Below are 56343 nucleotides of genomic sequence, written 5' to 3' on the forward strand. Positions count from 1 at the left end.
TTGGAACACCGTCGGGTCCAGGTGCCCGCCGTAGGGGGTGACGGCGTGACCGGCGGGATAGATGCGGGGGCCGACGTGCCAGCCCTGGTCGATGGCGCGCTGCAGCGCAACGTCGAGCAGGTAGCCACCGGTCTTGACCATCAGGCCCAGGTTCCGCACGGTGGTGAAGCCCGCCTCCAGCGTGGTGCGGGCATTGACCGCACCACGCAGGGTGCGATAGGCCGGGTCGTCTTGGACGCCGTGCATCGGTGATGGCAAACCTTCGGGTCCGCCGGGCCCGCCGATCAGCAGGTTGAGTTCCATGTCCATCAGGCCCGGCAGCAGCGTGACGTCGCCCAGGTCGATGACGGTGGCCGAATCCGGCACGCCGCCTTCGGGATTGACGGCGACGATGCGCTCACCCTCGACCACCACGAGCGCCGGCGAACGAACCTGGCCGTCGACGACGTCGGCCCACCGCGCCGCCCGCAGGACCGTGGTCATGGAACGGGCTCGGACACGCAGTCCAAAGTGGACGCGCCGGAGTCGGGCACCCGTGGTTGCTTCCAACACTCGACCGGAAACGACACCATGATCATCGAATACAGCAGGTGCATGAGGTTCAGCACGTCGTCGGGCAGGTCGTCGAGGGAGAACTTGTCGCAGTAGGTGAGGGCCTCTTCCGCCCGTGGCGTGATCGCGTCGTAGAAGGCCTTCATCTCCGTCATGGTGCTCGCCAGCCTCTTGGCGTAACGTTCGGGTTCGGAAGGCAGGCACCAGTCCGAGAATTGCTCCAGGTCGGCGAAATCGCTTGGCAGCATGGGAGACATCGCGGTCACACCCCCGCCGTAGCCTCGCGGCGATACCGATCGATCCACGCGGCCGTCTCTTTGTGCAGATGCCGGATCAGGATTTCCTGGTCGCAGAGCAGGAAACGGTCGAGGACCTGGGACTCGATCATGCTCTGCGTCGCCTCCAGCGTGTTGGCGTCCTGCAGACCGTATTCCTTGAAGGAGACGGCCGCGAGTTCCTGGGCGACGCGCTCACGCGGGGTGCGCGGCTGCGGAAAGTACAGCGTGCCCTCGAAGATGTGGGAGTTATACGAGGTCGGCCAGTAATGGTAGGTCAGATACCAGCCCTGGCCCCAGAACAGGATCACGAAGTTGGGGAAAAGCTGGAAGGAGTCCAGCCCCCACGGATCGCACTTCGCCGGGTTGAGCCCGGCGGGCATGTCGCCGAGATCCGGCTTGTCCCAGGGCCCGAACAGTCCACTCTGGCAGATGTCCTCGATCGGCTTGCGCATCTCCGCCGACATCTCCCACGCCCGCACACCCGACGTGCTGACCAACCGGTGCGGGCCTTCCAATCGATAGTGCGGGGCCTCAAACCCGGCCTCGGCGGCCGCTTTTGAGTACGCGGTGGGTGACTGGTTCGCGTGCAGCACCGGCGCGTGATAGAACTCCTGGAACGCGTCCATGTAGAGCTTCCAGTTCGCCTTCACCTCTGAGCGGTAGTGCCAGCGCGAGGTCATCTTGTCGAACGGATAGCCCTCGAGTGCGGTGATCATCGGACCGAGGAATTCGCGTAACGACTGTTCGGGCTCCTTGGCGAAGTTGACGAAGACGAAACCTTCCCACACCTCGCAGTGGACCGGAACCAGCCCATAGCGACTCTTGTCGAGATCGAAGAATTCATCCTCCTGCTGCACGAAGGTCAGGTTGCCGTCCAGGTCGTACCGCCAGGCGTGGTATTTGCAGGTGAACTGGCGGCACACCCCGCTGGTCTCTTCGAGCGGCATGTCGTTCCACACCAGCTTGTTTCCGCGGTGACGACATACGTTGTGAAAGGCCTTGACCTCCCCCGATTTCGTGCGCACCACAATGATCGAGGTGTTGACGGCTTTCAGCTCTTTGGTGAAGTAGGCACCAGTACGTGAAAGTTGTTCGATGCGACCGACATTGAGCCAGGCGCGCTTGAAGATGGCCTTGCGTTCCAGCTCGTAGATCTCCGGGCTGATGGAGTCCTCGTATGAGACCGGTCCCGTTCCCAGCTCGGGGTAGTGCTGCGTCCAGCTGCCCTCCGGCGGCTTGGGGAATCGAGCCATGATTGCTCCTATTCGATCCGATCTCACGCGGGCCACCGACGGCGGGTTCACTCCGAATGGGCGCGCAGGCGGCGGATTCAGTGAATCCGTAGGGCTCCGTCCGGGCCGACGGTATATGCTCGACCGCATAATCGCAAGTAGTTGATATTGTCGAAGGGGAGTATCGATGAGTCAAGACCTCGGGCCGCGGATCGTGCCGGGCCGCTTCGTGCTGGCACACGGGGAGGCCTTCCACGTCATCTCCCCGCACACCGAGGAAACCATCGCCGAAGTTACCGCCGCGGGGCCGGCGGACGTCGACGCGGCGGTCAGCGCCGCCCGCGCCGCACTCGAGGGGCCTTGGGGCGCAGCGGAGCCCGCCGAGCGGATCGAGGCGGTCCGGCGACTCGCCGACGCCTACGACCAGCGGCGCGGGGAAATGGCCGACCTCATCACGGCGGAAATCGGCGCCCCCATCAGCTTTTCGCAACGCGCACAGGTCGGCCTGCCCGCGATGATGATGCGCGCGTTCTGCGACCTCGCGGAGCGGCACAGCTGGCAGGAGACCCGCCGCGGCTTCTTCGGAGCCGACGTCCAAGTCCACAAACAACCCGTTGGCGTCGTCGCCGCGATCGTGCCGTGGAACATGCCGCAATTCCTCATCGCCACCAAACTGGTGCCCGCGTTGCTCGCCGGCTGCGCCGTCGTGCTCAAACCCGCACCCGAATCTCCGCTGGACGCAGTGCTTTTGGCCGAGATGCTGGAGCAAATCGATCTCCCCGCCGGCGTGGTCAGCGTGTTGCCCGGCGACAGCACCGTCGGTCAACTCCTGGTGTCCCATCCCGGGGTGGACAAGGTGTCGTTCACGGGATCGACGGCGGCGGGGCGGGCCGTCGCGGCCGCCTGCGCGGCCAACCTCACCAAGGTAAGCCTCGAGCTGGGCGGCAAGTCGGCGGCCATCGTCCTCGACGACGCGGCGCCCGAGGCGGTCGCCGCCGGCGTTCGATCGGCCAGCCTGTCGAACAGCGGGCAGATCTGCAATGCCTTGACCCGCGTCCTGGTCCCCCGCCAACGCCAGGATCAGTACGTCGACGCGCTCGCCGCCGAGATGACCGCCCTGCGGGTCGGCGACCCCACCGATCCCGGCACCCAACTGGGTCCGCTCGTCTCACGCCGCCAACAGGAGCGCGTTCGCGACTACATCCGGATCGGCCGGGACGAAGGCGCTCGGCTGGTCACCGGCGGGACCCGGATGCCCGATGGACTCGACCGCGGCTGGTACGTCGCGCCGACCCTGTTCGCCTCCGCCGACAACGCCATGCGCATCGCCCGCGACGAGATCTTCGGCCCGGTGATCACCGTCATCCCCTACCGCGACGAGGACGATGCGGTGGCCATCGCCAACGACTCCGACTACGGGCTGGCCGGATCGGTGTGGACCGGTGACACCGACCGGGCTCTGTCGATTGCCGCGCGGGTGCGCACCGGCACCCTCGGGATAAACCAGGGCTACACCATGGACCCCTTCGCTCCCTTCGGCGGCGTCAAAGGCAGCGGATACGGTCGCGAACTGGGACCTGAGGGCATCGACAGCTATCTGGAAACGAAATCCATCGCGATTTCGTCCTGACCGGAATTGGGATCGGTAACGGAGCGCGGCCGCAAGACTTTCGCCCATCACACAGCGAAAGGAACCCGTCTTGAAGACCATCAAGAAGCTCATTGCCGGCGCACTCCTGTCGGGTGGCCTGGCGGTCACCGCTACCGGGCTCGCCGCGGGGCCCGCCCAGGCCGACAATCCGGATTGGGGCCCTGCGCACCAATGGTGCCCGGGGCAACCCCTGCCGGCGACCGGCAACCATGTCACCGACCCGTTTCGCGGCTGGGACATGAACGTGTGCCATACCTACTACTACCTGTGGCCCGGGATGGGCAACGTCTCGAGCATGATCTGGGACGGGGACAACCCGCCGCCGAAGCCGCCACCGCCGCCGGCCCTGATCAATAAGGACAATTGCCAGCAGATCCTCGGAATTTTCTGCCCCAGGGCGTGAACCCGCATCGGCCAGGAGGCGCGGTAACCTCATTCTCATAGCGCGCACCGCGCCGAGGAAGGGGACGAAGCGCTCATGGCCGACCCTGCCGACGACGTCGAAGTGACCCGCGGCGACCGCTTCATCAAGACGGCCGTCGAGATCTTGGGCGAAACCGGGCGCACCGACTTCACCGTGCAGGAGGTCGTCGCCCGGTCCAAGACCTCGCTGCGTGCCTTCTACCAGCATTTCAGCAGCAAGGACGAGTTGCTGCTGGCGCTGTTCGACCGGACCATCGCCCAATCGGTTCAGACCTGGCGCGCCGAGACAGACGGGCTGGACAGCACCGCTGCGCTGAAGCTGGTGATCGATCGGATCAGCCAGCAACCCGAATCGAGCACGCAAGACAGCCTCAATCGAGCATTGACGCTCTACAACCAGCACCTGGCCGAGACCCGTCCCCGCGACTACGCCCGGGTGCTCTCGCCCTTGCACCGCCTGATCCACGACATCGTGGGCCAGGGCATCACCGAGGGGGTCTTCAACCCGGGGCTCGACGTCGGCGCGGCGGCCGCCATCGTCATGCAGACCGTGATGGGTGCGCAGCGATTGCATTGCCTGGGAACGGAATTGAACGGCGGCCCGGTCGATGTCGGGCACCTGTACGACTTCTGCAGTCGCGCCCTGGGCATCCGGGACAGTGACGAAGAATCGAGCTCGCCTTCCCTGGCCGAGCTGTTCGCCCAGATCGGCATGCGGCCGGGGATCCGCAACGGTGAATTCGCGATGACGATGCCGGTCAGCCCGGCCGTCGTCAACACTTCCGGCGCGCTGCAGGGCGGCCTGATCGCGACGCTCGTCGACGTGGCGGGCGGCCAGTTCGGCCTGGGTTACCTGCAGCCGGACACCACGATGACGACGGCGGACCTCTTCATTCGTTATCTGCGGCCGATCCGGCAGGGCTACGCGTATGCGGTGCCCCGGATGCTGCGGTCCGGGCGGCGGGCGATGGTCATGCAGGTGGACATCTACGGCGACGCCGACGACGAGCTCGTTGCGACGGCGACCGTGAATTTCGCCGTCATCAACGGAAAGACGCCCGCGCTTCCGAGCTGGCCGAACGCCTAGCCGGCGATGACGAGCGTCACGCCGGCGTGGCACTCAGCGTCGAACGTCACGCCAGCGTGACGCCCGGGGCGGGCGGGCGCGCGGCGGCCGACCCGCCGAGGCGCTACACGCGCCCAAGCCAAAGTGGTAACGTCATTACCACCTACTGAGAACCCGAGATTTCTCCCGAGGAGATCGCCATGCCGTCTCGCGAACTTTCCTTCCCCGTGTTCGACGCGGACAACCACATGTACGAGCCACAGGAAGCGCTGACCAAGTTCCTGCCGGAGAACCGCAAGCGCGTCATCGACTACGTGCAGGTGCGTGGCCGCACCAAGATCGTGGTGCGCGGCCACATCAGCGAGTACATCCCCAACCCGACGTTCGAGGTGGTGGCGCGGCCGGGCGCCCAGGAGGACTACTTCCGCAACGGCGCGCAGGGCAAGAGCTACCGCGAGATCCTGGGCGAGCCGATGAAGGCCATCCCCGCCTTCCGCGAACCGGGGGCGCGGCTGGAGGTGATGGACGAGCTGGGCATCGATTACGCCCTGATGTTCCCGACGCTGGCCAGCCTGGTCGAGGAGCGCATGAAGGACGACCCGGAGATGACCCACGACGTCATCCACGCGCTGAACCAATGGATGTACGAGCAGTGGTCGTTCAACTATCAGGACCGCATCTTCGCCACCCCGGTGATCACGCTGCCGATCGTTGAGCGCGCGCTCGAAGAACTCGAATGGGTGCTGGAACGCGGCGCGCGCACCGTGCTCGTGCGCCCGGCGCCGGTCCCCGGCTACAAGGGCAGCCGCTCCTTCGGGCTCGAGGAGTTCGACCCGTTCTGGCAGGCGTGCATCAAGGCCGAGATCCCCGTCTCGATGCACGCTTCGGACAGCGGCTATTCGGAATTCGCGAACGTGTGGGAGCCGGGCGACGAGTTCCTGCCGTTCAAGCCGACCCCGTTCCGCAGCTTCGCGATGGGCCACCGGCCGATCCTGGACGCGATGGGTGCACTGGTGTGCCACGGCGCGCTGTCCCGCAACCCCGAGCTGCGGATCCTGTCGATCGAGAACGGCGCCGACTGGGTGCCCGACCTGTTCAAGGGGCTCAAGGGCGTCTACAAGAAGATGCCGCAGTCGTTCAGCGAGGACCCCATCGAGGCGTTCAAGCGCTGCGTCTACATCACCCCGTTCTGGGAGGACCGGTTCACCGAGATCGTCAAGATGGTCGGCACCGACCGGGTGTTGTTCGGCTCCGACTGGCCGCACCCCGAAGGCCTGAAGGACCCCATCTCCTTCGTCGACGAGCTGACCGATTTCGACGAGGCGGACATCGCCAAGATCATGGGCGGCAACCTGATGAAACTGATGAAAGTGTCCGCGCCGGCGAAGAAGCCGGTGTCGGCCTGATCGGTCACTCGGCGGGATCACCGTCGGCGATGACGGAGACCACACCTTTGGTCTCGAATAAGGCGAGGCGGACGTGTTCGGGACTTCGGTGACCGTGTTGGCGCAGTATCGCGTCCAGATCTCCCCGAGTTAGCCTGCACCGCTTGAGGTTTCTCTCGTCCACCTCGCCGTCGCTGATCAACACCCGTACCGGTGGGTCGACAAGGCGGCGCACCCACGGCTTGAAGCGCAGCCGCGCAACCAGGTCGTGGGCGCCGATCAGGGTGAGCAAGGCGGCGACCCCGGTGAGCCATGAGGTGTCGGCGGCCGTCGCGGTGCGTCCGACGATGGCGCCGACCCCGACCGCGGTGACCCAGTCGAACGGCGTGAATTCGGCGATGGTGCGCCGCAGCATCAGCCGGAAAGCGGCTGCGGCGGTGACGAACAACGCGAGCGCCTTGAGTGCCGCGTAGGCCGCCGGCCGCCATCCGTTGTAAAACTGCAGCAGTAGGTCACTCATCGCCGGCGCCCATTCGCACCGGGTTTACCAGGCGCCGCCGCAGCGGGCCACCGCGCGGCGATTCCCTCGGGGTCACCCATGGCGATGCTCCTTGCGTTGACGCGGTCGACGGACCGCCCCGCGACCGGCAGTACCCGCGGATGTCGCGTGTAAACGACTGGCGCCGGGTATACGACACGCTGTTGATGGCCGTTCGGCGGCGGGAACGATGGGAGGACAGATGAGCGTGGCATCGCAGGACCGGGCGCCGGTCACGATTGACGCCGACGTCGAACTCCTTGCCGACCAGATCCAGGCACTCGAAGCGCTGGGGCGGAAGGATCCGGTCGACGACGACGACGTCTACGACCTCAGCGTCCGCTGGGGCGCGGCACTGGCGGGGCGACTGCCCCGACTGCTCCACTACAGTTCGCTCGGCCTGCTCGACGACGCGGACCGGCACCGGTTCGAATCGCTGTGCGCGGAGCTGCGCAGGGTTTCCGATCTGGCGGAGCGGTTGGGACTGCCGCGCCCGGTGCTATCGGACGATAGGGCCGCGACGGCCAAGGGGCGGCGTCGTCTCAGGATGCGGTCGCGTCCCGCGAAGCGCCGTAGCTGAGAAACTCCTTCTCCGGCAATACAATCCCGGTGCGCGGCTTGGAACAATCCGGATTGCGACATGTCAGCGCCACCATGTAGGCGTCGCCGTCCTCGTTGAGGAACAAAAATCCGAGGTATAGGGCGTGGCCGACGTCGAAGTCGGTGCCGCCGCACCGCTCGCAGTGGCCCCCTTTGGCGGCGACACTTTCCAGCACGCGATGGCGCGCAGCGGAATTCAGCTCGATGAGCTCCGGCCGCACGGTCGGGTCGTGGTCGGTCATGTCAAATCTCCACGTCCTTGTCGTAGTGCACGTGGTCCTCACGCCAGCCGCCCAGGCCGTGACCGATGCCCGAATAGTCGTCGACGAACTCGATCCCGTTGATCCATTTGACCATCTTGAAACCGACCTGTGTCTCCACCCGCAACCGCAGTGGGGCGCCATGTTTGATGGGCAACGGCCGGCCGTTCATCTCGTATGCCAGCAGCGTCTGCGGCTTGTAGGCGAGTTCGAGGTCCATCACTTCGTAGAACTGGCCCCCCGGAGTCTCCGCCGCGGGTTCGTCACGTCCGGTGTCCTGCATGCTGAGAAAACAGATGTACTTGGCTTGCGGCAACGGCTTTACGAGATCCGCCAGCTGAGCCAGCGAAATTCCGCTCCACTCACCAATGCTGGTCCAGCCCTGCACACAGTTGTGCATCGTCCGCTGCGTTTGCCGCTCGGCGAGCGTCCGCAGCGCGGCCAGGTCCAAGGTCACCGGGTTCTCCACGAGTCCGCCGACCGGTAGCCGCCAGTCGACGAAGTTGTGGACCGCCATCACCTTGTATTCGGTGCTGGCAGGCGGCTTTCCGTTGACTCGGTGATCTTTGGTCAACTTGCGTACCGGGTAGTCCTGCCGCGAGTTCAGGGGGCGCAGCAGGAGCAGCCGGACCCGGGTGACCACGGCGCCGAGGATGCGATGCACTTGAGTGGGATGGCGAAGGCTCCATCGGGTGGCCGCGACGTGGACGGCGATGATAGCGCCGATGATCGTCAGCGACAGCGCCGTCGCCCAGTTGATGTTGCGGACGGAGCCGAAGATCATCGACGCCGTCAGTTGACCCCAGCCCCAGAAGAAGATCATCGACAGGTGAATCACGATGAACACCACGAAGGCAACCAATCCCAGGAAATGCAGGCTCCGGGCCCACTGCCGGCCGCCCCACATCCGCACGTACCACGGGAAGCGCGCCTCGATCGCCGGCGACTGCGCCGCCCCGGTCAGGATCTGGAAGGGCGCGAGGATGAATACGACGCCGGCATAGGTCAGCTTCTGGATGGCGTCCAACGGCTCGCCGGGAAGCAGCGGCGGCAGGTTGAACGACATGTAGGTGACGATGTCGTTGACGGCTTCGGGAAAAATCGACCATGAATAGGGCCAGTACCGGTGCCATTGACCCGTCGCGAAAAGCAGGACGTAGTAGGACAGTCCGAGCAGGATCCAGCCGATCACCGAAAAGAAATGCCAGTGGCGCCCCATACCCAATTTCTTGTGACCGGGCAACGCGACCAACGAGCTGTAGGACTCTTCTTCGTCGAGGGTGTCGTACAGCCGGTGGCGCGGCATCACTTTGCGGGTGAAGCGCGCCCATTCGCTGCCCGGTTTGCTGTCGTCGTGCCAATACAACTTCGGATGCGTGCTGAGGATCTCGATGCCGCTGCGAATGATCAGCGTGACGAACAGGACGTTGAGCCAATGGTCGACTCGCAGCCACACCGGATAGTCGAGCGTCGTCATGCCTGAGCTCTCCTCAGTCGTACCACTGTTGCCGTTGCGGGTAGGCCACATTGACTCCCGACAGCACGGTCGCGTGCACCGCGAGGTAGGCCGCGGCGAATGCAAGAGCGAATGTGCCCGGGGTGTAATCGAATCGGCCCGTCACCGCGTCCAGCCCCGGCAGGGTGACCCATCGGCTGATCAGGTAGACGGCGAGAAAGGCCAGGCAGAGCAAACTCCCGATGTACCAGCCCGCCTCTGGGACACGCGGTTTGAAGCCGACGACCATCGCCGTCGCCGCGGACAGGCAACCGATCACCAGCAGGGCCGCGTAGACGGCGAAGTACCAGGGTGCCGGCGAAAGTGTGGCGAAGACATAGGCGTGCACGGCCACCAGACCCACCAACAGCCCGCCACCCAGCGCGGTCACCGTTCGCGGCAGGTTGAAGGCGACCCAACCGTTGAAGTTGAGCACCGGTGCGGACCAGATGCTTCGCCAGAGCGAGATCAACCGCCCTAGGACGACATTGACCATGGCCGCGTGATACCCCCACTGAGTAAATACAAACAGGCCTGGTTTAATTCTTTGACCTGTACCTGGATGGGGAACGCCCGCACGCCACGCTAGAAAACCGTTGCACCGACCACGGGACCGCCATTGCTACTCTTAATGTCTGTGCCTGGCGAGTGCTTAGCGCTTTATGGCCAGCTTGCGGGACTCGGTCCGAGAAAGGGTCCGTAGGAGGGACGGCCGATGGCGCCCCAGAAAGACTGGGACAAGACCGTGGGTGCGGCCGACGACGTGCGCCGCATCTTCGAGAATGTGCCCGCGTTGTTGGTCGGCCTCGAGGGACCCGACCACCGATTCGTCGCGGTCAACGCCGCCTACCGCACGCTCAGTCCTCCGGTCGACAGCATCGGCCTCCTGGTGCGGGAGGTCTATCCCGAGCTGGAGAGTCAGCAGATCCTGCAAATGTTCGACCGGGTCTATCAGACCGGCGAACCCCAATCGGGAACCGAATGGCGGGTGCAGGCCGACTTTGAGGGCTCCGGCACGGCGCAAGAACACTTTTTCGACTTCATCGTCACGGCTCGGCGCGGCGACGACGGCTCGATCGAAGGCGTGCAGCTCGCCTTCGTCGATGTGACCGACCGCGTGCGGGCCCGGCTGGCCGCCGAATCCCGCATGCAGGAATTGTCCGAGCGCTACCGCAACGTCCGCGACTCGGCCACCGTCATGCAGCAGGCGCTGCTCGCACCGTCGGTGCCCGTCGTCCCCGGCGCCGACGTCGCCGCGGAGTATCTGGTCGCCGCGCAGGACACCGCGGCCGGTGGCGACTGGTTCGATGCGATCCCCCTCGGGGATCGACTGGTATTGGTAGTCGGCGACGTCGTCGGCCATGGCGTCGAGGCGGCCGCGGTCATGTCGCAATTGCGCACCGCGCTGCGGATGCAGATCCTCGCGGGTTATCCGGTCGCCGAGGCGCTGGCGGCCGTCGACCGCTTTCACGAGCATGTGCCCGGATCGAGATCGGCCACGGTGTGCGCGGGATCGCTCGACTTCGGCACCGGCGAATTCCAGTACTGCACCGCCGGCCACCCGCCGCCATTGCTGGTCAAGGCGGAGGCCGACGCGCGCTACCTCGAGCCGTCCGGCGGGGGGCCCCTGGGCAGCGGTACGGGTTTCCCGGTGCGCACCGAGTTCCTCGACATCGGCGATGCGGTCATGCTCTACACCGACGGCCTGATCGAACGGCCCGGCCGGCCGCTGATGGCGAGCACCGCCGAATTCGCCGACTTGGCCGCAAACATCGCCGGCGGTCAGGGCGGGTTCGTCATCGAGTCCTCGGCGCGGCCCATCGACCGGATTTGTTCGGAGACTTTGGAATTGCTGCTGCGGTCAACGGGCTACAACGACGACATCACGCTGCTCGCGGCGCAACGCCGCACTCCCCCGCCGCCGCTTCAGATGACGCTGGACGCCACGATCCACGCGGCGCGCACGGTGCGCTCGCGGCTGCGGCAGTGGCTCACCGACGCCGGCGCCGCCGCCGAGGACATCTCCGACATCGTGCACGCGATTTCGGAATTCGTCGAGAATGCGGTCGAACACGGTTACGCCACAGAGGTTCCCGACGGCGTCGTCGTGGAAGCGTCGCTGGCCGGAGACGGCAAGCTGTACGCGTCGGTCGTCGACCACGGGCAGTGGAAGGATCACCGGGAAGGCGAGCAGGGCCGCGGCCGCGGCCTTGCCATGGCCGAGGCTTTGGTGTCCCACGCGCACGTCAGCCACGGGCCCGGCGGTACCACCGCCAGCCTGACGCACCGCCTGTCGCGGGCGGCCAACTTCGTCACCGACACGCTCGTCAGCCGGGGAGATCAGCCGCGGTCGATCGACTCCGAATTCACCTCCGTGGTAACCGAACCCGGCCGCATCGTGGTAAGCGGCGACGTCGACTCCACCACCGCATCGACCCTGGATCGCCAGATCGCGGTCGAAAGCCGTTCCGGCGTAGCACCGTTGACGATCGACCTCAGCGCCGTGACCCAGCTCGGGTCGGCCGGTGTCAGCGCGCTCGCCGCGGCCCGGGAGCGGGCGCAACGACAGGGCAGCGAATATGTTCTGGTCGCCCCGCCGGGAAGCCCGGCGCACCATGTCTTGTCGCTGGTGCAGCTACCCGTCGCCGGTGGGCTCGCCGAGAACCTCGTCGCGGAGGGCTAGGGGCGGTCGGACCGCTGCCCGTGCCGCACCTGCTTGAACGGCACACCGCGGTCGGCCGCGAATTCCCGCGGGAATCCCAGCACCCGCTCGCCGATGACGTTGCGGGCCATCTCCGTGGTGCCACCGCCCATCGCCACGGTCTGGCGGGACAGGTAGCGCAGCCCCGTCTCCAGGCCTTCGCCGGGTTCCCCAACCACGCCCGCGCTACCGGCGATCGCCATGGCGGTGTCGACATTCACGAACACGGTCTCGGCGTGGAACAGTCTGATGAGCGTGCCGGCGGCCGGCGGCAGCGTGCCGTCCCGGACGCTGCGGTACACGTGCCCGATCAACTGCTCGGCCACCGCACGCTGTACGAGCGCGCGGCCGGCCAGCTCTTCCACGCGTTCGTCACCGGCCTGACCCGTCTTCTCGATAAGGCCCACGAAGTCAACGGGAATCGCGTTGCCGCCCTCGCTGCCGCTGCCACTGGCGAACTCCGAGCCCTGCCCCACCGCCCGGCGCTCGTGGTACAGCTGCCGCGACGCCACCGCCCAGCCCCCGTCAACCTCCCCGACGACGGCGTCGTCGCCGACGTCCACACCGTCGAGGAATTCCTCACAGAACTCGGTGGAACCGCTCAGCATCGTGATGCGCCGCAGCGTGATCCCCGGGTGGGCGATGGGCACCAGGAACATGGTCAGGCCCTCGTGCTTGGGCACGTCCCAGTTGGTGCGGGCCAGACACAACCCGTAGTCGGCGGCGAACGCGCTGGTGCTCCACGTCTTGGCCCCGTTGAGGATCCAACGGTCGCCCTGACGCTCGGCTCGGGTGATGACCCCGGCCAGGTCGGATCCGCCGCTGGGCTCGGACAACAACTGCACCAGTACCTCGTCACCGCGCAACGCCGCGGCAATGTGGCGCTTCTTTTGCTCCTCGCTGCCGGTGTCGAGCAGTGTGGCACAGCAGATCGTGAACGTGGGGGTGTTGAGAATCAGCGGCATCTCGTAGGTGAGGGATTCCGCGTCGAAGGCCTTCTGGTACTCGTAGTCGAGACCGAGGCCACCGTACTCGCGGGGGAAGCAGATCCCGGCGAATCCTCCTTTGTACAACCGCTTTTGGAGTTCGCGGGCCCGAAGCCAGGATTGTTCTTCGTCGCGCGGGGCGGGTGGGGGCGAATCGGGATCGATGGGAGGCATGTTGTCCGCCAGCCATGCCCTGGCCCGGGCCGCGAAGTCGGCAACGGATTCGGTCGTCATGGGTTCGAACGACCCGCCTTCTCGTGTTCGTACACCCGCAGGTTGTGTTCCTCTGGTGTCCCGAACATGGAGCGGTACAACGTGACCCGGCGCAGATACAGGTGCAGGTCGTGCTCCCAGGTGACGCCGATGCCGCCGTGCATCTGCACGCAAGCCTGGACGATCTGACCGGCCATCTCACCCACGTAGGACTTGGCGATGCTGGCCGACAGCCCCGCTCCGGGTGAATTGGCCGCGACATCGGCGACCGCCGCGGCCGTGGTGGCGCGGCAGGCTTCCAGCCACAGCTTCATGTCGGCGAACTTGTGCTTGAGGGCCTGGTAGGACGCCAGCGGTCGCCCGAAGGTGTGCCGATCCAGCGCCCACTGCACGGTCAGGTCGAACACCGTCTGCAGGATGCCGACCACCTCGGCGCACTGCAGGACCTGAGCGATCTGGCCCTGCCGGTCGACGAGCGCGGCCGTCTCGGCGGCGGTGCCGACCGCCGCGGATCCCTCCACCACGACGCCGTCGAACCGCACCCGGGCGTATTGCTTGACCATGTCAACCGACTGCTGCGGGACGATCGTGACACCCGGCGCATCCGTCGGGACCAGAAACTGGCGGACCTCGTCACCACAACGAGCCACCACCAGCAGCACCGCGCTCTGCGCGCCCGCCTCGACCCGGTCCTTGGTGCCGTCGATCCGGTAGCCGGAATCGGTGGGGGTGGCCGTCACCGACGGGTCCAGCGGAGCCCACCCGCGACCGGGCTCCGAAACCGCCCACGACGCCACGGTTTCGCCGGACATCAACGCCTCGATGGTGGCGATGTGCTGCTGGCGGTCCGCGCACTCGACGAGGGCGGCCAGCACGACGCTCACGGGATACAAGGGCCCCGGCGCCACGGTTTTGCCGAGCTGTTCGGCGACCACCGCCAGATCCGCCAGGCCGCTGCCCGAAACGCTGCCGCCGCCCAACTCCTCGGGCACCAGCAGGCTCGTCCAGCCGAGCTCCGCGGCGCGCCGCCACCACGCCGGATCGAAGGACTCCCCCGCGGCGTGCAGTTCCCGCACGCGGCGCAGGGGCGCTTCCTTTTCCAGGAAGGCTTGGGCTGTCGAGGTGAACAGCGTCTTTTCGGGAGAGTCGAGTGTCGTCATGCTGCCTCTCGTGGAGGAATCGCCGGCATCTCGATCCTAGCAACGAGCGCTACGGTAAGAGCTACCGGAGTGCCCTCGATAGCGCCCCGCTACATGGCGAACACACGGCGCAGCGAGCGCGCGTGCAGTGCGCGGTTCTCCTGGGAAACAACCCAATCGGGTACCAACGAGTCGAAGCCGTTGAATGCCGCTGCGATCACGTGCAATTCGGTGTGCACGTAGGCATGCAACAGCCTGTTCGCGTAGTCGATGGCCTCGTCGCGGCACGGATCGATCTCCGCGCAGCTGATGAAGGTCGGCGGTAGGCCCTCTAGGTTGGCCCGGTGCGCGGGCACGTGCTGACCGTTGGCGCTCGCGTGCCCGAGGTAATGACCCCATGCCCGGCTCACCGCCGGCCCGTTGAGACCCGGAGTGCGCTGGAACTCGCGCCGCGACTGGGTGGCGTCGGAGTCGAGCATCGGCTGGTGCAGGATCTGCACCAGGATTTGCGGGCCTTCGTCATCGAACATGCGCTGACTCAGGCCCGCGACCAGCGCCGCGCCCGCGTCGCGTCCCATCACCGCGATGCGGTTGACGTCCACGTTCAGCTCGGCGCAATTGCGGATGGCGTAGTAGAAGCCGGCCTCGACGTCGTCCAACGCCGCCGGGCACGGATGCTCCGGCGCGAGCCGATAGTCGACCGATATCAGCAGGCAACCGCCTTCCCTGGCCAGCTCCACGCACTGCGCGTGATCGGTGTCCAGGTTTCCGGTCACGAAGGCTCCACCATGGGCATACAGGACAAGGGGCGAGCCCGCCTCGGCCCGATCGATGTTGGGACCCCGGTAAAGACGAAGATTCAGCTGGTGACCGCCCGGGCCGGTGATGGTGCGGCTCTCGATGGCCACATCGGCGGTGTCGACCGCCGCGGCACGCTCGGCGGCGAGCCGGCTGGCGTGTTCGCGTTCGGCGGGCAGCGTCTCGGCGCGGAACTCGACGACGCCCAGTGCGGTGGCGGCCTCCCGGAGCACCGGGTCGATTCGGGTAAGGCCCTGCGGGCGCGTCAGATTCGTTTGTGTCATACCCTCTCAGCTTCCGGGCTCGTCGGGCGGGCTCGTCCGGTCCCGGCGCGGGACGTGCCGGAAACCCTCTTCAAGGTAGACCTGTGACTCGGTGAAAGACGAGGTGCGTGTCGCCGGAGCTCGGGCCGTCGGCCCCGACTCAGCGTTCTCCGGGAAGCGCCTTGACCGTTGCCGGTAGCCCATACAGCGCGGTCGCGTTGCCGCGCATGATCCGCTCGCGCTGGTCGGCCGGGAACCGGTTGATCGCGTAGGACGGCGCGTCGTAGCTCCAGTGCGGGTAGTCCGTCGAGAACATCAGGTTGTCGCCCAGGTCCATCATCTCCAGGTACTCCCGGAACTGCACGGTGTCGGTGTCTTCCAGCGGCTGGGTGGTGAACCGAACATGTTCGCGCACATACTCCGACGGGCGGCGGCGCACGTGCGGCAGGTCGCCGCGGCGGGCCTCCCAGATGCGGTCCATCCGCGACATGACCGGCATCGCCCACGTGAAGCCGCCTTCGACGAACACCACCCGCAGGTCGGGGTGACGGTCGAACGCGCCGTCGAACACCAGGCTCATCAGGTGCGAGACGTAGAGCAGGGGCCAGGAAGCGAAGAAGTCGTGCCAATGTGCCGGATTGCCAACCGGATACAGCGGGATGAGCTCGAACGGCGTCTGCCCCATCAGGTGCGTGGCAACCGGGAACCCGTTGCGGGCCGCGGCTTCGTAGAGCGGGTCGAAATGCGGGTTGCCGAAGGGGATCCCGCGTGTCTGAGGCGTCATCAGCACCTGGGCCATGTACGGATGTCCCGCCCAGCGTTCGACCTCGCGCGCCGCGTGCTCGGGTGTCTGCGCGCTGACGCTGATCGATCCGCGCCAGCGGCCGTGCCGGTTGTTCTTGTCCAGCCAGACATCGGCGAGCCAGTCGTTGTAGGCGGATTTCAGCGCGTGTTCGGCTTGCGGCAGTTGGGCGTCGCACATCGGCTCCAGCGTCGCGATGCTGACGCCGGCATCGAGCAGCAACTGTTTGGCGGCGAATTCGGGGTCGCTGCCCGCGACACCACCGTTGGGCGGGGCGGCGTCGAGGCGCAGCGACATCGTCTTGTACGAGTCGGGTGTGTCGTAGAAATGCGGCACCGGGGTGACCGCGTTGCCGGTCGGCCAGATCTTGTCCACCCATTCGGCCGCCGCGTACGACTTGAGCACCTCGGTCGAGACCGGCAGCGGGTGCACGTCGGTGTCGACGATGGTGACCGCTATTTCGTCCTCTTGACTCGTTGCGGAGTCGACCCGTTCGATCGTCGTCATCGGACACGCTCCTTCAATCCGTAGAGCTCGCTGGCGTTCCGCCACAGCACCTTGTCGCGTTGCGCGGCATCGAGGCCCTCGGCAATGCCCTCGGGTGGCGACGTGGACCAATGCGGGTACGCCGACCCGTACATCAGCAGGTCGGACTTGCCGGTGAACTCCATCCAGCGCTGCGCGTCGGCGGCGTCGGTCGGCCCGTCGAACGCCGAGGAGCAGAACCGGACGTGGTCGGGTAGGTATTCGCTCGGGTAGCGGTCCACCCAGGGGGTCTGATCCCGCATCGAAACCCAGAAGGTGTCGAGGCGCCAGATCAATGGCGTGAGGATGTCGTAACCGCCGTCGGCGAAGACGAACTTGAGGCCGGGGTGCCTGCCGAACATGCCCTCGACGATGAGCGTGGCCAGGTGCACGAAGTAGTTCAGCGGCATGAATGCGGCATATCCCGGATAGGTGTGGGCGTGGCCGGCGAAGGTGGGCGGATAGTCGACGCCGTTGCCGCCGTTGATGTGTACCGCCACCGGCAGTCCATGGGCGGCGGCGGCCTCCCAGATCGGCTCGAACATCGGCTTGCCGTAGGGTTCCCGTGACTGCATCGGGACGCCGATCTGCACCAGCTTGGGGTGGTCGGCCAGCCGCTCGATCTCGGCGACGGCCCCCTTGGGGTCTTCCGGGTTGACGCGGATGGTGCCCCGGAACCGATCGGCCGAGTCGGGCTCGAGCCAGCGGTCGAGCAACCAATCGTTGACCGCCGCGCAGATACGGCTGTTGAGCAGGTAGTCGGCGATGTTGCCGCGGGTCAACGGGTTGAGGATGGCGTACTCGACACCGCGGGTGAACAGGTGCCGGCTGACCGTCTCCGGATCCGATCCCGGATAGTGCTCCCCGTACAGGTCTTGCCGGTAGTCGCCGCCGGGCGCTTGGTACCACTGCTGTTCGACGTCAGGAATCGACCGCAACTGGTGGGCGGGCGGTAGATAGCGCCGTATCTCCGCGTTGTAGCGGAAATGCGGTTGCACATTGGCGTCAATGATCATGTGATTCATGCGGTCAAGAACACCTCCCCATCCGTGACGTCGACCGGGTAGGTGCGGACGCGGCGCGAGGGGTCGGCGAGGTTTTGCCCGGTCGTGATGTCGAATTCCCAATTGTGCCAAGGGCATCGGACGATTTGACCGTCGCGGACGCGGCGCAGCCCGCCGGGTTCGTCTGGGGCGAACTCGTTGGTGCCACCGATCAGGCCCAGGCACAGCGGGGCGCCCTCGTGGGAGCAGTAGTTGACGATCGCGTAAAGCTGGCCGCGCACGTTGTACACGCCGACACCGAATTTGCCGACGTCGACCAACTTCATCTCGCCGGGCGGCAGCTCGTCCAGCGCGCCTACGAATCGCCGCTCTGGCATTTCCATCACCGCCTTCGACGCCACGCAGCATCAATACTGTGCCCGTTACGGTAACCACGACAAGCCCGTTGGGCTTACTTGCTATTTATACTATGATAGCGATATTCCCAGCGAACCAATCCGCTTACCGGCTGCTCAGGAGGAGCGCTGATGACGCTCAGCACCGACCCCGCCAACCAGCCCGTCACACTCGACTTCACCGGCGAAACCAGCCCCTACCCGTTCTTCGAGTACATGCGGCGCACGGACCCGGTCTGGCACGGCGCCCTGGCGGACCACTCGCAGATGCCGGAAGAGCTGCGGCCGAAAGACGAGTGGGTGCTGTTCGGTTATGACCCCCTGTTCCAGGCGTTCCGCGACGACCGGATCTTCAGCTCTCACAAGTACGACGAGACGATCGGCTTGGTGATGGGCCACACCATCCTGGCGATGGGCGGTAAGGAACACCACGATCACCGCAACCTGGTTGCCAAGGCCTTCCGCGCCACGGCGCTGGAACGCTGGGAGCCGTCGGTCATCGGACCGGTGTGCGATCAACTGGTCGACGAAATCAAGAACGACGGACAGGCGGACCTCGTCAAGGCGGTGACGTTCGAGTTCCCAACCCGGATCATCTCCACGCTCCTCGGCCTGCCCCCCGAGGATCTCGACCTTTTCCGACGGTTGTCCCTCGACCTGATTTCCATCCCGACCGACATCGTTGCCGGGCTCAACGCCGCAGCGGAGTTGCACGGCTACTTCCTCGATCAGGTCGAGCAGCGGCGGCGCAAGCGCACCGATGACATCATCGGCGACCTGGTGGCCGCCGAGATCGACGGCGAGAAGCTGTCCGACGAGGCCATCATCGCGTTCCTGCGCCTCCTGCTGCCCGCCGGGCTGGAGACCACCTACCGTTCCTCGGGCAACCTGCTCTACCTGCTGCTGACCCATCCGGAGCAGTTGGCGCTCGTCTACCGGGACCGGTCGCTGATCCCGATGGCCATCGAGGAGGGCCTGCGCTATGAAACCCCGCTGACCATGGTCATGCGCACCACGACAGAAGAGGTCGAAATCGGCGGCAAGACTATCCCGGCCGACGCGCAGATCGACATGTGCATAGGCTCGGCCAACCGCGACGAAAGCCGTTGGACCGATCCGAATACCTTCGACATCCGCCGGCCGCGCCAGGCACACATCGCATTCGCCGGCGGTATCCACATGTGCCTCGGCATGCATCTGGCCCGCCTCGAGACGCAGGTCATGCTGAACAGCCTGTTCGACCGCGTCAAGGATCTGGCCTTCGTGGCCGATGACGGGACCGGCGAGGAGTCCAAGATCGTCGGGCTCACCTTCCGCTCCCCCAACAAGCTTCCGGTCACCTTCTCCCCGGTCGCATGAGAAGCCGCGCGGCGATCCTGCACGACGTCGGCGGCCCGTGGTCCGTCGAGGAATTCGAGCTCGACGCGCCTCGGGCGGGGGAAGTTCTGGTCGAGATGGCCGCCGCCGGCCTGTGCCATTCCGACGACCACATCCTCAAGGGCGACATGGCGGCGCCGAACGAGACGCTGCGGAAGCTCGGGCTGCCGACCATGTTCCCGACCATCGGCGGTCACGAGGGCTCGGGCATCGTGCGGGAAGTCGGCGACGGTGTCACCGAATTCGAGCCCGGCGATCACGTCGTGATGTCGTTCGTCGCGGTGTGTGGGCAGTGCCGCTGGTGCGCCAGCGGTATGGAGTACATCTGCGACATGGGGGCCAGCGTCATGACGCCCGGCATGCCGACCGACGGCACCTTCCGCCACCACACCGCCGAGGGCAAGCCGTTGGGTCACATCGCCAAAGTGGGTGCGTTCGCCAAACACACTGTCGTGTCAACGAATTCGCTGGTGAAGATCGAGCCACATCTGCCGCTTGCGCCCAGCGCCCTGTTGTCCTGTGCGATCCCGACCGGTTTCGGCTCGGTCGCCAACCGCTCCAACATGCGGGTGGGCGATACCGTGGTCGTGATCGGGGTTGGCGGCATCGGCACCGGCGCGGTCCAGGGCGCCCGGGTCGGCGGCGCCGCGCAGATCGTCGCGGTGGATCCCGTTGATTTCAAGCAGAAGTCGGCTCTGCAGTTCGGTGCAACCCACACCGCCGCGACGGCGGAAGAGGCGCTGGACCTGGTGCGTGAGTTGACCTATGGCGTGATGGCCGATGCGGTCGTGGTTTCGCCGTCGCTGATCACACCGGGGGATGTACGCGACGCGGTGAAGCTCACCCGCAAGGGCGGAACCTGTGTGCTCACGGGGATGACCTCGCAGTTGACCGCGTCAGTCAAGATCGATCTGCAGGACTTCATCCTGATGAACAAGACGCTGGCCGGCACCGTGTTCGGCTCCTGCAACCCGAGGGCCGACGTCTTCCGGCTGGCCCGGCTCTACCAGACCGGGCAGCTCCAGCTCGACGAGATGATCACCCGGCGCTATCGCCTCGACGAAATCAACGACGCCTACGACGATCTCCGGAACGGAAAGATCGTCAGGGGCATCATCGATTACGGGATCGAGTGAATCACCACCGGTCGAGGTCATTTGCAAGCTCGCGGCGGGTCATTCGCCTCCGCGGGTGACGTGCCCACCGGATCGATCAACAGCAACTCGAGCACTACCGGAGTCGTTCCGTGATTGCGGCCATCGTGCACATGGGCGGGACCACTGGGCTCGATGAACGAGTCGCCGGGCCGGTAGATGCCACTAGCGTGCAGTCGTTGCCATAGTGGGCGCGCTACCGCGCGCCGTTCGTCAAAGCGGTTACCGAGGGCCGCGACTCGGGGGCCTTTCCCGACGGCGGACAAATTTCGGACCGCGCTGCTGCGCCAGGTCACGCTGATGCTGGGTCGGGCCGGCTGAGCCTGCGCAATCGCTGCACTTGGCCGTAGGCGTCGATCGGGCTGTGCAGGCCCAGACCACCGTCGGCGTGCACGACCTGACCGGTCACCCAAGGCAATTCGAGCACACCGACGATGGCCCCGGCCACGTCCGTGGCAGCTCCCAGCCCGCCCAGGGCCGTGCGTTCGGACATGCCCTCGACCCAGCCGGGCAGTTGTTCGGGGTTGGGCAGCATCGGGGTTCGGGTGACGCCGGGCCCCACCGCGTTGACCCGGATGCCGTGGGCACCCCACTCCACTGCTGCGACCTTCACCAGCATGTCCACCCCAGCTTTCGACACGCAGTACGCGCCCATATCGCGATCGGCGATCGTCCCGCTGATGCTGGAGACCGCGACCAGAGAACCGCCCCCTCCCCCGTCGATCATGACTCGGGCGGCCGCCCGAAGCGTCAGCCAGGTACCGGTGAGGTTGACTTCCAGCACTCGTCGCCAGTCGGCGGGCGACTGCTCGGTGAGCAAGCCCGACGCACCGATTCCCGCGCACGTCACCACCCGCGTCGGCACGCCGTGCTCGCGCACGGTTTGGTCCATCGCCGCCGTCACCGCATCCGAATCGCTGACATCGCAAGCGATGTCGGCATCGGCGAGATCCCACACCACGACGTCGTGGCCCGCGGCGCGTAACCGAGCAGCCACTTCGGATCCGATTCCGGACGCCCCGCCGGTCACCAGGGCGGTGCTCATTTCGCGCGCCCGATCAGCTCGACAAGTACGCCGTCCGGCGCTTCGATCACCGCCATCGCGACGGTCCTTCCGTCCGGGGCCACGACGTCGATGCGCCGCACGCCGTCGGTGAAACCCAATGCGGCCAAAGCGGCGAGCGTCTCGTCGACTTCACGCTGCAGTGAGAGCAACATGAACCCGTGCCGTAACGCGGTCGAGTCCGGCAGTGCCTCAAGGGCACCGGCCAACTCCACCAGTTCGACAAACCCGCTGCCCGATGTCTGCGGATCGCCGAGAAATACCGATCGCAGCCGATCACTCCCGGCGCCGAACAGTTCTCGCCAATCGCCGACGAAGTCGTAATCCATCAACTGGCTCAGTCCCAGGCCGTCGCACCAGAATCGAAGCGACCGTTCGACATCGGAGGTGCAAATTGCCGAATGGTGCACACCTAACATGGGCTTCCTCTCGATCGCGGAGCTTGCCCACCATCATGCAACGTCGATCGTCGACGCGGAACGTCTGACTACATCTTGATCGCAGGGATGAGCCTGCTGAGATTCCAGACCCGGTCTCTTCGCGCGCACAGACAGGAGATCGCCAGTGCGGCAGCCGTTATCCCGACCAGCACGATGATCGCCTGCCATAGTCGGGCGTCGATGCCGCCGAGTATGAGCTGGCGGAGCCCGTTGACGCCGTAGGTCATCGGGTCGAAGCGGTGCAGGACCTGGAAAGGCCGTGACGTGGTTTCCACGGGATACATTCCGCCCGCGCTGACCAGCTGCAACATGAGCAGGGCCATGATCAGCACCCGACCCACCGCCGGACCGACCAGCGCGTTGATCGCCTGCGTCGCGGCCACGAAGGCGCCGGAGATCAGCATCATGAACCCCAGCATCGCGGCCGGATGCACGGCGTGCACACCGAGGGCGAACCGGACCACGCAGTAGAGAATGATCGCTTGGAAGACCGCGATCGCGGCGGCAGGCAGGTAGCTCGCGAGCACCACGCGAATCGCCAGGACTTCCGCGGCGATCGCGCGACTCTGCAAGGGCCGCAACACCATCCACAGCACCAAGGCACCGAAGAACAAGGCGAGCGTGAGGAAGAACGGCGCCATCCCGGTGCCGAAGTTGGGCGCGGCGTTCTCATGCGAGGCCTCGAGTTGCACCGGACCACCGATGGTGTCGGCGACCGCATCCTTTTGCTGGGTGGTCCAGTTCGGCACCTGCCTGGCTCCGTCGGCGAGTTTGGTCGCCAGCTCGGCCGATCCCGTCTTGAGTTGTCGTGCCCCGTCGTCGAGTTTGGCGATGCCGCCGGCCAATTCGGCGTTGCCGGTGGCAACCTGCTGTGCTCCGTCGCGCAGCTGGGTGAGCTTGTTCGTCAGGTCTTGCCCCTTGCTGCCGACCTGGTCGAGCGCCGACCCAAGTGGACTACCCGGGTTACGCAACCCCGATGTCAAGGCGATCGCCGCATTCTGCGCATCGGTGAGCTGCTGACGGATCTGGGGCGTGAACTGGTGACCCCGGAGCTGATCCTGGATGCCGCGCAGGTTGTTCGCCAGCGGATCCTGTCGCGCGGAGAGCTGATCGATCACCGATGAAAGGGAGTTTGCGGCGGCATCCTGCGCCGAGGCGATTGCGCCGATCTGGTCATTGGCCTGCTGAAGCGCCGTTGCGCCCTGTTGGAGTTGTTGCGTGCTGCCGCCGATTTGCGACACCGCCTTGGCCACGGCGAGCAGCGGGTCGGTGGCGCGGTCGATTCCGTCTGACAGTTGCTTGGCGCCGGCGGCAAGTGTTGCCGAGCCGGACCGGGCGGTGTCCAGACCGGTCACCAGCTGTCCGGCACCGTCGTCGAGTTGAGCGGCCCCGTCGGCGGCCTGCTTGATACCCGATCCCGACGAAACCACGATCGACAGCACCTGATTGACGGCTTGCCCCGAGATCCGGCTGGACACGGCGTTGAGGACCTGGCCGATGGCGGTGCGACCGATGCTCGTCGAGATGTAGTTGTTGGCGTCGTTGTAGACGGCGATCAGGTTGGCCTTCTTGGGTTGTCCGGTCACCGGTGATGCGATTGCCGCGCTGAAGTCGGGCGGCAACTCGACCATGAAGTAGTACTTGCCGTGGTCGACTCCGTTGCGCGCTTCAGCCAAGTCCACGACGTGCCAGTCCAACCCGCCGTCCGCGGTGAGGCTCTTGGCGATCTCCGCGCCGGCATTGAATTGCTGCCCGGACACGACGGCGCCACGGTCGGAGTTGACCAGCGCCACCGGCATCTTGTTGGTGTGGCCGAAGGGATCCCAGAACGCCCAGAGGTACAACGCCCCGTACACCAGGGGCAGCAGCATCAGCACGACGATGGCCACGCGTGTCAGGCGGCTGCGGCCGAAGCGCTTGATCTCCGAGCCGAAGGCGAGTCCAGCCAGCATCTTCAGTCCTCTCCGGTCAGGATGCGGTGATCGTGTAGTTCGTGGTCCGGCGCGTCCGTACCGAGCGGGTTGGTCACCCCGACGACCACGGTGCGCCGCTTGGCGATCACACCGAGCCTGTCGGCCGCGAGTGCCCGCCGGGAGTTGTCACGAACCTGTTCGAGGTCGCCGACCACCAAGATTGGACGCTTCGACAGCAGCGCCAACGTGATTCGCAGCAAAAACAGTTCCAGGTCCGACAACTCGACGATGTAGGTGTCGCGGGACGGCGGGGGTATTTCGCCGAATACCTCCGACAGCTCGGCCGAACCCGATTGCGCCGGTACCGATGAATACCACGGCGCCAGCCACCGTAGTTGCTCGGCGAACACGGTTCCGACGGTCACCGATTCCTCGAGGTCGTCGATGTCTTCGAAGGCCGCGATCGAGCAGTGCCGGCGGATCGCGCGCGCGGTTGTCTCGCCGAGGACGGTCAGCGTGCCGTGGCTCGGTTTGAATCGTCCCGCGAGCGTCAGCAGCAGCGTTGTCTGACCCGGACCCCCGGGCATCTGAATGGCATGAAACCCGGGCGTCAGGGCCAGATCGACCCCCGAGAACAGCGGCCCGTGCTCACCGTCGACCCCCAGTCCGGCGGCGGTGATCACCGGTGCGATGTCGTCCGGTTCGTCTTTGGTGTCCATGGTGTGGCTTTCCCTACTCGCCGGAAACGGGAATCGAGTCCAGCAGTGCGGTGACTAGTTGCGCGAGCAAATCGGGGTTGATGGTTCCCGGGCGTAGCACCTCTTCCATCGCGACGCCCAGGTTGAGGGTGACGACCAGCTGGGCGATATCGGTCAGCCGCCGGTCGCCCGGCACCGTGTCGGTCGATTCGACGATGTGCAGCGCCTGGTCGGCCGCGGCGCGGCGGCGCTCGATCAGGCGTTCCCGAAGCTGCGGATCGCGCTGGGCGCGCAGCCAGTACTCGACGAGCAGCACGTAGTAGTCGGAATGGTCGCGGACCGAGTCGAGGACCGACCGGCTCACCTCGCGCGCGGCCGCGGCGGTGTCACCGTCGCTGCGGTCCAGCGCTATCGCGATCTGCTCGCCGCGCTGCTCGAACTCGCGGTCGAGCAGCGCCAGGAACAGTTCGTCCTTCGACTCGAAGTTCGAGTAGACCGCGCCCTTGGTGAAGCCCGCAGCCTGACCGATCGCGTCGATGGTGGCGCCGGCGAAACCCTCGGCCGCGAACACCTTCGACGCCGCATCCAGGATCCGGTCGCGAACCTCGTCGCGAGTGGGGCGCGTTCGGCGCGGCTTGACAGGGGACATGTGCAGCAGCATACCCTTCAGTATCGGTTAGATACTAACGAGTATCGAATATCACCCGCCCGGGGCGTCGTCAGCCGAACCTGGCCGCGGTGCGCTCCCACAGTTCGGCGGCCAATCGCTGATCGTCCGCCAGGCGGCTGGCTTTGGCGATCTTGTGTCTCGCGTAGTACTCGCCGGGTGTCCAGTCGGCACCGGGCGCGCTGGACGCGAGCCGCACCAATTGGTCGGCGCCCTGGTCCGGGGTCGAGATGAACAGCACCGCCGGGGTGTACCGCTGCATGAACACCAGAAATCGCGAACCCGAGGCAATGCCGATGTTGGAGTTGACATTGCCGGGATGCACGGCCGCGACGGAGAGGCCGCCGGCATGGTAGTGCCGGTGTAATTCCTTGGTGAACAACACGATTGCGAGCTTGGATAACGCGTAGGCCGCAGCCGGCCGGCGGCTGGCGGTGTTCTCCAGGTCGTCGACGGTGGCACGGAAGATCAGCTTGTGCGACGAGCTGGTTGTGTTGATGATCGTGGCGCGCGACTCCAGCAGCACATCCAGCAATCGGGTGGTCAACAGGAACGGCGCCAGGTAGTTGACCTGATAGGTGCGTTCGTAGCCGTCGGGCGTCAGCTCGATCTTGCTGGCCATCCTGCCCGCATTGTTGAGCAAGACGTCGATGCGCGGATATTGCGCACGCATCTTGTCCGCCAGGGCCCGCACCTGGGACAGGTCGGCGTAATCGACGACGAAGTAGTCCGCGTTCAATTCGGCGGCCACCGCGGCCGTCTTGGTTTGGGAGCGGCCGACCACGACGATCTGGTCGCCGCTGCGGCTGAGGCGACGAGCCGCAGCCGCACCGATGCCGTCGCTGGCACCCGTGATGACAACCGTCCTGCGCGTCATTGCGAGACCTCCACGGCGGAGTGTAGCGATCACGCGGTAAGCGAGCCGCTCAACGACTCAACGCAGCCCCAGGTGGCCCACCGAACGTCGGTGCTGATACTTCAGTAGCGGGCTGGCGCCCCACTCAGGCCAGCGAGTAACGCACGGGCAGGTGTTTGAGGCCGCCGACGAACGTGGTGGCGACCAACTCCGGATCACCGGTCACCTCAATGGAATTGAGCCTGGGCAACAGCTCGGTGAAGAAGCTGTTGACCTCCATGCGGGCCAGGGCGGCGCCCATGCAGAAGTGCACCCCGTAGCCGAAGGCGACGTGCTTGTTGGGGTCGCGCCCGACGTCGAAGCGGAACGGGTCGGTGAAGACATCCTCGTCGCGGTTGGCCGACACGTAGGACAGCAGCACCGAATCCCCGGCCGCGATGGGCATCCCGCGCACGGTGGTGTCTTCGGCCGCCGTGCGCATGAATTCCTTGACGGGGGTGACCCACCGAATCATCTCCTCGGTGGCCAGCGGCATCAGGTCGAGGTTGTCACGCAGGCGCTCGAGCTGATCGGGGTTTTCGATGAGCGCCTGCAGGCCCCCGGAGATGGTCGCGCTCGTGGTGTCGTGGCCGGCGGTGGCCACGATCAGGTAGTACGACACGGTGTCGATATCGGACAGCGGCTCCCCGTCGACGCGCGCGTTGGCGATGGCGGACGCCAGATCCTCGGTCGGGTGTTCGCGGCGCGACTCGGTCACCCCGTTGAAGTACTGGAACATGTCGAACAACGCAGGCAGCTGGTCCTCGTTGGAGCTGCCGCGCTTGAATTCAGAGTCGTCGCTGCCGAACAATTCCTGGGTGAGCTTGAGCATCCGCGGGAAGTCGGCCTCCGGCAGGCCCAGTAGCGACATGATCACGAACAGCGGGTAATTGACCGCCACCTCCTGGACGAAGTCACACTCGGGACCCGCGGCCATCATCTTATCGACGTAGATCTTGGCGAGCTCGTCGACACGAACCTTCAACGCCCGCATCGCCTTTGGCCGGAACCAATCGGACCCGATCGCGCGTACCACCCGATGCTGCGGATCGTCGAGGTGGATCAGCGTGCGCACGCCCGCGGCCGCCTGCATCTCGTCGCCCTCGGCGGTGGTCAGCACCGGGCGCGGCCAGTTGGTGAACAACATGTTCTCGCGCTCGATGTCCATGATGTCGGCGTGCTTGGTGATCGCCCAGAACGGTTTGTAGTCCGGCACCTCGACCCACGACACCGGCGCGTTGGCGCGCAGGTGAGCCAGCGCCGCGTGCAGCCGCTTCTCGTCGGTGTACGCCAGTGGATCGGCCAACAACTTTCCGGCGTCGTCCATCGTCGTGGTGCTCACTGGCGAAACTCCTTCATCGCGGCGGTGATACAGGTTTGCGAAGCGGTCATGAAGATCGGCAGGACGCGGTCGACGACACCCTCACAGCGCTCCCGCAGGGCGGCGCCGACCTCGCCGACTGGCCCGACGACCGCGAAGGTCGCCAGCATTTCGTCGTCGATCAGCGAGGCCATCGCGTCCCACTCCCCCTGCTTGGACAGCCGGTTCAGATCGTCGTGCAGGTCGCCCCAGCCGTGCAGCTCGAGAACCTTGCGGTAGGCCGGCGTCGATCCGTAAAAGGCGATCTGCTTGCGCACCGCGGCAGTCGCGGTCTGCAGGTCGGCGTCGCTCTCGCCGGTGGCGACCAGCACCTCGGCCGACAACTCGACGTCGCCGCGCCGGCGGCCGGCCCGCTGCAGGCCACGTAGCAGTGCGGGCGTGGTGACGTCGGTGATGTAGCGCCTGGACACCATCGGGTGGCCCAGGTGGCCGTCGGCGACCTCGCCGCACATCTCGGTCATCACCTCACCGACCGCAGCCACGAACACCTTCGGCATCGGATAGGGCTGCGGCTCGGGAGTGAACATCGGCGTCATGATCTTGTGGGTGTAGAACTCGCCCTCGAAGCGCAGTTTGCCGCCGTCGCGCCAGGCGTCCCAGATCGCGTGCAGCGCCGAGACGAACTCCCGCATGCGCCGGGCCGGGTGGCTCCACGGCATGCTGAACCGTTTTTCGATGTGGGGCTGAATTTGAGTGCCCAGCCCGAGGATGAACCGGCCCTTCGAATACTCCTGCAGATCCCAACCGATGTTGGCGACGATCATCGGGTTGCGGGCGAACGCCACGGCGATGTTGGTCCCGATTTCCAGCCGCTTCGTGTGCTCGGCGGCCAGCAGCAGCGGCAGGAATGGGTCGTGACTGGTTTCGGGCGTCCATCCGCCGTCGTAGCCCTGCCGTTCCAAGGTGACCGCCGCGTCGGCCGCGCGAGCGAGTTGATTGGGGATGCCGCCGTCGACCTTGAGGCGGCGGGCGTCGACCATGCGGGTAACTTTACAGTAAGCAATCCAGTATGTGACCCTGCAGGCGTGGCGATCGCAAGCGCGGCGTAGCCGGGCGCGGCGGGTCGCCACCCTCGGGCTGGCTCACCGAACGAAACGTGCATGAGGTAGGACAGAGGCATGTCGAAAGCCCAGGACTGGGGAGAAACGCTCGACGATCTCGGGCGCCGTCGGGAGCGCGCGTGGGGTATGGGTGGTCCCGAACGGCTCGACAAGCACCGCGGCAAGGGCAAGCTCGACGCCCGGGCGCGCATCGAGCACCTCCTCGACCCGGGGACCTTCCGCGAAATCGGCACGCTGGTCGGCGGCGACATCGCGGCCGATGGGCTGGTCGTCGGTTCCGGATTGATCAACGGTTCGCCGGTGATGCTGGGCTCGGAGGACTTCACCACCATGGCCGGCAGCATCGGACCCGGCGGCAACTCCAAGCGCTACCGCATCGCCGAACTCGCGTTGCGCGACAAGGTTCCTCTGGTGATGTTGCTCGAAGGCGCCGGCTTTCGTCCCGGCGGTGGGCATTACGGCCGCGCCCCGACCGACCTGCTCGCCCAGGCGCAGTGCTCGGGCCGGGTACCGACCGTCGCCGCCGTGCTCGGCCCCTCGGCCGGACACGGCGCCCTCGTCGCCCCGGTCTGCGACTTCCGGATCATGAGCGCTCAGGGCGCGATCTTTACCGCCGGACCGCCGGTCGTCAAAGAGTCCACCGGAGAAGAGATCTCGAAGGAGGACCTCGGCGGCCCGGGCACCGCCGTGCCGAGCGGGGTGATCCACAACGTCGCCGACGACGACGAAACCGTGCTCGCCGACATTCGGCGCTACCTGTCGTATTTCCCGCCGAGCGCGTGGTCGTATCCGGCGCAACTGCCGCCGGACGAGGACAGCGAGCCGCGTGCGACGCCCGAACTGCTCGATATCGTCTCCCGCGACAATCGCCGCGTCTACGACATGCGCGCCGTGCTCGACGTGGTCTTCGACCGGACCGACTGGTTCGAGGTGCAGCCGCTATACGGCAAGGCGATCATCTGTGCGCTGGCCCATCTCGGTGGGCACCCGGTCGCGGTCGTCGCGAACCAGCCCAACGTGCTCGCCGGCTCCATCGACGCCGACGCGGCGGACAAGGCGGCACACTTCATCATGGTGGCCGACTCGTTCCACCTGCCCATCGTGTTCCTCGCCGACAACCCCGGCATGCTGCCCGGCAGTCGGTCCGAGCGCAGCGGCGTGCTGCGCGCCGGTGCTCGGATGTTCGCCGCGCAGACGGCGGCGACCACGGTCAAGTTGCACGTCACGCTCCGGAAGGCATATGGATTCGGCTCGATGGTCATGTCGCTGTTGGGTTTCGATCACCAGAGCGCGACGTTCGCGTACCCGGGCGCGACCATGGGCGCCATGAGCGCGGCGGCGCTGGGCCGGGCGACGCACGCCGGTGAGGACATCACGGCGAAGCTGCGTGACGCCGAGTTGCAGGCGTCCTATCGCTCGGCCGAGCATCTGGGCTTCGACGAACTCATCGATCCCCGCGAGACCCGTAATGCCCTGCTGGGGTCACTGCTTCGCGGACTGTCCAGCCGCCAGGCCGCGGCGGAGCCGGTCACCCGGACCGTCATCCTGCCTTGAGGCCGTTCGCGAAAGTGCAACTAACGCCGGCGCCTCTCGCGGAATGCGTCGCCCGTTGCACTCTCGGTCAGCCGGTCCGGTACGCCGCGACCACGGGCTCGAGTTCGTCCGGCGTGGCGCCGTGCATGATCACCGCGTCGGCCCCGTAATCGAATTCCTTGCGGACGCGGTCGGCGCACTGCCGGGCCGACCCGGTGGCCGACGGCTCCAGCCACTCGTCGGGAATCAGCGTCGCGATGTGCTCGATCTGCTCGGCCGCGGCCTTGTGGTCGATCCCGCCCGCGATCGACGTCACCACCGGATCTTCCCGGAAGCGTTGCAGCACGGCCGGATCCCAGTCGTTCGTCCGCACCATCAGGTCACCGTAGCCCTGCAGATAGGTGGCCAGGCGCGCCACGGTCTTCTTCAGCCGCAGCTCCTCGGGCAGGTGATCACCGACCGTGGCGAAGCACGACCACACCCGGACGCTGTCTGGATCGCGGCCGGCCTTCTCGGCCGCAGACTTGACGGTCTTGACGCAGCGCTGCAGCGTCTCGGGCGTGAAGTAGGTGTGCAGAATGACGTCGTCGAAAACCCGGCCCCCGAGGTCGAGGGTCTTGGGCCCGAAAGCCACCAGCGCCAACCGGATGTCCTCATTGAAGTCCGGGTCGAGGAAAAGTATCGGGTATTTCCCCATCGGCCCGCCGTGGTTGAAGATCAGTTCGCCGTGCCACAGGCGGCGCATAACCTGGGCCCAGTCCTCCATTTGCGCGGTCGTGACGGCCGGGATGCCGAACGCGCCATAGATCGCCGCGATGCCCCGGCCGATTCCCAGCGTGAAGCGCCCGCCGGAGAGCCGGTGCATCGTGGTCGCCCACGATCCGGTGATCAGCGGGTGGCGGGTGTTGTGATTGGTTGCCGCGGTGGCGATCTGCATGCGGGTCGTCACGGCGCACGCGGCCCCCGTCAGCGATGACGCCTCTTTGACGTTCCAGCGTTCGGAGATGAACGCGGTGCCGAAGCCGAGCTGCTCGCCGCGGCGGGCCTCGTCGATCAGCGTCGCCGGACCCTCCCCGCCGGCGCCGGCCAGCAGGTAGTAGCCCAATTCATCGAGAGTGCGCTCGCTCAACTCCAAACTCCTTGCTGATAGCCGCAATTCCAGACCTCGGTGATCTTCCCGTCGACGACGCGGAAGACCTCGATGCTGGCGATGTTCGTTTCGGTGCCGTCCTCGGTGGTCATCGACGAGTCGTAGACGATGGCGACGTGCTCGCCGTCGTCACCGGCGGCGACGACGTTCAGATCGAAGCGCAACGTATCGAACATTGCCCAGACGTCCCTGACCCGGCTGACCGCCTGTTCGCGGGTGAGGGTGTGCACCTCGCCCACCCCATGCCGAATCACCTTGTCGGCGAACAGCTCCTCGGCAAGGGTCAGGTCCTGCTCGTTCCACACCACCAGGTTGTACAGCTCGACCACCTCACGCGCCGAGCGCGGAGCCGCCATCAGCCGGCCACCTCGCGCAGAAACCGATCGGTCACCTTCTGCACCCGACGGGAGAAGATGTGCCCGACGTGGCTGCCGTCATACCAGTACAGCTGGCCACCCCAGCGCTCCTGCAATTCGACCGTGGGATCGCGCATCGCCATCCGGTCGTGCCAGGCGCCGACGATGAGCCGGCGATGCGGCGGTGGCGCCGGATCCACCCGCAACGGGTCGATCACCGAAGTCAGCTTCGCCACCACCGGGGAGGCCAGCAGCTCGCGGAATCCGTCCCGCGACGATCCCCAGCGCCCCAAGTGTCGCGCGATCATCGCATTCAGCCCCAGGATCGGCGTGTACAGCGCCACTGCATCGATCTGCCTTTCCAGGTGTGAAACCAGCGCCGCGACCGGCGTTCCCATCGAAATACCGGCCACCACAACGGCGCTCGCCTGTGGCTGGGCCCAACGCACCACCGCGCGGATCTCCGACACCGAGCGCATCATGCCGGCGACGTTGCCCAAGGGGTCCATGTCCGGGTAGGCCGGCCATTCCCGGCGCCGGCAGCCGTGACCGGGCTGCACCGGCAGCGCGACGTTGAACCCCAACTGGTGGTGGATTCGGCCGATGCGGCTCAGCAGCAGGTCTTCCGTGCCGCCCTGACCCGCGCCGTGCACCCAGATGAGCCACGGTCGGGGGCCATCGGTGTGCCGGCACAGGTGCACCACCGCCCTGGCCGGCCCTCCCCGGCCCTCGGCTTGCAGCGTGTTCGGTAACGCCGGGTCGTGCTCGAACGCCATCCGCTCGTACGCCAGATTACCGATGCGTCGCCGGCGCACCAAGGTTGCGCGCAGCGGCATCGGCTCCCCATGCGCACGGTCGATGCCCAGGGCGGACAACTCCTCCGCCGCGGCCTCGCAGCCGGCCAGCGGCCGCATCGCCGCCGGGCTGCCGCCGAGCAGCGAAAAGCCGCTCAGCACAAGCTCGTCCAGCATGACTTCGCCGAACTGCCGCACACCCCGCGGCGACACCGGCGCCCAGCCGGTCGATTCGTTCAGACCGGCCACCGTCCGGGGCAACAGCATGCCGAGCTCGCGGGTCGCCTCCTTGACGAGCCCGAGTCCGCGCGTCACCTTCGACATGCCACTGCCTGGGCCAGCTTGAATCGGACGTACCACCAGTTGCGAGGCGAGTCGACCGGCACTGTCGGCGCGACCAGCGGGGTGGCCTGAGTCATTTCGCTCCTTGCCGCGCACGGACCAGACTGCTGAAATCTATACTGTAACGGACTTAGTATCAGGCAATCGGAGGCTTCAGCGTGAAAGTGCCCTTCACCTGGAAGGTCACCGGGTGGTTCATGGTCGGGTGGTCTCCCGAGTTCCCCGTCGGCGAGGTGCGGCCGCTGAAATACTTCGGTGAGGACCTCCTCGCCTACCGCGACGCGTCAGGCGAACTGCATGTTCTCGAAGCCCATTGCAAACACCTCGGCGCCCACCTCGGCCACGGCGGCAAGGTGCTGGGCGACTGCGTCGAGTGCCCCTTCCACGGCTGGCGCTGGGGCCCGGACGGCACCAACCGATACATCCCCTATCAACCGGACCGCCCCAACCGCGCGCTGCGGTTGCGGGTATACCCGGTGCGCGAGCAATACGACTGCGTGTTCCTCTGGCACCAGCCGGACGGCAAGGAGCCGCAGTGGGAGATGCCGGACATCTTCAAAAAGTTTCCGCAATTCGAGACCGACCCCGCGGCCTACTACCGCGCGTACCCGGAGTTCTCCCGGCGCGCGGAGCGCGAACCGGTGCATCCGCAGATCGTCGCGGAGAACGCCCCCGACAGCGCCCATTTCGAATACGTGCATCACGCCACGGTGACCCCGCGGGTGCTGGACTACAAGATCGTGGGTCACGAGTGGCAGTTCGTCGCGGGGTGGCCCGACACGCGCAGCGACAACCCGGAGGATCTCGCGCTGCGGTTCCACAGCCACCTGTTCGGCCTGGGCGGAGCGATCAGCGTCTTCGAGGGGGCGCAGAATCATCGGCTGATCTTCACGTGCACGCCGGTCGACGACGAGTGTTCGGACCTGTTCTACTCGATCTGGTGGCCGCGGGTCCCCGGCGACACCGCCGACGTCCCGCAGGGCAGGCTCCGCGACATCATCGAAAAGCAGTTCCTGTCAACCGTGTTCGATGATCTGCAGATCTGGCGCTATCAGAAATACGTGGAGAATCCGGCGCTGTCCAAGGCCGACGCGAAAGGGTACATGGCGCTGCGGAAGTGGGCCAAACAGTTTTACGAAGTGCCGGCATGACACCGAAACTCGCCGAGATCGCGGCACCCGAGCGCACCGCGATCGTCACGCAGGAGTGCCAGGGCGCGGTCATCGGCCCCAACGCCGGCCTGGCGATGCTGGCCGAGGAGGCGCGCCGGGTCGCGCTGCCCAACATCGTTCGGCTGTTGCCGGCGGCCCGGGCGGCCGGTGTCCGCGTCGTGCACTGCCTGGTGCGGCGACGGCCCGACGGGCTGGGCTCCAATCACAACGCCAAGATCTTCGCCATGGGGCACGGTCACGTCGACATCACCCCGGGCACCCCTGGAGCGGCCGTGTTGCCGGAATTGGGGCCCGAACCAAGCGATCTGGTGCTGAGCCGCTGGCACGGCGTCGGGCCGATGGGCGGCACCGACCTGGACGCGATATTGCGGAATCTCGGGGTGTCGACCATCGTCGTCGTCGGGGTCTCACTGAACATCGCCATTCCCAACGTCGTGATGGATGCGGTCAATGCCGCCTATCGCGTCGTGGTGCCCCGGGACGCCGTCGCCGGCGTACCCACCGAGTATGGAGAGGCCATCATCACCAACACCCTGTCGCTGCTCGCGACCATCACCACCACCGACGAGTTGCTCAGCGTCTGGACGCCGCGATGACGGATACCACACCCGGCGTTCGCGGTGGATTTCCCGAGATCAAGCCGGCCGAACACGCGCCGCCAGGGCTGGGCCGGTTCGTCGCCGCGACGCGCCGCCTGCAGGATCTGACCCTCGCCAGCAATCCGGACGGCTCGGCGTGGACCGCCGCGGCCCGGCTCGTCGAAGACGCCTGCGCCCTGCTGGACGGTCACCAGGTGCCCGAGGGCATGGCACCGGCGGGCCGCGTCATCGAGCTGCCCGGCCTGGGCCACCCGCTCCTGCCACCCTGGACCATCAGGGAATCCGGTCCCGATGGCGTCACGATGGCGGGACACTTCACCCGCGCCCATGTCGGCGGAAACAACGCCGTGCACGGCGGCATGATCCCGCTGTTCTACGACTGGCTGTTCGGCATGGTGGTCTCTACCGCCGGCACTCCCCCGACCCGCACCGCCTACCTGCATGTCGACTACCGCAACATCACGCCGATCGACGAGCCGCTCACCGCCCACGGACACATCACCGACATCGAGGGCAGGAAGATCTTCATCTCGGCTACGATGACGGCCGCTGATGGCGCGCTGCTCACCGAAGCCAACGGCCTGATGGTCCGTCTCCTTCCCCACCAGCCCTGAGAGGCCTGATGTCCGACACAGCAACACAATTCACGGTCCCCGCCGTCGCGGCGGCCGTTGCCGCCGCGATCCCCGACCGGGAGCTGCTGATCCAGGGCGAACGGCGATACAGCTATGCACAGGTGATCGAGCGGTCGCACCGGCTCGCGGCATACCTGCATTCCCGTGGGCTCGGGTGCCGCACCGAACGCTCCGGTCTGCCCGGCCATGAAACCGGCCAGGACTTACTCGGCATCTACGCCTACAACGGCAACGAATTCGTCGAGGGGCTGCTGGGCACCTTCGCAGCCCGGGTCGCCCCGTTCAACGTCAACTTCCGCTACGTCAAGAGCGAGCTGCAGTATCTGTTGGCGGATTCGGGGGCGACAGCGCTGATCTACCACGCCGCATTCGCACCCCGGGTGGCCGAAATTCTGCCGGACCTCCCGCAGCTGCGGGTACTGATTCAGATCGCCGACGACTCCGGCAACGACTTGATCTACGGCGCAGTGGATTACGAGAGCGCCCTGGCGTCGTGCGCACCCGAGCCACCACCGGTGCAGCACTCACCGGACGACCTCTACGTCCTGTACACCGGCGGCACGACGGGAATGCCCAAAGGCGTGCTGTGGCGCCAGCACGACATCTTCATGACCTCCTTCGGCGGCCGCAACATGATGACCGGCGAGCCGTTCGGGTCCGTCGAGGAGATCGCGGCCAATGTGCTCGCGGGCCCCGGCACCAAGTTGATGATCCTGCCCCCGCTGATGCACGGCGCGGCCCAGTGGAGCGTGATGACGGCGATCACGACCGGGCAATCCGTCGTCTTCCCCTCGGTCGTCGATCGTCTCGACGCCGAGGAGGTGGTCCGCACCATCGAGCGCGAGCGCGTGAGCGTGGTGACAGTGGTCGGTGACGCGATGGCCCGCCCGTTGGTCGCCGCCATCGAGAAGGGGATCGCGGACGTGTCGTCGCTGGGCGTGGTGGCCAACGGCGGGGCGTTGCTCACCCCGTTCGTCAAGCAAGGGTTAATCGAAGTCCTGCCGAACGCCGTCGTGGTCGACGGGGTCGGATCCTCGGAGACCGGCGCGCAGATGCACCACATGTCCACCTCGGGGGCGGTGTCGACCGGCGTCTTCAACGCCGGACCGGACACGTTCGTGGCGGCCGAGGATCTGAGCACCATCCTGGAGCCGGGACACGACGGCATGGGCTGGCTGGCCCAACGCGGTTACGTGCCGCTGGGCTACAAGGGCGACGCGGCCAAGACCGCCAAAACGTTTCCCGTCATCGACGGGGTGCGATACGCGATCCCCGGCGACCGGGCACGCCACCATCCCGATGGCAGGATCGAATTGCTGGGCCGCGATTCGGTGACGATCAACTCGGGTGGCGAGAAGATCTTCGTCGAGGAGGTCGAGACCGCGATCGCCTCGCACCCGGCGGTGGCCGACGTGGTGGTCGCGGGGCGGCCCAGCGAGCGGTGGGGGCAGGAGGTCGTCGCCGTCGTCGCGGTGGCCGAGGGCGCTCGTGTGGACGCCGAGGAGTTGGTCGCCCACGCCGGGCAATCGCTGGCTCGCTACAAGCTCCCCAAGGCGATCGTGTTCCGGGCGGCGATCGAGCGCAGCCCGTCGGGCAAGGCGGACTACCGGTGGGCGCGTGAGCAGGCGGTGAACGGCTGACAGTGAAGGTCGACCGCCGCTTGCGCCGACCGTCACGGCCCCCACCGCAAATGCGTTGACGCTGACTTGATTTGATCGCTGATTGTCTCGAATTCGTCCCGGGGCAGCGATTGTTGAGCCGCTCCGGAGGTCTACGCTCGACTGCATGGCCGGCCCCGACGGTTTTCATCCCGACTTCACCCCCAATGCCCAGCAGCATGGACCCCGCAATCGCGTCCGCCACGTCAAGTCAACCGAACTTGATGGCACCACAGCGCAGACGGACGGCATGCAGCGCTTCGCCGCGTTGAGTGGATCCACCGTGGGTAGCGAGAAGCTGTGGATGGGAGAAACCTTGGCGTCGCCGGGCAGCGCCTCGGCCAACCACCACCACGGTGATTCCGAGACGATGATCTACGTCCGGAGCGGGCATCCGGAGTTTGTGTTCTTCGACGGGGAGCGCGAGGTTCGGGTCCGGACCGATCCCGGTGATTACGTCTTCGTACCCCCACATCTGCCTCACCGTGAGGAGAATCCCGATCCAAAAACGCCGGCAGAGTTGGTCATTGCCCGCAGCAGCCAGGAGGCGATCGTCGTCAACCTGCCGGCGCTGTATGCGCTGTAGCCTCGCGGCCCCAATGAACTCGGCCCGGCGTGCTCCCTCCGATCGCGCGTGAATCAGTCGTCGCGCGCCGCGGCCGACAGCCGCGTGTCCGGGTAGAGGCCGCAGCCGGTCTCCACCCGCGCTCGCGTCCCAAGGCTCAGCGCGGGATCTCGTTGTAATGGTGTTCCTCGTAGTCGGACTTCAAGTATCCGTTGACGGTGTCGTTGAAGTTGATCCAGTGCGGCGTCTTGCCGTGGGCGGCAAGGCTCTCCTGCGAGGCCCAATGTTCGACGAGGACGTAGCTGTAAGGATCATGGGCATTGCGCCACAATTGATACAGGCTGCAGCCGTCTTCCTTGTTGGACTCGATCACCATGTGATTCAACAGCTTCAGAAATTCGGCTTCGTGCGCTTGCGCCACGTCGAAGAAGACATTCAAAATGATCATGCCGCGCGTCCCTTCGCGCCGCCGGTTGCCTCGATGAATTCGCGCAGGCATGACAGGAACGTCTCGGGTTGTTCCTCGGCGATCCAGTGCCCCGAATGTTCGATGGGCCGGACCGTGACGTTGTCGGCGATCTCCGAGAGCATGGCCTCGGCGATCGGTACGAAGAAGCTCGCGGCCCCGCCCAGTCCGAGGACCGGCAGCGTGAGCTTGCCCTGCTCCGCCAGAATGCGTCGGTTGTCGGAAGCGTCCTGCTCGAAGGCGCGGAACAGTTCAAGGCCGGCACGCATGGCTCCGGGGGCTGTGTAATCAGCGACGTATCGCTGCGCGTCCGATATCGAGATCGCATCGGGATTGGCGCTCAGACGCTGGTAAAACGAACGTAGATAGGGGAATTCGCTTCCAGCGATGAGCGTCTCGGCGACGTTGTCGGCCGCCCCGTGCAGGTGGAAGTGCCAAAGTTTATTCGCGCTGTAGTTGGTCGTTGCCACGCTCTCGTACGCATTGGTCCCCGGGATCGGGGCCTCCATGAGCACAAGACGTTCGACGTCAGTCGCGTACAGGCAGGCGTAGGCGTAGGCGACCATCAGGCCGAGGTCGTGGCCTACCAAGGTGATGGGCTGCTGCACACCGAGGTGGTCGAGCAGGGCCCTGATGTCGCCTGCCATGGTTTGTTTGTCGTAGCCGCCGACGGGCTTGGATGACGCCCCGGCGCCTCGGTAGTCGGGGGCGACGACGAACCAGCCGTCCGCGTGCAAGGGCCCGATGACATGGCGCCACTCCCACCAGGTTTGGGGCCAGCCGTGCAGGAGCACCAAGGTCCGATTGTCGCCACCGTGACTCGGCGGGGTACCCACGGTCACGTAATGGATCCGGACATCCCCGTGATCGAACATGTTGTGGTTGAACGTCGGCATCGCTGTCCCCTCCACGCTAGAAGGCTGCTACGGAGGCCTTCTGGACTCTTGAAGGCGATGGTAGAAGCGCTCGCGTTGGGTGAATCGCTCCTGGCTGGAATCGATCGGTGATTGACCAGTTCTCCTCGACGGCCCACCGAACACCCTGAGTCCCACGCTCCGAGGAGCGGCATCCCTTGTTCGCCGCAAACCGCGGCGGGAGCCGCGTGCGACGGCTCCTGGCGTGGCCCGATGCTTGGCGGCCTCGCGGGTCCGGTTTTAAGATTGCGATCACGCAACGGGGCGCTCACCTGCCAGGTGAAAGGAAGTCTTCCCCATGGCCATCGTCCTCGATACCGACCCTGTCGACCCGGTGGAACGCTCCGATTACATGCACTGGGCGATGGGGGCGGCCATGGTGTCTGTCGAGTGGCATTGGGTGGAAGACGGCCCGGGCGCGACCGCTCATGGGCTGGTCACTCCGCTCGGTGACCTGACCGTCTGTGTCGGAGAGACGACCGCCAACAGGGTGGTCCGGACACCAGCGCTGGCGCGCGATGGCGCCGAGCCCACAGTCTTCGTCAATCTGCAGCTGGCCGGTACCGCGATGGTGGTGCAGGAGGACAGGGAGGCAGTTCTGCACCCCGGTGCGATGGCGCTGTACGACTCCAGCGCTCCCTACACCCTGCTCAACGCCGAGGGCATGGGTGGGGAGTTCTTCCAGATCCCCCACTCCGCGCTGGCTCTGCCGACTGAACTGATCCGCAAAGCGTGCGCCGTGCCACTCATCCCTGAGCATCCGCTGGCCACGTTGACCTTCGATCACCTCCGGCGGGTGGCGGCCGATCCGCGCCTGTTCACCGCGGTCAACCGCGATCTCGTCGCGCACCCGAGCATCGAACTGCTTCGCGCGGTGATCACGACCCAGTTGGGCTATGCAGATCGCGCGGCCGAACCCCTCGCCAACACGCTGCTCGTCCGGATTCTGGACTACGTGTCTCGTCATCTGCGCGATCCCGAGCTCAACGCCGAACGCATCGCCGCGGCACATTTCGTCTCGGTGCGGCATCTTTACAAAACGTGCGCCGACGCCAACATCAGCCTGGCCGAGCACATCCGCATCCGGCGGTTGGAAGCCGCGCGCCACGAGCTGGGCCGCAGCGACGCGTCGGTGACCATCGCCAGTGTCGCGCGCCGGCACGGATTCTCCGACATGTCGAGTTTCAGCCGCGCTTTCCGTGCCGCATACGGACTGTCCCCGCGGGAGTGGCGCGGTCACCGCTTGGGTGCCGGCGCTGAAACGGAGTTCTCCCCTGCCACACCGCAGTAAGGGACCCGCGCGGCGCAGTCGCACCACGCCAGCTGCCACGTCGGTCTGCGCCGCAACGGTCTCGCCCCTCCGGCCGACGTGACTCGGAGCGCTCTACGCGGCGCAACGCTGCTGTCCTGGTTCGGCGCCCATCACCTTCCGGCAAGGTCCGCCCCGGCCGTCTGCAGCGGAGGCACAACGTCGTGCAGCCCCGGCACACACCGAGACGGTTTCGCGCGCAAACATATGCCATCAGAGCCTCTGCACTGCCGGGCCGCGATGACGTGACCAGCCGCGCAGGGAGCGCGATCGGTGGAAGGTACGAGGGATACAGCTGGGCCTGGGGAGGAACCACGGGGGACCACGGTGAGACATAACACGGAAGGGCTGGGAACGCGCCGGAAATGGCGGGCTGTTCTACAGGCAGAGCCGGGGTTGTTGGCGACTGTTCGAGGACAGGAAGCGATTGCGCGATCGACCTGCCATCCCCGGATCGGGGCAATCACCGATCGCGCTGAGATCGGTACCGCGGCAGCCGCGCTCCGCAGCGTCGGCTACCGGCGCTGCGCCACCCCGGGTGAGCATCGCCGCGGGATATCCCCCCGCCCGCGACTTGCCGGCGGGACCATCGTACCATCGACACTCAAACACGTTGCGGCGCAGCCAAAGTGACCGGACGCATCCTATGGATCTGACTCTAGACCGAATCGAGCGGAGTGCCCCGCCGCGGCCGGGCGATCGCAGTCGACATCCGGCTGCGCTGAGCTCTGCGCATCCGACGCCACGGCCACTATTCACCACACCGGTGACGCATCAACTCCCGACGCGGCGCGAGGACAGCGTTGGGATCGCGCGCGATGCGGGCGGCATTAATGCCACCGGTGCTCGCCGCGTGGGCCGAGGCCGAAGCCTGCGCACCGTCGCGGTGCTGATGTTCAACGGGGCGTCGATGTTCGAGACATCGGTGCCCATGAGCGTGTTCGGCATGAATCCTGCCGGGGCTCCCGCATTCACCGTGCTGCCGGTTGCCGGCGAAACCGGTCGGATGCGCACCAGCGACGGTGTTGGATTCGATCCACCGCATGGGCTCGAGGCCCTAGACCGCGCCGGGATTGTGGTCTTACCCGGCTGGCGCAATCCTCATGACGCCCCACCCCCTGGGCCACTGGAAGCAGTCCGCACAGCACACGCCGACGGTGCCTTGATCGTCAGCCTGTGTATGGGCGCGTTCGTCCTCGCAGCCACCGGTCTGCTCGACGGCCGGCGCGCCGCCGCACACTGGTTCCACGCACCCACGCTGGCAGCGCGGTATCCATCGGTTCGCGTTGACCCCTCGGTCCTCTTCATCGACGACGGCGACATTGTCACCAGCGCCGGGACGGCAGCTGGTCTGGATGCCTGCCTTCATGTTGTGCGACGCCACTGGGGCGCCGTCGCGGCCACGGCGATAGCCCGTCATCTTGTCCTGTCGCCCGCACGATGCGGCAGCCAAGCACAGTTTGTCGATCGCCCCGTCCCCGACCGGTCCGAAGACGTCGAATTGGGAAGGGTGATGGAATACGCCATCGCTCATCTGCAGCATGTGGACATTGACGCGCTCGCCGCACGAGCCGGCCTGAGTCGGCGGACCTTCGATCGCCGCTTCCGGGTCCAAACAGGCGTCTCGCCGCTGCAATGGCTACTGCACCAACGGATCCTGCGCGCCCAGAACCTCTTGGAACGCACCGAGCTGACCGTCGACGCCATTGCGCGACAGGTCGGTCTGGCCACCGCGGTGTCGCTCCGTCCCGCATTCCGGCGCATCGTCGGCGTCAGCCCCCAGGCGTACCGGCAAGCTTTCCGTACCGTCGACCGCATGCCGGTACCGACCGGCGATGCGGGCTGACCGACTAGTTGGCGTCTCGTTCCGAGTGCGATGAGGCGCGTTCCGCCGGGACTCACGAGCATCCCCGCGGGCAAAATGAGTCAGAAGGCGATCGATTCCAGCCAGCCAGCGACCTGACCTCCGGCCAGCTTTTACGATCACTACGGAGAGCCCCGAACCGGCTCCGGGTAAACCCTTTTCGGAGCAGCACCGTCGCGGATCGCGAGGCGCTGGTGCGCTGACAGGAAGGATTGGTTCCGTGCCCTTATCGAGCGAACACGACGGGTTCAAGCTCTACTACGAGCGCTTCGGGCAAGGTGTCCCCGTTGTCCTGATTCACGGCAATCCCGGCGACCACCGGGAGTACTCCAGGGTCGTGCCGCAACTGGTGGAGCACGCCGATGTCACCGTCATCGACTTGCGCGGTTACGGCAAGTCGGACAAACACCTGAGCGATCCAACGGCCTACGCACTCAGTCGCCAGGTGGGCAGCGTCATCGCCCTGCTCGAAGAATTGGGTATCAGCAATGCCGTGCTGGGCGGGTACGACATCGGCAGCTTCACCGCCCAGACGGTCGCATCGACCCGGCCCGATCTGGTGCGATCGCTGGTAGTCGCACCGCCCACCTTGGGCGTCGGGCGGCGGATTCTTGAAGAGGACGCGGTGAACGCGTTCGTGCACGCCATCTTCTACAAGTCGGAACTCGTCGAAGAAATCATCGACGGCAAGCCCGACGCCGTTCGCGCGGCACTCAAGGAAAACCTGGTGAACTGGTCGGCGCCCGGATCAACCGTTGTCGACGACCTCCTTGACCACCTAACCGACAACCACTCCGAGCCAGGGGCATTCCTAGCCGGCGTCCTCTGGTTCCGCAACCCTGAGGGCAATCCGATCACCTTCTACGCAAACGAGACGACGCCGGCACGCGAAGACAGGTTCGCGAAGCCCATCACCATCCTGTGGCCGGACCAGGACCCCCTGTTCCCACAGGCATGGAGCGACACGCTGGATGACTTCTACGCAGACTTCACCCTCGAGTACCTGGACAACTGCGGCCATTTCAGCCCACTGGAGTCACCTGACATCTGGTCCAAGCATCTACTCGAACACGTCAGCCGGTAACCTTCGGCCACACCGGAATTCCGGTTTCGCAGCTCGCATCACTCACGAAAGGGCCTCGTCATGAGATCGTCGGGTCCACCCGCTGAGCCGCACTGAACATGGCCGACAACGCCCACCCCGGCGACCACCCAGGCCCAAAACACGCTGTCGTACAAGCGGACTCGCGCTGGTTCCCCGGGTTCGACGTCGGTACGTTCGATATCGACGGAACGGCCATCTACGCCCGGTGGGGCGGCAACCCTGACGGACCCGCACTACTGCTCGTGCACGGCTACCCCGAGACCCACCTGATGTGGCGCCACATCGCCGACCGGCTGCGGGACCGCTACTTCCTGGTCATACCCGACCTCCGCGGCTACGGCGCCTCCGCCAAACCGGTCGGGTTACCCGATCACAGCAACTACAGCAAGCGAACCATGGCCAACGACCTCGTCGCGGTCGTGGATCGGCTCGGCCGAGACTCGTTCTACCTCTGTGGGCACGACCGCGGGGCGCGCGTTGCGGCCCGGCTGGCGCTGGATCAGCCACAGCGAGTCAGGAAGCTGTCGCTCATCGACATAGCCCCCACCCTCGACATGTACAGGGCCACTAACCAGGAGTTCGCGACCGCTTACTTTCACTGGTTCCTGCTCATTCAGGCCGCCCCACTGCCCGAACTTCTCATCGGAGGCAACCCGGCCGCTTACCTGGCCATCGTGCTACGACAACTATCAGGCGGGAACGACGACTACCTTGAACGCGATGTGATTGCCGAGTACGAACGCGCTTTCTGCACTCCCGAAACGCTGCACAGCACCGCCGAGGACTACCGGGCCAGCGCCGGCATCGACCTCGAACACGATCAACACAGTCGCGACCTCGGACACCGGATCGCCTGCGACACACAGGTTCTGACCGCCGAGAAGGGAGCAGTGCACCGCCTCTTCGACGCGCACGGCCTCTGGCAAGCCCAATGTGCTGCAACTGTCACCACGACGACGCTGCCATCGGGACACTTCATCCCCGAGACGCTGCCCGACGAAACCGCCGCCGCGTTGGTGAGCTTCTTTCCCACCTGACGCGGGTCTGCTACTCCGAATCGGTTGAATCACAGAAAAAGCGAGGGTCGTAGTGAGTGCGGTCGCCTTTATCGGTCTCGGAATCATGGGCAGTCCCATGGCGGTCAATCTCGTCCGCGCGGGTCTTCACGTGGTCGGGTACAACCGATCGCCTCACCGGGTTTCCGACCTCGTCGCCGCCGGCGGTGTTGCCGCCGAGTCCATCGCCGACGCGGTCCAGCACGCCGACATCGTCGCCCTCATGCTGCCCGACTCCCCCGACGTCGAAGCCGTGCTGACCGCCGACGGTGGAGTTCTCGAGACGGCCCAACCGGGTGCGCTGATCATCGACTTTTCCAGCATCCGGCCCGACGTCACACGCGCGCTGTCCAGCCAGGCGCGCCAGCGCGGCCTCCGGATGATCGACGCCCCCGTCTCGGGCGGCCAGGTTGGCGCCATCAACGCCGAACTCTCGATCATGGTGGGCGGCAGACCCGAGGACTTCGCGGCGGCGCAACCAGTGCTGCAAGCGGTCGGCGCCCACGCCGCACTCGTCGGGCCCAGCGGCTCAGGGCAGACGTTGAAAGCCGCCAACCAGCTCATCGTCGCGGGCAACATCCAACTTCTCGCCGAGGCGCTCGTCTTCCTCGAAGCGCAAGGTGTGGACACTGACGCGGCGCTCGGCGTCCTCAGCGCGGGCCTCGCCGGATCAGCGGTACTTGATCAGAAAGCCCACAACATGTTGAGCAGGTCTTTCGCTCCCGGCTTCCGCATAGACCTGCACCACAAAGACCTCGGCATCTTCACCGAAGCGGCCCGCAGCGTCGGCGCCATCAGTCCTGTCGGTTCCCTCGTTGCGCAACTCGTGGCCGCCGCCCGGGCCAACGGTGACGGAAGCCTCGACCACTCCGCACTCCTGCGCGGAGTTGAACGGCTCTGCGGTCGAGAGGTAAGGGATAGCGCCTGAGTGCGCTTCCCCGGGCATTCCGGCAGTCGCCGCTGACTCCCCCGGGGCGGCCTGCCGATATTGTCTACTGTAAGAATTACAGTACGATCTTACGCAAGGCCCGCCCCGTTCCTGCTGGAGATGCTGGAGTGCCACGTGACGACCGACGTTCGCAGCGGTGACGAGACCGTCAGCCTGCGCGACCCCTACCCGTTCTTCGCCCGCAAGCGCCGCGAATCCGGGGTGTTCCGCGGGACGGTGATGGACTATTCCAAGACACCCGAGTCGCTGATGCCCAAGCGCGAATATTCCGCGGTGTCCTTCGACGCGGTGAACACGGTGTTCCGCGACGGCCGGATCTTCAGCTCCGCGCCATACGACAAGACGATCGGACTGTTCATGGGGCCAACCATCCTGGCGATGGAAGGCAAGAAGCATCGCGACCACCGCAACCTCGTCTCCGCCGCTTTCAAATCCAAGGCGCTGGCCCGCTGGGAGAACACCATCGTGCGGCCGATCTGTAACGCGTTGATCGACGAGTTCATCCACACCGGCGAAGCGGACCTGGTCCGGAACTTCACCTTCGAATTTCCCACCCGCGTCATCGCCCGACTCCTCGGATTGCCCGCCGACGATCTGCCGACGTTCCGTAAGCGCGCCGTGCAATTGATCAGCTACCACGTCGACTACGAACGCGCCTTCGAGGCGTCGGCCGCGCTCAAGGATTACTTCGTCGAGCAGATCGAACGCCGCAAGTCCGAACCCACCGAGGACATCATCGGCGACCTGGTCACCGCGGAGATCGACGGCGAAAAGCTAAGCGACGAGGCCATTTACTCCTTCCTGCGGCTGCTGCTGCCGGCCGGGCTGGAGACCACGTACCGCTCGTCGGGCAACCTGCTCTACCTGCTGCTCACCCATCCGGACCAGTTCGCCGCGGTGCAGGACAACGGGGAGCTACTGCCGCAGGCGATCGAGGAGGGGTTGCGTTTCGAAACGCCACTGACCACCGTGCAGCGCTTCACCACCGATGACACCGAACTGGATGGCGTCGAGATTCCGGCGCGGTCGGTGATCAGCGTGTGCATCGGGGCCGCCAACCGCGACGAGCGGCGCTGGGAGCGCTCGGATGAGTTCGACATCTTCCGCAAGCACCTGCCGCACATCTCCTTCGCCGCCGGCGAGCACACGTGTCTGGGTCTGCACCTGGCGCGGTTGGAGACCCGCGTCGCGGTGGAGTGCCTGCTGGACCGGGTGACCAACGTCAGCTTGGTGACCGACGACGACCCCCACATCCACGGCCAGCCCTTCCGTTCGCCAACTTCACTTCCCGTGACGTTCGACGCCAAGTAGGGTCCGAAAATGGTCAAAGTTATGTCGGGCTTCCGGGTCCTGGAACTCGCGCAATTCACGTTCGTCCCGGCGGCGGGCGCCATCCTGGCCGACTGGGGCGCGGACGTCATCAAGGTCGAACACCCGCTGCGCGGCGACACCCAACGCGGCTTCATCAACATGGGTGGCATCCAACTGGATCCGGAGCGGCACCCGCTGATGGAGCATCCCAACCGGGGCAAGCGCAGCGTCGGGATTGACGTCTCGACGCCGGGTGGTCAGGAGGTGATCTACGAACTGGCCAAGACCTCCGACGTGTTCCTCACCAACTACATGCCGGCACAGCGGCAGAAGCACAGGTTCGATGTGGAGCACATTCGCGCGGTGAACCCGAACATCGTCTACGCGCGCGGTTCGGCATACGGCGACAAGGGCGCCGAGCGTGACACGGGCGGCTACGACGGGACGGCGTTCTGGACGCGCAGCGGCATCGGGTACGCGCTGACCCCGGAGGAGCTGGGCGGCGCGCTGGGGCAAGGCATTCCGGCGTTCGGTGACTCCATCGGCGGCATGTTCATCGCCGGCGGCATCTCAGCGGCGCTGCTGCATCGCGAACGCACCGGCGAAGCCCTCGAGCTCGACGTGTCGTTGTTGAGCACCGCGTGGTGGGCGGCGGGAGCGAGCGTGACGCAGGGCATGGAGACCGGACAGGTGATGCGCACCCCGATGCCGGGCGCCGCCACCGCGATGTCGGTGAACCCCTTCATGGGCAACTACGAAACCTCCGACGGCGGCACCATCAACCTGTGCATCATCAGCCCGACCGGCCTGATCCGCGACACGTTCGAGCATCTCGGCATCCCCGAGGCGGCCGACGACCCCCGCTTCTCCGAGGTGCTGCCCCTGATTCAAAATGCCAGCGCGGCCGCCGAGCTGATCGCAAAGGCCTTCGCCGCCAAGCCGTTCGACTATTGGCGGCAACACCTGAAGACGATGAAGGGCCAGTGGGCGCCGTTCCAGAGCCTGCTCGACCTGGTCGAAGACGAACAGGCCCTGGCCAACGACATGGTCAGCGAGGTCGAGCTCGCCAGCGGCGGAAAGCCTTTCCGCGTCGTGCGCGGCCCGGTGCAGTTCAACCACGAGCCGTTGGTGACCACGCGGGCGCCGCAGGCCTCGGAGCACACCGAGATCGTGCTGATGGAGCTGGGCATGGACTGGGACCGCATCGAGGAACTGAAGGAGGCGGGAGCCATTGCATGATCGCGCCGGCGATCGCCGTGGTGACGACCTGAGACTTCGCCGAACGTGCACTCAGGGCGAAGAATTGGCTGATTTCTCGCCCTGAGTGCACGTTCGGCGCGCTATCACCACACTTTCTTGACCGGCGGCGCGTACGCCGGCTTGCCCAGACCCAACATGTACTGCGCGATCATGTTGCGGAACACCTCCAGCGTGCCGCCATAGATCCCCACCAGCGGAGCGAATCGGTAGGCGTACTCGGCGCTGCCGTCATCGGCGGACCCATCGGTCCCGAACGGCAGCGTCGAGGCCGCGCCGAGGAGGTCCATGAGTTCCGGGGAGATGTCGCGCATGGTTTGGGCGATGGCGACCCGGCCGAAAATGCTCGGGGTGGCCAGCGCCGTCTCCAGTCGGGCGACGCAGCGGCCCAACCGGTACGCGACCGACTTGTCGTCGACCAGCCGACGCCCGTCCCCGTCGGGCCGCGCGACGCTCGCCGCCGCCTTGTCCACCGCCTGAGACAGAAATCCGGCTTGGTGCATCATGATTGACGTGTCCTGCAGTCCGTCGGGGGCCGCGGCGACGGCGCCGTGCTCGACGTTGAGCGGTTCCCGCAAAACCGTCCAGCCGCCGTTCACCTCGCCCAGCCGGTACTTGTCATCCACGCGGACGTCGCTGTAATAAACGATGTTGGTCCGATCGCCGTCCACCGTGCGGATGCCCTGGATTTCGATGCCCGGCGAATCCAGCGGCACCAGGAACATCGTCAGGCTCTTGTGCTTCGGCGCATCCGGGGCGGTGTTGGTGATCAGGAAGACGTACTGGCAGTTGTGGGCTCCGGTGGTGAACATCTTGGAGCCGTTGATGATCCACTCGTCGCCGTCGCGGACCGCGCGAGTCTTGCAGGTCGCGATGTCGGAGCCGCCTTCGGGCTCGGTGTATCCGAGGCACAGCCTCACCTCGCCGCTGAAGACCTTCGGCAGCACTTCGTCGCGCAACTGCGCCGACCCGAACCTGTCCACCGAACGGGCCACCATCGCGGTGGTCCCCCAGGTCACCCAGGGAACGTGTGCCCGCCGCTTCTCCAACTCCCAGATTCGGCGCCGCACCCGGCTGAATCCGCCGTCGGATTCCGGTTTCCACTCGGCCGCCAAATAGCCTGCGGCGCCGAACTTCAGGTGCAGGCCCTCGTCGAAGTTGTCGCCCGTTTCCCGATCCCGGCGTCTGATCTCGTCGGTCATGTGCGTGGCCAGGAAGTTCCGCGCTTCGTCGCGGAACGCCTCGTCCTCGTCGGACAGTTCGACGCGCGAGAAATCCACTGTGTCGCTCCTTCCTACGCCGGCTGCGCCGCGCCCTCGCGGGCGGCCACGATCTCCGCCACCCGTTGTGCTGTGGCGCCCGGATCGCCTCCGGCCAGCGGCCAGCCCCGGGCGCGGACCAGGTACGCCGTCGCCGCGGCTTCGGCCGAAACGCCCAGCCCGCCCTGAATGTGGACCGCCATCGTCGCCGCCCTGGCGGCCTCCTCGGCCATGAAAACGAAAGCGCTGGGCGCCAATTCGGGGCGTTCGTCGGGTTCATTGTCCAGGAACCAGGCGGCGCGGTGCGCCAGATTCCGGCCGCCTTGCACGGTGATGGCCATGTTCGCGAGCGGGTGCGAGATCGCCTGCAAGGTGGAGATGGGCACCCCCAACGTGTAGCGCGTCTTGGCGAACTCGGCCGCGATGGTCATGGTCTCCTCCACCAGCCCGACGAGCGCCGCGGCGGTCAGCAGCCGCCACTCGTCCAGGGCCAGCCGGTAAGCGGCCAGCGCTTCGGGCCCCTCGGCGACGACGTCGCGGGTGTCAGCCGCCGCGGGATCCACCCAGGCCATGGGTAGCCGGCCGATGTTGTCGACCTTCGCCGGCCGAGTGCCGAAGGTCAGGCGCACGACCTGGTCGTCGTCGCGGACGACGACGTGGTCCGCGATCGACCCCGACGGAATCAGTCGCGGGCCGCGGCCACCGTCGATTCGCGGGTCGAGGGCGGCCAGCTGCTCCCCCTCGGCCACCCCGGCGACGGCCCCACCCAGCGCGCCGAGACGCGCCAGGAGCCGCGCGGTGCAGACGTGGTCAATCCACGGAACCGGCGCGAGGGACCGGCCGATCTCCTCGGCCACCAGCGTGAGATCGACAAGTGTGGCGCCGTCACCACCGCACGACTCGGGCAACGCCATGGTGGTGGCGCCCATCCCGCACAACCTCTCCCATAGGCTCTTGTCGAAACCGGATTGCTCTGCGGCACGCACCGTTTCGATCGGGCAATGGGTCTTGAAGAACTGCTTGTAGGCCGCTTGCAGGGCCACGTGGTCCTCGGACAGGCTGTAATCCAGCCTGCGTAGTTCGAAGCGGTCCATCGTTACTCGTCCTTCCGAAAGAAGAAGTCTCGCGCGTTGTTGTAAAGGTAGTTGTCCAGTACGTCGGCGGGTAGATCCAGCGCGCGGGCTTCGGGGATGACCCGGCGCATGGGCAGCACCGGCCAGTCCGACGCGTAGATCACCTTGTCGGGGCCGCGGGTGCGCATGTAGTGCAGCAGGCTCTCCGGCAGCCGCTTGGGCGACCACGCAGACGTCATGAGGCGCAGGTTCGCGTACTTGAGCAACAACCGGATCGCGACGTCCCACCACGGGTCGGCGCCGTGAATCATGCACAGCCGTAGCTCGGGGAACCGCACGCAGACCCGGTCCAGGTGCATCGGGTGCTGCACCTCCCCGGGTATCGGCGGTCCCGGGATGCCGGTGTTGACGCACAGGGGCAGATCCAGCTCAGCGCACTTGGCGTACAGCGGGTAATACACGGCGTCGCTGGGCGGGTATTGGCCGTCACCCCAAAAGCTGGGCCCCACTACGGCATACGCGACGGGCAGGTCCGCCGCCACGGAAGTCAGCTCGCGCAGCGACCGCACCGGGCGCAGTAGATTGACGCCGCCCATGGCCAGCGCGAACCGCTCGGGCCTGGCCTCGACGAACTTGCGTGCGGTGGTGGACGGATTGGCGAGCGAATCCATGAGGATCGCCTTCTGTACCCCTTGTTCGTCCATCTCGCCGAGCAGCTCGGAGAGGTCGACCGGGGCGAACATCGACTCGGGGCCCTTGAAGTAGTCGTCCCTGACCTTGAGCATCCACGTCGGCTGAGATTCGGCTTCCCCGAAGTGGACGTTCACCAGGCAGTCAATCGCTGTGGTGTTCATGACTTCCTTCGGGATCGGATGGGACCAACGCGGTCACCGGATCACGTTGACCCGCGCGTTCTTTGGCCCATCGGTAGTTGGGCTTGCCATTGCCGAGGCGTTCGATCCGCTCGACGAAGATGAAAGCCTTGGGCGCCTTGAAGTGCGCCAGTTGGGTCGTGCACGCGGCGTACAGGACGTCCCGGCTCAGGTCGGCATCGGGATGGGTCGCGACGAGTGCGACGACCTCTTGTCCCCAGCGCTCGCTTTGCCGCCCCACCACCAGGGCGTCGACGACGCCCGGATGCGCGCGCAGCACCTCCTCGACTTCTTCGACGAAAACCTTTTCACCGCCGGTGTTCACGACCAGTGAGTCGCGGCCGAACAGGCGGATGGTGCCATCGGCTTCCAGCGACGCGCGGTCACCGGGTACGACCACCCGCCGGCCGTCGATCTCCGGGAAGGTCCGCTGGGTAGCCTCCGGGTCACCGAAGTAACCGAGCGGAATGCGGCCGGTCCTGGCGGCCCAGCCGACCTCCTGCTCACCCGGCCGCAAGAACCGGCTGCGGTCGGCAGACACGACGGTGGCCCCTTCCCTGGGCTGGAACGTCTCGCTGGCGTTCCCTTCGCGGCTGTGCCCGAACGCCATGTTCCCGCTCTCCGAAGACCCGTAGCCCTCGATGATTGTGATGTGTGGCAGGCATTCCATCAGCGCGCGTTTGTGTTTCGCGTTGGTGGCGGCGCCCCCGGTGCCGATCGCCTGCAACGAGGAGAGGTCGTAGGAACGCGCGCGCAGCTCCTCGATGAGCGGCCCGGCGTACGCGTCGCCCACCATGGTCATCATGCCCACCTTCTCCCGCTCGGCGGTTTCCCACACCGACCGTACGTCTAGCTTGTTGCGGTCGTCGTAGAGCACCACCGGCAGGCCGGCGCAGAGCGCGGCGAAGGCGGTCCACATGCCGGCCGCGTGCATGAGCGGAGAAACGGCGAACCATGGCTGCCCGCCCCCGGCGACCTTGTCATGGATCTCGGTGACGCTGGCATGGTCGGCGCCCACCATCGACGACACGTACATGTCGCTCTGTCGCCACAGCACGCCCTTCGGGCGGCCGGTCGTTCCGCCGGTGCACATCATGATGAGGTCATCCGGGGAACCCGCGTCTTCGCGCTCGGGGCTGGCGCCGGCCAGGACATCGTCGAGCGAGATCGCCTTCGGCAGTTGGGGAACGGCACTGCCGTCGTCGATGGATATCAACAACTCCGTGCCGGTCGGGGGCAACACGTCGGCGAACCGGGCACCCAGCGAGCGGTGGTAGATGATGCCTCGGGGGCGCACGTAGTCCAGCAGCTCGCGAATCTCCCGGGGCGAGTAGTGGTGATTCACGTTGACCGGGACGGTGCGCGCCTTGAGGCATCCGATCACCATGTCGGGGTAGAGGTCGTTGTACATGATGAGCGCGATCCGGTCTTGACCGCACTCCCAACGCTGCAACTCATCACGCGGGGCGTAGACGCCGAAGCCCTTGTGCTCGAGGTAGTTCGCCAACCGGTTGGTGCGACGCGCCGATTCGGCGAATGTGCTTTTGCGGTCTCCGCACACGGTCATCAGGCGGTCGGGCACGACGTCGGCGATGGCGTCCAGAACGGCGCCCACGGTCCATTCGCTCATAGTGCGGGCGGCTAGACGGCCGAGGCGACCGGAACGCCGAGCAGGTCAAGGGCGTTGTCGCGCATCACTTTACGGATATCGGCTTCGCTGAAGCCGGTGAGCTCCTCGGCGAACGAGACCGGCGTCTCGAGGCCCTCGCCGTGCGGCCAGTCGGAACCGAACAAGATCTTGTCGATGCCGATCACACCGGCCAGCTCGGTCAGGTCGTCCTCGTAGTATGGGGCGATCCAGACATTGTTGCGCAACTGCTCCACCGGATCCTCGGGAAAGTCGCGGGGCTGGGTGTTGGCCGCCTTCTTCAGCCGCTTGATCAGCCGATGGACGAAGTATGAGCCGTTCTCGATGCTGACCGCCTTGAGCTTCGGATGACGGGTGAACACGCCGTGCACGATCATCGAGGCCATCGTGTCGTGGATGGCCCGGTCATCGAGGAGCACGTTGTCCAGTGGATCCTTCGCTCCGAAACCCTCGAACGTCGCCTTGCCGCCCCACGCCGCCGCGATGTGCAGGTAGCCGCTGTCGCTGAGGTGGAATCCGACCGGAACTCCAGCCTCGGCCAGCCGCGCCCATACCGGGTCATGGCTGGGATGCCCCAACGAGCGCGGCTTGACCAAGCCGGGCACGGGTGCCGGGCGCACCAGCACCAGCTTGGCGCCGCGCGCCAACACGAACTCCACCTCTTCCAGCGCCTTTTCCGGGTCCGCCAGCGAGATGATCGGCGCGGCGATGATGCGGTGATCGGGCCGGTCGAAACCCCAGTCCTCGTCGAGCCACAGGTTGAACGCGTGCACCGACGCCATCGTCGCCTCGATGTCTCCCTTGAGCGCCTCCTCGACTCCGCACGCGAAAGTCGGCAGCATGAAGACGGTTTCGATGTCCTGGGTGTCCATCACCGCGACCCGGGCGTCGCGGTTCTGGTACTCCGGGTGCTCCGCGAGGCGCTCGACCTTCATCAGCGACGCCGGGTCCACGCCTTCGGGAATCTCCCCGCGGAACAACAGATCCAGGCAACCCGGCACGATGATCGGATCGAAGGTGGGGTTCGGCACGAAGTGGTTGACCCGACCGCCGATCACGGCCAGCGTGCGCTTGCCTTGAGTGACCATCTGGACGCCGCGGCTCTTGAACGCCCTGTCGAGGTGGCGGGTGAAGGCGTCCAGGGGCTCGTAGTAGTGGTTGTCGACGTCGATCGCCTGGTAACCCAAACTGGCCATGATCTTCCTTTCCGGCATTACCGGCGAGCGCTAAGCGTCGGTCGAGTTGAGTGAGGGAAATTGCGGGGCCCGCTTCTCGAGGAAGCTGGTGATGCCTTCGATGACGTCCGGCCGCGGCATCGCTTCGTGCAGCAACACCTCGGCGCGCGAGGTGGCGTCGACGACGTCCCGAGTCGCGTCGCCGTACACCTGCCGTTTGATCACTTCCATGGAGGCCGGCGAACAGTTGCGGGCGATGTCCTCGGCGTACTCCAGTGCACGCTTCATCAAATCCTCGGGCGGGAGCACTTCTTTGACCAGCCCGAGCTCGGCCGCCTCTTCGGCGAGGAAGGTGCGACCGCTCAGCAGCAGATCCAGGGCGACGCCCCACGTGGTGAGGCGCGGGAGGATCCAGGAGATGCCGAACTCGGCGATCAGTCCGCGGCGGGCGAAGACCGCGGCGAACTTCGCGCCGGCCGCCGCGAATCGGACGTCGCACATGAGCGCCTGGGTCAGGCCGATGCCGACACACGCGCCGTTGATGGCCGCGATCACGGGCTTGCGCAGCGTGGTCACGAAATGCGGTGGCCGCTCGCCTACCAAGTCGGCGAGGTCGGTCTGCCTCGCCTTCTCCATCGTGTCGCCGTAGCTCGGCGCGGAACTCGGCGTGCCCAGGTATGCGCCGGCGCAGAAGCCTTTGCCCCGTCCGGTCACCACGATTATCCGGATGGCCGGGTCCCGTTCGGCGCGGTCGATCGCGGCGTAGAACCCGGCGGCGATGTCGGGGCCCCAGGCGTTGAGACGGTCCGGTCGGTTGAAGGTCAGTATCGCGACGCCGCTGGCGGTGGCCTCGTAGAGCACTGCGTCCTCGGAAGCGCCGTCGCTGCCGGACATCTACCCCGTTACCTCCCTCAGGATCGCCAACGAATCCGCGACTTTTGTACGCATACTGTATACCTATCGGTACCGTTTTCCACAACCACCGTCGCGCCCCCACGACCCCGGCCGAACAGCGCGTTTCTGGCGACTGAACCGAGTGGTCGACGGCGGGACAGCGGCCCGTGAATCGGCGCGTAGCCCGCAGTGTGGCGAGCACCACGTCGCCACCACGTTTTCTTCGACCGCAGATCTGGGAAAGCGAACATAGATACCCACTAACAGGGAGGGAAAACGCCATGGTGGACATCAAGAGCGGCCCGATCGAGGCCATCCAGGGCATCGTCGAGGCCGTCTTCGGTAAGGCCAAGGAGATCGTCGGCACGATCATCGGCCGCAACGATCTGGTCAACGAGGGTCAGGCGCAGCAGGACAAGGCCGACGCGCAGCGCAGCGCGGCCAAGAAGGAAGCGGCGGCCGAAAAGGCGCGCGGCAAGGCCAAGGCCGCGGAGGCGCGCGAGAAGGCCGAGCAGCAGTAAGCGATTGGCTCTACCAAGGGCCCGGTCACCGGCTGGTGGCCGGGCTCTTGCTCGTCAATCCACGTGTGACGCAATCCTTTTGCAGAAAAGCTACGCCGCGAGGAGCCCGAGGCGGCGATACGCTCTTTCGATTTGCGACTTGGCTTCGGGCGGCAACTCCGCTTGCGGCGGGCGCGAGTGCGGATAGGCGCCGATCGGCAAACCCAGCAGCGAGGCGGCGTATTTGAACGCGCCGGCCCAATGGGTGAAGTAGTCGGGCCGCCCTGGGTAGCACGTCCACCACGATCCGACGTCGAGGTCGAACTGGTCCAGGCCCGACTCGCGGCCGAAGTCCATCGCCTCCAGCAGCTTGTCGTTTTGCACCAAATCCCAGTACTGGGAAAACAATCGCCGCTGCGGCGTCTCGAACAGGTAGCCCGCGGTGCCCAGTTGCGCGGGGCAGACGATCCCGTCACGTAGCCATCCCGCGCGGTATACCGTCTTGTCGCACTCCCACAGCACCAGGCCGGGCGCCAGCTCGTGCAGCAAGCGACTGCTCGCCGGCCGAAAGGCGCCCTCTTTGGTGGCGCACACCGCAGGCACCTCGTCGTAGATCCGCGCACTTTCAGCCGCGGTCAGCACGTAGCCCGACGACGGCGAGTTGAACATGCCCAGGGCGACGTCGGTGCGCGAGGCGATGTACTTGAAGAATCGCAACACACCCTCGCCGCCGTGCACCTCCATCATCGGCGTCTGGATATACACGATGTCGGCGCCGGCCGCCTGGGCGTGCAGCGTCAGGTCCAGACAATCCTTCGCGGACATGGCCGCCGTGCACGCTTGCACCACAACGTCGGGGTTGGCGGCGCGGCCCTCTTCAATTGCCACCTCCAGCAAGCGCTTTCGCTCGTCGAGGGTCAACGACCAGAACTC

At 66.2% G+C, this 56343-nt stretch carries 55 protein-coding genes (1 of these 55 only partly in view); 22 read left to right on the forward strand and 33 right to left on the reverse strand.

What is annotated here, in order from left to right; all coding sequences use genetic code 11:
• The 3 genes from A5681_RS22785 to A5681_RS22795 form a co-directional block, all read right to left on the reverse strand.
• Positions 1–483, reverse strand: a 483-nt coding sequence (locus A5681_RS22785) for an amidohydrolase family protein (protein ID WP_419866347.1), incomplete at its 3' end; no start/stop codon positions are given.
• On the reverse strand, positions 480–818 hold the full coding sequence (locus A5681_RS22790) for a hypothetical protein (RefSeq protein ID WP_197498695.1): 339 nt from the start codon (positions 816–818) through the stop codon (positions 480–482). The genes A5681_RS22785 and A5681_RS22790, both read right to left, overlap by 4 nt.
• The gene (locus A5681_RS22795; RefSeq protein ID WP_067280873.1) at positions 815–2083 is read right to left on the reverse strand and encodes an aromatic ring-hydroxylating oxygenase subunit alpha; all 1269 of its coding nucleotides are present in this window, start codon (positions 2081–2083) and stop codon (positions 815–817) included. Before A5681_RS22795 ends, A5681_RS22790 begins: the two co-directional genes overlap by 4 nt.
• A 166-nt stretch (positions 2084–2249) precedes the next feature.
• Between A5681_RS22795 and A5681_RS22800 the strand changes: the two genes are divergently transcribed.
• The 4 genes from A5681_RS22800 to A5681_RS22815 all read left to right on the forward strand — a co-directional run bounded on the left by A5681_RS22800 (position 2250) and on the right by A5681_RS22815 (position 6608).
• Positions 2250–3692, forward strand: coding sequence for an aldehyde dehydrogenase (locus A5681_RS22800; protein ID WP_082968501.1), 1443 nt, complete (start codon positions 2250–2252; stop codon positions 3690–3692).
• Between the two features lie 70 nt (positions 3693–3762).
• Positions 3763–4116 carry a hypothetical protein gene (locus A5681_RS22805; protein WP_067280876.1) on the forward strand — a complete coding sequence of 118 codons (354 nt, stop codon included), beginning with the start codon at positions 3763–3765 and terminating at the stop codon, positions 4114–4116.
• A gap of 75 nt (positions 4117–4191) precedes the next feature.
• On the forward strand, positions 4192–5223 hold the full coding sequence (locus tag A5681_RS22810) for a hotdog fold thioesterase (RefSeq protein ID WP_067280879.1): 1032 nt from the start codon (positions 4192–4194) through the stop codon (positions 5221–5223).
• A 179-nt stretch (positions 5224–5402) separates the two neighbouring features.
• On the forward strand, positions 5403–6608 hold the full coding sequence (locus A5681_RS22815) for an amidohydrolase family protein (protein ID WP_067280883.1): 1206 nt from the start codon (positions 5403–5405) through the stop codon (positions 6606–6608).
• 4 nt (positions 6609–6612) lie between these two features.
• Here A5681_RS22815 and A5681_RS22820 read toward each other — a convergent pair whose 3' ends face one another.
• On the reverse strand, positions 6613–7107 hold the full coding sequence (locus A5681_RS22820; protein WP_067280886.1) for a DUF421 domain-containing protein: 495 nt from the start codon (positions 7105–7107) through the stop codon (positions 6613–6615).
• A gap of 220 nt (positions 7108–7327) precedes the next feature.
• On the opposite strand from A5681_RS22820, the gene A5681_RS22825 reads away from it, so the two are divergent.
• Positions 7328–7705 (forward strand): hypothetical protein, encoded by a 378-nt coding sequence (locus A5681_RS22825; protein ID WP_082968502.1) that lies wholly within the window; start codon positions 7328–7330, stop codon positions 7703–7705.
• Here the strand turns inward: A5681_RS22825 and A5681_RS22830 are convergent.
• The 3 genes from A5681_RS22830 to A5681_RS22840 are packed head-to-tail and all read right to left on the reverse strand — an operon-like array spanning position 7668 to position 9976.
• Positions 7668–7967: a hypothetical protein gene (locus A5681_RS22830; RefSeq protein WP_067280889.1), complete on the reverse strand. Its 300-nt coding sequence runs from the start codon at positions 7965–7967 to the stop codon at positions 7668–7670. The genes A5681_RS22825 and A5681_RS22830 overlap by 38 nt on opposite strands.
• 1 nt (position 7968) lies before the next feature.
• Positions 7969–9462, reverse strand: a complete 1494-nt coding sequence (locus tag A5681_RS22835; protein WP_067280893.1) for a molybdopterin-dependent oxidoreductase — start codon at positions 9460–9462, stop codon at positions 7969–7971.
• A 13-nt stretch (positions 9463–9475) separates the two neighbouring features.
• Positions 9476–9976: an oxidoreductase gene (locus A5681_RS22840; RefSeq protein ID WP_067280897.1), complete on the reverse strand. Its 501-nt coding sequence runs from the start codon at positions 9974–9976 to the stop codon at positions 9476–9478.
• A gap of 219 nt (positions 9977–10195) precedes the next feature.
• On the opposite strand from A5681_RS22840, the gene A5681_RS22845 reads away from it, so the two are divergent.
• Positions 10196–12163: a SpoIIE family protein phosphatase gene (locus A5681_RS22845; RefSeq protein ID WP_067280899.1), complete on the forward strand. Its 1968-nt coding sequence runs from the start codon at positions 10196–10198 to the stop codon at positions 12161–12163.
• Here the strand turns inward: A5681_RS22845 and A5681_RS22850 are convergent.
• The 6 genes from A5681_RS22850 to A5681_RS22875 form a co-directional block, all read right to left on the reverse strand.
• Positions 12160–13401, reverse strand: a complete 1242-nt coding sequence (locus tag A5681_RS22850; protein ID WP_067280901.1) for an acyl-CoA dehydrogenase family protein — start codon at positions 13399–13401, stop codon at positions 12160–12162. The two genes, A5681_RS22845 and A5681_RS22850, sit on opposite strands and share 4 nt — an antisense overlap.
• Positions 13398–14540 carry an acyl-CoA dehydrogenase family protein gene (locus A5681_RS22855; RefSeq protein WP_067280903.1) on the reverse strand — a complete coding sequence of 381 codons (1143 nt, stop codon included), beginning with the start codon at positions 14538–14540 and terminating at the stop codon, positions 13398–13400. Before A5681_RS22855 ends, A5681_RS22850 begins: the two co-directional genes overlap by 4 nt.
• Before the next feature lie 89 nt (positions 14541–14629).
• Positions 14630–15601, reverse strand: a complete 972-nt coding sequence (locus A5681_RS22860) for an alpha/beta hydrolase (RefSeq protein WP_067280906.1) — start codon at positions 15599–15601, stop codon at positions 14630–14632.
• Between the two features lie 139 nt (positions 15602–15740).
• Positions 15741–16889 (reverse strand): amidohydrolase family protein, encoded by a 1149-nt coding sequence (locus A5681_RS22865; RefSeq protein WP_067280908.1) that lies wholly within the window; start codon positions 16887–16889, stop codon positions 15741–15743.
• Positions 16886–17923: an amidohydrolase family protein gene (locus A5681_RS22870; protein WP_067281323.1), complete on the reverse strand. Its 1038-nt coding sequence runs from the start codon at positions 17921–17923 to the stop codon at positions 16886–16888. Before A5681_RS22870 ends, A5681_RS22865 begins: the two co-directional genes overlap by 4 nt.
• 5 nt (positions 17924–17928) lie before the next feature.
• Positions 17929–18288: a Rieske (2Fe-2S) protein gene (locus A5681_RS22875; RefSeq protein WP_082968511.1), complete on the reverse strand. Its 360-nt coding sequence runs from the start codon at positions 18286–18288 to the stop codon at positions 17929–17931.
• A 150-nt stretch (positions 18289–18438) separates the two neighbouring features.
• Between A5681_RS22875 and A5681_RS22880 the strand changes: the two genes are divergently transcribed.
• Together A5681_RS22880 and A5681_RS22885 are read left to right on the forward strand one after the other, a co-directional pair.
• On the forward strand, positions 18439–19665 hold the full coding sequence (locus tag A5681_RS22880) for a cytochrome P450 (RefSeq protein WP_067280910.1): 1227 nt from the start codon (positions 18439–18441) through the stop codon (positions 19663–19665).
• Entirely contained in the window at positions 19662–20819 is a 1158-nt protein-coding gene (locus A5681_RS22885) for a Zn-dependent alcohol dehydrogenase (RefSeq protein ID WP_067280915.1), read from the forward strand. The genes A5681_RS22880 and A5681_RS22885 overlap by 4 nt, the downstream gene beginning before the upstream one ends.
• Positions 20820–21129: 310 nt before the next feature.
• On the opposite strand, the gene A5681_RS22890 is transcribed toward A5681_RS22885, so the two are convergent.
• The 8 genes from A5681_RS22890 to A5681_RS22925 all read right to left on the reverse strand — a co-directional run bounded on the left by A5681_RS22890 (position 21130) and on the right by A5681_RS22925 (position 28874).
• Positions 21130–21882, reverse strand: coding sequence for an SDR family NAD(P)-dependent oxidoreductase (locus tag A5681_RS22890; protein ID WP_067280918.1), 753 nt, complete (start codon positions 21880–21882; stop codon positions 21130–21132).
• Positions 21879–22319: a VOC family protein gene (locus A5681_RS22895; RefSeq protein ID WP_082968503.1), complete on the reverse strand. Its 441-nt coding sequence runs from the start codon at positions 22317–22319 to the stop codon at positions 21879–21881. The genes A5681_RS22890 and A5681_RS22895 overlap by 4 nt, the downstream gene beginning before the upstream one ends.
• Before the next feature lie 68 nt (positions 22320–22387).
• Entirely contained in the window at positions 22388–24292 is a 1905-nt protein-coding gene (locus tag A5681_RS22900) for a YhgE/Pip domain-containing protein (protein ID WP_067280925.1), read from the reverse strand.
• 2 nt (positions 24293–24294) lie between these two features.
• The gene (locus tag A5681_RS22905) at positions 24295–24972 is read right to left on the reverse strand and encodes a hypothetical protein (RefSeq protein ID WP_067280930.1); all 678 of its coding nucleotides are present in this window, start codon (positions 24970–24972) and stop codon (positions 24295–24297) included.
• A 13-nt stretch (positions 24973–24985) separates the two neighbouring features.
• Complete coding sequence (locus tag A5681_RS22910; RefSeq protein WP_067280932.1) at positions 24986–25612, reverse strand: TetR/AcrR family transcriptional regulator; 627 nt, start codon at positions 25610–25612, stop codon at positions 24986–24988.
• Positions 25613–25670: 58 nt separating this feature from the next.
• Positions 25671–26495 carry an SDR family NAD(P)-dependent oxidoreductase gene (locus A5681_RS22915; protein WP_067280936.1) on the reverse strand — a complete coding sequence of 275 codons (825 nt, stop codon included), beginning with the start codon at positions 26493–26495 and terminating at the stop codon, positions 25671–25673.
• Positions 26496–26619: 124 nt separating this feature from the next.
• The gene (locus A5681_RS22920; protein ID WP_067281328.1) at positions 26620–27840 is read right to left on the reverse strand and encodes a cytochrome P450; all 1221 of its coding nucleotides are present in this window, start codon (positions 27838–27840) and stop codon (positions 26620–26622) included.
• An 11-nt stretch (positions 27841–27851) separates the two neighbouring features.
• Positions 27852–28874 carry an LLM class F420-dependent oxidoreductase gene (locus A5681_RS22925; protein WP_067280940.1) on the reverse strand — a complete coding sequence of 341 codons (1023 nt, stop codon included), beginning with the start codon at positions 28872–28874 and terminating at the stop codon, positions 27852–27854.
• Between the two features lie 138 nt (positions 28875–29012).
• Between A5681_RS22925 and A5681_RS22930 the strand changes: the two genes are divergently transcribed.
• A complete protein-coding gene (locus tag A5681_RS22930; RefSeq protein WP_067280944.1) occupies positions 29013–30509 on the forward strand; it encodes an acyl-CoA carboxylase subunit beta in 1497 nt (498 codons plus the stop codon).
• A 67-nt stretch (positions 30510–30576) separates the two neighbouring features.
• Here the strand turns inward: A5681_RS22930 and A5681_RS22935 are convergent, their stop codons facing one another.
• The 3 genes from A5681_RS22935 to A5681_RS22945 are packed head-to-tail and all read right to left on the reverse strand — an operon-like array spanning position 30577 to position 33112.
• Positions 30577–31617 carry a TIGR03857 family LLM class F420-dependent oxidoreductase gene (locus A5681_RS22935; protein ID WP_067281330.1) on the reverse strand — a complete coding sequence of 347 codons (1041 nt, stop codon included), beginning with the start codon at positions 31615–31617 and terminating at the stop codon, positions 30577–30579.
• Positions 31614–31994, reverse strand: coding sequence for a nuclear transport factor 2 family protein (locus tag A5681_RS22940; RefSeq protein WP_067280947.1), 381 nt, complete (start codon positions 31992–31994; stop codon positions 31614–31616). The genes A5681_RS22935 and A5681_RS22940 overlap by 4 nt, the downstream gene beginning before the upstream one ends.
• Positions 31994–33112 (reverse strand): PHB depolymerase family esterase, encoded by a 1119-nt coding sequence (locus A5681_RS22945; protein ID WP_067280950.1) that lies wholly within the window; start codon positions 33110–33112, stop codon positions 31994–31996. Before A5681_RS22945 ends, A5681_RS22940 begins: the two co-directional genes overlap by 1 nt.
• Before the next feature lie 176 nt (positions 33113–33288).
• On the opposite strand from A5681_RS22945, the gene A5681_RS22950 reads away from it, so the two are divergent.
• The 5 genes from A5681_RS22950 (at position 33289) to A5681_RS22970 (ending at position 37780) form a co-directional block, all read left to right on the forward strand.
• The gene (locus A5681_RS22950; protein WP_067280951.1) at positions 33289–34281 is read left to right on the forward strand and encodes a Rieske 2Fe-2S domain-containing protein; all 993 of its coding nucleotides are present in this window, start codon (positions 33289–33291) and stop codon (positions 34279–34281) included.
• Positions 34278–34898 carry a cysteine hydrolase gene (locus tag A5681_RS22955; RefSeq protein ID WP_067280954.1) on the forward strand — a complete coding sequence of 207 codons (621 nt, stop codon included), beginning with the start codon at positions 34278–34280 and terminating at the stop codon, positions 34896–34898. Before A5681_RS22950 ends, A5681_RS22955 begins: the two co-directional genes overlap by 4 nt.
• The gene (locus A5681_RS22960; RefSeq protein WP_067280959.1) at positions 34895–35515 is read left to right on the forward strand and encodes a PaaI family thioesterase; all 621 of its coding nucleotides are present in this window, start codon (positions 34895–34897) and stop codon (positions 35513–35515) included. Before A5681_RS22955 ends, A5681_RS22960 begins: the two co-directional genes overlap by 4 nt.
• A gap of 8 nt (positions 35516–35523) precedes the next feature.
• Positions 35524–37176, forward strand: a complete 1653-nt coding sequence (locus A5681_RS22965; RefSeq protein ID WP_067280966.1) for an acyl-CoA synthetase — start codon at positions 35524–35526, stop codon at positions 37174–37176.
• Between the two features lie 145 nt (positions 37177–37321).
• The gene (locus A5681_RS22970; protein WP_067280968.1) at positions 37322–37780 is read left to right on the forward strand and encodes a cupin domain-containing protein; all 459 of its coding nucleotides are present in this window, start codon (positions 37322–37324) and stop codon (positions 37778–37780) included.
• 136 nt (positions 37781–37916) lie between these two features.
• Here A5681_RS22970 and A5681_RS22975 read toward each other — a convergent pair whose 3' ends face one another.
• On the reverse strand, positions 37917–38207 hold the full coding sequence (locus A5681_RS22975; protein WP_067280970.1) for a putative quinol monooxygenase: 291 nt from the start codon (positions 38205–38207) through the stop codon (positions 37917–37919).
• Positions 38204–39019, reverse strand: a complete 816-nt coding sequence (locus tag A5681_RS22980) for an alpha/beta fold hydrolase (protein WP_231996401.1) — start codon at positions 39017–39019, stop codon at positions 38204–38206. Before A5681_RS22980 ends, A5681_RS22975 begins: the two co-directional genes overlap by 4 nt.
• Before the next feature lie 418 nt (positions 39020–39437).
• On the opposite strand from A5681_RS22980, the gene A5681_RS22985 reads away from it, so the two are divergent.
• The 7 genes from A5681_RS22985 to A5681_RS23015 all read left to right on the forward strand — a co-directional run bounded on the left by A5681_RS22985 (position 39438) and on the right by A5681_RS23015 (position 47971).
• Positions 39438–40430, forward strand: a complete 993-nt coding sequence (locus A5681_RS22985) for a helix-turn-helix domain-containing protein (RefSeq protein ID WP_067280977.1) — start codon at positions 39438–39440, stop codon at positions 40428–40430.
• 784 nt (positions 40431–41214) lie between these two features.
• Positions 41215–42294 (forward strand): GlxA family transcriptional regulator, encoded by a 1080-nt coding sequence (locus tag A5681_RS22990; RefSeq protein WP_197498697.1) that lies wholly within the window; start codon positions 41215–41217, stop codon positions 42292–42294.
• Between the two features lie 238 nt (positions 42295–42532).
• Positions 42533–43396: an alpha/beta fold hydrolase gene (locus A5681_RS22995; RefSeq protein ID WP_082968504.1), complete on the forward strand. Its 864-nt coding sequence runs from the start codon at positions 42533–42535 to the stop codon at positions 43394–43396.
• Between the two features lie 98 nt (positions 43397–43494).
• A complete protein-coding gene (locus A5681_RS23000) occupies positions 43495–44454 on the forward strand; it encodes an alpha/beta fold hydrolase (protein WP_082968505.1) in 960 nt (319 codons plus the stop codon).
• Positions 44455–44506: 52 nt separating this feature from the next.
• Entirely contained in the window at positions 44507–45400 is an 894-nt protein-coding gene (locus A5681_RS23005; protein WP_067280985.1) for a 2-hydroxy-3-oxopropionate reductase, read from the forward strand.
• Between the two features lie 135 nt (positions 45401–45535).
• On the forward strand, positions 45536–46732 hold the full coding sequence (locus A5681_RS23010) for a cytochrome P450 (RefSeq protein ID WP_419866348.1): 1197 nt from the start codon (positions 45536–45538) through the stop codon (positions 46730–46732).
• A 21-nt stretch (positions 46733–46753) separates the two neighbouring features.
• Positions 46754–47971: a CaiB/BaiF CoA transferase family protein gene (locus A5681_RS23015; protein ID WP_067280991.1), complete on the forward strand. Its 1218-nt coding sequence runs from the start codon at positions 46754–46756 to the stop codon at positions 47969–47971.
• A gap of 104 nt (positions 47972–48075) precedes the next feature.
• Here A5681_RS23015 and A5681_RS23020 read toward each other — a convergent pair whose 3' ends face one another.
• Genes A5681_RS23020 through A5681_RS23045 form a run of 6 tightly spaced genes read right to left on the reverse strand, consistent with a single transcriptional unit; the run spans position 48076 to position 54910 of the window.
• Positions 48076–49269, reverse strand: a complete 1194-nt coding sequence (locus A5681_RS23020) for an acyl-CoA dehydrogenase family protein (protein WP_067280994.1) — start codon at positions 49267–49269, stop codon at positions 48076–48078.
• Between the two features lie 14 nt (positions 49270–49283).
• The gene (locus A5681_RS23025; RefSeq protein WP_067280997.1) at positions 49284–50342 is read right to left on the reverse strand and encodes an acyl-CoA dehydrogenase family protein; all 1059 of its coding nucleotides are present in this window, start codon (positions 50340–50342) and stop codon (positions 49284–49286) included.
• 2 nt (positions 50343–50344) lie between these two features.
• On the reverse strand, positions 50345–51175 hold the full coding sequence (locus tag A5681_RS23030; protein ID WP_067281002.1) for an amidohydrolase family protein: 831 nt from the start codon (positions 51173–51175) through the stop codon (positions 50345–50347).
• Positions 51156–52823 carry an acyl-CoA synthetase gene (locus A5681_RS23035; protein WP_067281011.1) on the reverse strand — a complete coding sequence of 556 codons (1668 nt, stop codon included), beginning with the start codon at positions 52821–52823 and terminating at the stop codon, positions 51156–51158. Before A5681_RS23035 ends, A5681_RS23030 begins: the two co-directional genes overlap by 20 nt.
• Before the next feature lie 11 nt (positions 52824–52834).
• Positions 52835–54037, reverse strand: a complete 1203-nt coding sequence (locus A5681_RS23040; protein ID WP_067281340.1) for an amidohydrolase family protein — start codon at positions 54035–54037, stop codon at positions 52835–52837.
• Positions 54038–54067: 30 nt separating this feature from the next.
• Positions 54068–54910 carry an enoyl-CoA hydratase gene (locus A5681_RS23045; protein ID WP_067281016.1) on the reverse strand — a complete coding sequence of 281 codons (843 nt, stop codon included), beginning with the start codon at positions 54908–54910 and terminating at the stop codon, positions 54068–54070.
• A 281-nt stretch (positions 54911–55191) separates the two neighbouring features.
• On the opposite strand from A5681_RS23045, the gene A5681_RS23050 reads away from it, so the two are divergent.
• Positions 55192–55431: a CsbD family protein gene (locus A5681_RS23050; RefSeq protein ID WP_067281020.1), complete on the forward strand. Its 240-nt coding sequence runs from the start codon at positions 55192–55194 to the stop codon at positions 55429–55431.
• A gap of 90 nt (positions 55432–55521) precedes the next feature.
• On the opposite strand, the gene A5681_RS23055 is transcribed toward A5681_RS23050, so the two are convergent.
• Positions 55522–56343: the 3' portion of a dihydrodipicolinate synthase family protein gene (locus A5681_RS23055; protein ID WP_067281023.1), read on the reverse strand. Its footprint extends 186 nt past the window's final position; 822 of the gene's 1008 nt are visible here — the last part of the coding sequence; the start codon falls outside the window, past its right edge; the stop codon is at positions 55522–55524.

The sequence above is a fragment of the Mycobacterium scrofulaceum genome, from assembly GCF_001667885.1.
Classification (GTDB): Bacteria; Actinomycetota; Actinomycetes; order Mycobacteriales; family Mycobacteriaceae; genus Mycobacterium; species Mycobacterium scrofulaceum_C.

What these genes read in the sequence shown, in the direction of transcription:
- A5681_RS22970 (WP_067280968.1), top strand. Translation starts at nt 37,322, where the DNA reads ATGGCCGGCCCCGACGGTTTTCATCCCGACTTCACCCCCAATGCCCAG.
- A5681_RS22905 (WP_067280930.1), bottom strand. Translation starts at nt 24,972, where the DNA reads ATGGACACCAAAGACGAACCGGACGACATCGCACCGGTGATCACCGCC.
- A5681_RS22960 (WP_067280959.1), top strand. Translation starts at nt 34,895, where the DNA reads ATGACGGATACCACACCCGGCGTTCGCGGTGGATTTCCCGAGATCAAG.
- A5681_RS22895 (WP_082968503.1), bottom strand. Translation starts at nt 22,319, where the DNA reads ATGTTAGGTGTGCACCATTCGGCAATTTGCACCTCCGATGTCGAACGG.
- A5681_RS22975 (WP_067280970.1), bottom strand. Translation starts at nt 38,207, where the DNA reads ATGATCATTTTGAATGTCTTCTTCGACGTGGCGCAAGCGCACGAAGCC.
- A5681_RS22815 (WP_067280883.1), top strand. Translation starts at nt 5,403, where the DNA reads ATGCCGTCTCGCGAACTTTCCTTCCCCGTGTTCGACGCGGACAACCAC.
- A5681_RS22820 (WP_067280886.1), bottom strand. Translation starts at nt 7,107, where the DNA reads ATGAGTGACCTACTGCTGCAGTTTTACAACGGATGGCGGCCGGCGGCC.
- A5681_RS22955 (WP_067280954.1), top strand. Translation starts at nt 34,278, where the DNA reads ATGACACCGAAACTCGCCGAGATCGCGGCACCCGAGCGCACCGCGATC.
- A5681_RS22985 (WP_067280977.1), top strand. Translation starts at nt 39,438, where the DNA reads ATGGCCATCGTCCTCGATACCGACCCTGTCGACCCGGTGGAACGCTCC.
- A5681_RS22865 (WP_067280908.1), bottom strand. Translation starts at nt 16,889, where the DNA reads ATGACGACGATCGAACGGGTCGACTCCGCAACGAGTCAAGAGGACGAA.
- A5681_RS23035 (WP_067281011.1), bottom strand. Translation starts at nt 52,823, where the DNA reads ATGAGCGAATGGACCGTGGGCGCCGTTCTGGACGCCATCGCCGACGTC.
- A5681_RS22795 (WP_067280873.1), bottom strand. Translation starts at nt 2,083, where the DNA reads ATGGCTCGATTCCCCAAGCCGCCGGAGGGCAGCTGGACGCAGCACTAC.
- A5681_RS22850 (WP_067280901.1), bottom strand. Translation starts at nt 13,401, where the DNA reads ATGACGACCGAATCCGTTGCCGACTTCGCGGCCCGGGCCAGGGCATGG.
- A5681_RS22825 (WP_082968502.1), top strand. Translation starts at nt 7,328, where the DNA reads ATGAGCGTGGCATCGCAGGACCGGGCGCCGGTCACGATTGACGCCGAC.
- A5681_RS22885 (WP_067280915.1), top strand. Translation starts at nt 19,662, where the DNA reads ATGAGAAGCCGCGCGGCGATCCTGCACGACGTCGGCGGCCCGTGGTCC.
- A5681_RS22875 (WP_082968511.1), bottom strand. Translation starts at nt 18,288, where the DNA reads ATGCCAGAGCGGCGATTCGTAGGCGCGCTGGACGAGCTGCCGCCCGGC.
- A5681_RS22870 (WP_067281323.1), bottom strand. Translation starts at nt 17,923, where the DNA reads ATGATCATTGACGCCAATGTGCAACCGCATTTCCGCTACAACGCGGAG.
- A5681_RS22910 (WP_067280932.1), bottom strand. Translation starts at nt 25,612, where the DNA reads ATGCTGCTGCACATGTCCCCTGTCAAGCCGCGCCGAACGCGCCCCACT.
- A5681_RS22840 (WP_067280897.1), bottom strand. Translation starts at nt 9,976, where the DNA reads ATGGTCAATGTCGTCCTAGGGCGGTTGATCTCGCTCTGGCGAAGCATC.
- A5681_RS22945 (WP_067280950.1), bottom strand. Translation starts at nt 33,112, where the DNA reads ATGTCGAAGGTGACGCGCGGACTCGGGCTCGTCAAGGAGGCGACCCGC.
- A5681_RS23030 (WP_067281002.1), bottom strand. Translation starts at nt 51,175, where the DNA reads ATGAACACCACAGCGATTGACTGCCTGGTGAACGTCCACTTCGGGGAA.
- A5681_RS22900 (WP_067280925.1), bottom strand. Translation starts at nt 24,292, where the DNA reads ATGCTGGCTGGACTCGCCTTCGGCTCGGAGATCAAGCGCTTCGGCCGC.
- A5681_RS22915 (WP_067280936.1), bottom strand. Translation starts at nt 26,495, where the DNA reads ATGACGCGCAGGACGGTTGTCATCACGGGTGCCAGCGACGGCATCGGT.
- A5681_RS23045 (WP_067281016.1), bottom strand. Translation starts at nt 54,910, where the DNA reads ATGTCCGGCAGCGACGGCGCTTCCGAGGACGCAGTGCTCTACGAGGCC.
- A5681_RS22835 (WP_067280893.1), bottom strand. Translation starts at nt 9,462, where the DNA reads ATGACGACGCTCGACTATCCGGTGTGGCTGCGAGTCGACCATTGGCTC.
- A5681_RS22965 (WP_067280966.1), top strand. Translation starts at nt 35,524, where the DNA reads ATGTCCGACACAGCAACACAATTCACGGTCCCCGCCGTCGCGGCGGCC.
- A5681_RS23050 (WP_067281020.1), top strand. Translation starts at nt 55,192, where the DNA reads ATGGTGGACATCAAGAGCGGCCCGATCGAGGCCATCCAGGGCATCGTC.
- A5681_RS22810 (WP_067280879.1), top strand. Translation starts at nt 4,192, where the DNA reads ATGGCCGACCCTGCCGACGACGTCGAAGTGACCCGCGGCGACCGCTTC.
- A5681_RS22860 (WP_067280906.1), bottom strand. Translation starts at nt 15,601, where the DNA reads ATGACACAAACGAATCTGACGCGCCCGCAGGGCCTTACCCGAATCGAC.
- A5681_RS22880 (WP_067280910.1), top strand. Translation starts at nt 18,439, where the DNA reads ATGACGCTCAGCACCGACCCCGCCAACCAGCCCGTCACACTCGACTTC.
- A5681_RS22940 (WP_067280947.1), bottom strand. Translation starts at nt 31,994, where the DNA reads ATGGCGGCTCCGCGCTCGGCGCGTGAGGTGGTCGAGCTGTACAACCTG.
- A5681_RS23000 (WP_082968505.1), top strand. Translation starts at nt 43,495, where the DNA reads ATGGCCGACAACGCCCACCCCGGCGACCACCCAGGCCCAAAACACGCT.
- A5681_RS23015 (WP_067280991.1), top strand. Translation starts at nt 46,754, where the DNA reads ATGTCGGGCTTCCGGGTCCTGGAACTCGCGCAATTCACGTTCGTCCCG.
- A5681_RS22800 (WP_082968501.1), top strand. Translation starts at nt 2,250, where the DNA reads ATGAGTCAAGACCTCGGGCCGCGGATCGTGCCGGGCCGCTTCGTGCTG.
- A5681_RS23040 (WP_067281340.1), bottom strand. Translation starts at nt 54,037, where the DNA reads ATGGCCAGTTTGGGTTACCAGGCGATCGACGTCGACAACCACTACTAC.
- A5681_RS22930 (WP_067280944.1), top strand. Translation starts at nt 29,013, where the DNA reads ATGTCGAAAGCCCAGGACTGGGGAGAAACGCTCGACGATCTCGGGCGC.
- A5681_RS22920 (WP_067281328.1), bottom strand. Translation starts at nt 27,840, where the DNA reads ATGGACGACGCCGGAAAGTTGTTGGCCGATCCACTGGCGTACACCGAC.
- A5681_RS22855 (WP_067280903.1), bottom strand. Translation starts at nt 14,540, where the DNA reads ATGACGACACTCGACTCTCCCGAAAAGACGCTGTTCACCTCGACAGCC.
- A5681_RS22830 (WP_067280889.1), bottom strand. Translation starts at nt 7,967, where the DNA reads ATGACCGACCACGACCCGACCGTGCGGCCGGAGCTCATCGAGCTGAAT.
- A5681_RS23025 (WP_067280997.1), bottom strand. Translation starts at nt 50,342, where the DNA reads ATGGACCGCTTCGAACTACGCAGGCTGGATTACAGCCTGTCCGAGGAC.
- A5681_RS22890 (WP_067280918.1), bottom strand. Translation starts at nt 21,882, where the DNA reads ATGAGCACCGCCCTGGTGACCGGCGGGGCGTCCGGAATCGGATCCGAA.
- A5681_RS22845 (WP_067280899.1), top strand. Translation starts at nt 10,196, where the DNA reads ATGGCGCCCCAGAAAGACTGGGACAAGACCGTGGGTGCGGCCGACGAC.
- A5681_RS22925 (WP_067280940.1), bottom strand. Translation starts at nt 28,874, where the DNA reads ATGGTCGACGCCCGCCGCCTCAAGGTCGACGGCGGCATCCCCAATCAA.